The 52366-nt window shown below is 72.2% G+C and carries 50 protein-coding genes and 1 pseudogene (1 of these 51 running past the window's edge); 17 read left to right on the forward strand and 34 right to left on the reverse strand.

Annotated elements, in window-relative coordinates; genetic code table 11:
- The 4 genes from ACFXI4_RS19230 to ACFXI4_RS19245 all read right to left on the reverse strand — a co-directional run.
- Nucleotides 1-528 carry the 5' portion of a TetR/AcrR family transcriptional regulator gene (locus tag ACFXI4_RS19230; protein ID WP_384992202.1) on the reverse strand. 24 nt of this gene lie to the left of the window's left edge, so 528 of the gene's 552 nt are visible here — the first part of the coding sequence; the start codon lies at nt 526-528; the stop codon falls past the left edge of the window.
- Between the two features lie 82 nt (nt 529-610).
- Nucleotides 611-1585 carry an aldo/keto reductase gene (locus tag ACFXI4_RS19235; protein ID WP_384992205.1) on the reverse strand — a complete coding sequence of 325 codons (975 nt, stop codon included), beginning with the start codon at nt 1583-1585 and terminating at the stop codon, nt 611-613.
- A 139-nt stretch (nt 1586-1724) separates the two neighbouring features.
- Nucleotides 1725-3158 carry an argininosuccinate lyase gene (argH, locus tag ACFXI4_RS19240; RefSeq protein WP_384992207.1) on the reverse strand — a complete coding sequence of 478 codons (1434 nt, stop codon included), beginning with the start codon at nt 3156-3158 and terminating at the stop codon, nt 1725-1727.
- Nucleotides 3159-3207: 49 nt separating this feature from the next.
- Nucleotides 3208-4401: an argininosuccinate synthase gene (locus tag ACFXI4_RS19245; RefSeq protein WP_384992209.1), complete on the reverse strand. Its 1194-nt coding sequence runs from the start codon at nt 4399-4401 to the stop codon at nt 3208-3210.
- A gap of 212 nt (nt 4402-4613) precedes the next feature.
- Here ACFXI4_RS19245 and ACFXI4_RS19250 point away from each other — a divergent pair, with 212 nt between their 5' ends.
- The 6 genes from ACFXI4_RS19250 to ACFXI4_RS19275 all read left to right on the forward strand — a co-directional run bounded on the left by ACFXI4_RS19250 (nt 4614) and on the right by ACFXI4_RS19275 (nt 9971).
- Entirely contained in the window at nt 4614-5477 is an 864-nt protein-coding gene (locus tag ACFXI4_RS19250; protein WP_384992212.1) for a hypothetical protein, read from the forward strand.
- A gap of 115 nt (nt 5478-5592) precedes the next feature.
- Nucleotides 5593-6180 carry a pyridoxamine 5'-phosphate oxidase family protein gene (locus tag ACFXI4_RS19255; protein WP_384992215.1) on the forward strand — a complete coding sequence of 196 codons (588 nt, stop codon included), beginning with the start codon at nt 5593-5595 and terminating at the stop codon, nt 6178-6180.
- Between the two features lie 3 nt (nt 6181-6183).
- On the forward strand, nt 6184-6888 hold the full coding sequence (locus tag ACFXI4_RS19260) for a L,D-transpeptidase (RefSeq protein WP_384992218.1): 705 nt from the start codon (nt 6184-6186) through the stop codon (nt 6886-6888).
- 81 nt (nt 6889-6969) lie between these two features.
- Entirely contained in the window at nt 6970-8352 is a 1383-nt protein-coding gene (locus ACFXI4_RS19265) for a ferredoxin reductase family protein (protein WP_362720531.1), read from the forward strand.
- A 43-nt stretch (nt 8353-8395) separates the two neighbouring features.
- Nucleotides 8396-9178, forward strand: a complete 783-nt coding sequence (locus ACFXI4_RS19270; protein WP_384992221.1) for an FMN-binding protein — start codon at nt 8396-8398, stop codon at nt 9176-9178.
- A complete protein-coding gene (locus ACFXI4_RS19275; RefSeq protein WP_384992224.1) occupies nt 9171-9971 on the forward strand; it encodes an FAD:protein FMN transferase in 801 nt (266 codons plus the stop codon). Before ACFXI4_RS19270 ends, ACFXI4_RS19275 begins: the two co-directional genes overlap by 8 nt.
- 109 nt (nt 9972-10080) lie before the next feature.
- On the opposite strand, the gene ACFXI4_RS19280 is transcribed toward ACFXI4_RS19275, so the two are convergent.
- From ACFXI4_RS19280 to ACFXI4_RS19320, 9 genes are all read right to left on the reverse strand, one after another.
- The gene (locus ACFXI4_RS19280) at nt 10081-10626 is read right to left on the reverse strand and encodes an arginine repressor (protein ID WP_351320293.1); all 546 of its coding nucleotides are present in this window, start codon (nt 10624-10626) and stop codon (nt 10081-10083) included.
- A 7-nt stretch (nt 10627-10633) separates the two neighbouring features.
- A complete protein-coding gene (locus ACFXI4_RS19285; protein WP_384992227.1) occupies nt 10634-11830 on the reverse strand; it encodes an acetylornithine transaminase in 1197 nt (398 codons plus the stop codon).
- Complete coding sequence (argB, locus tag ACFXI4_RS19290; protein WP_362728064.1) at nt 11827-12735, reverse strand: acetylglutamate kinase; 909 nt, start codon at nt 12733-12735, stop codon at nt 11827-11829. Before argB ends, ACFXI4_RS19285 begins: the two co-directional genes overlap by 4 nt.
- Nucleotides 12732-13883, reverse strand: a complete 1152-nt coding sequence (argJ, locus tag ACFXI4_RS19295; RefSeq protein WP_362728066.1) for a bifunctional glutamate N-acetyltransferase/amino-acid acetyltransferase ArgJ — start codon at nt 13881-13883, stop codon at nt 12732-12734. The genes argB and argJ overlap by 4 nt, the downstream gene beginning before the upstream one ends.
- Nucleotides 13880-14908, reverse strand: coding sequence for an N-acetyl-gamma-glutamyl-phosphate reductase (gene argC / locus ACFXI4_RS19300; RefSeq protein ID WP_384992230.1), 1029 nt, complete (start codon nt 14906-14908; stop codon nt 13880-13882). Before argC ends, argJ begins: the two co-directional genes overlap by 4 nt.
- Nucleotides 14909-14953: 45 nt before the next feature.
- Nucleotides 14954-15391: a GtrA family protein gene (locus ACFXI4_RS19305; RefSeq protein ID WP_362730134.1), complete on the reverse strand. Its 438-nt coding sequence runs from the start codon at nt 15389-15391 to the stop codon at nt 14954-14956.
- On the reverse strand, nt 15391-16365 hold the full coding sequence (locus ACFXI4_RS19310) for a glycosyltransferase family 2 protein (RefSeq protein ID WP_384992232.1): 975 nt from the start codon (nt 16363-16365) through the stop codon (nt 15391-15393). Before ACFXI4_RS19310 ends, ACFXI4_RS19305 begins: the two co-directional genes overlap by 1 nt.
- Nucleotides 16366-16388: 23 nt before the next feature.
- Nucleotides 16389-19010, reverse strand: a complete 2622-nt coding sequence (locus ACFXI4_RS19315; RefSeq protein ID WP_384992234.1) for a YfhO family protein — start codon at nt 19008-19010, stop codon at nt 16389-16391.
- Nucleotides 19011-19204: 194 nt separating this feature from the next.
- The gene (locus ACFXI4_RS19320; RefSeq protein ID WP_384992236.1) at nt 19205-20128 is read right to left on the reverse strand and encodes a DMT family transporter; all 924 of its coding nucleotides are present in this window, start codon (nt 20126-20128) and stop codon (nt 19205-19207) included.
- An 81-nt stretch (nt 20129-20209) separates the two neighbouring features.
- On the opposite strand from ACFXI4_RS19320, the gene ACFXI4_RS19325 reads away from it, so the two are divergent.
- The 3 genes and pseudogenes from ACFXI4_RS19325 (at nt 20210) to ACFXI4_RS19335 (ending at nt 22199) form a co-directional block, all read left to right on the forward strand.
- The gene (locus ACFXI4_RS19325) at nt 20210-21112 is read left to right on the forward strand and encodes a LysR family transcriptional regulator (protein ID WP_384992239.1); all 903 of its coding nucleotides are present in this window, start codon (nt 20210-20212) and stop codon (nt 21110-21112) included.
- Between the two features lie 51 nt (nt 21113-21163).
- Nucleotides 21164-21594, forward strand: a pseudogene (locus ACFXI4_RS19330) (carboxymuconolactone decarboxylase family protein).
- Nucleotides 21595-21755: 161 nt separating this feature from the next.
- Complete coding sequence (locus tag ACFXI4_RS19335) at nt 21756-22199, forward strand: DUF6314 family protein (RefSeq protein ID WP_384992241.1); 444 nt, start codon at nt 21756-21758, stop codon at nt 22197-22199.
- Here ACFXI4_RS19335 and ACFXI4_RS19340 read toward each other — a convergent pair.
- The 3 genes from ACFXI4_RS19340 to ACFXI4_RS19350 form a co-directional block, all read right to left on the reverse strand.
- The gene (locus ACFXI4_RS19340; protein WP_362730570.1) at nt 22181-22774 is read right to left on the reverse strand and encodes a histidine phosphatase family protein; all 594 of its coding nucleotides are present in this window, start codon (nt 22772-22774) and stop codon (nt 22181-22183) included. The two genes, ACFXI4_RS19335 and ACFXI4_RS19340, sit on opposite strands and share 19 nt — an antisense overlap.
- Before the next feature lie 116 nt (nt 22775-22890).
- On the reverse strand, nt 22891-23337 hold the full coding sequence (locus tag ACFXI4_RS19345) for a GNAT family N-acetyltransferase (RefSeq protein WP_384992243.1): 447 nt from the start codon (nt 23335-23337) through the stop codon (nt 22891-22893).
- A 58-nt stretch (nt 23338-23395) separates the two neighbouring features.
- Entirely contained in the window at nt 23396-24841 is a 1446-nt protein-coding gene (locus ACFXI4_RS19350; protein WP_384992245.1) for a PLP-dependent aminotransferase family protein, read from the reverse strand.
- On the opposite strand from ACFXI4_RS19350, the gene ACFXI4_RS19355 reads away from it, so the two are divergent.
- Both ACFXI4_RS19355 and ACFXI4_RS19360 read left to right on the forward strand, forming a co-directional pair.
- A complete protein-coding gene (locus tag ACFXI4_RS19355) occupies nt 24840-25766 on the forward strand; it encodes a DMT family transporter (protein WP_384992248.1) in 927 nt (308 codons plus the stop codon). The two genes, ACFXI4_RS19350 and ACFXI4_RS19355, sit on opposite strands and share 2 nt — an antisense overlap.
- Nucleotides 25767-25779: 13 nt before the next feature.
- Nucleotides 25780-25980 (forward strand): DUF1918 domain-containing protein, encoded by a 201-nt coding sequence (locus ACFXI4_RS19360; protein WP_384992251.1) that lies wholly within the window; start codon nt 25780-25782, stop codon nt 25978-25980.
- A 35-nt stretch (nt 25981-26015) separates the two neighbouring features.
- On the opposite strand, the gene ACFXI4_RS19365 is transcribed toward ACFXI4_RS19360, so the two are convergent.
- Nucleotides 26016-27242 (reverse strand): glycoside hydrolase family 10 protein, encoded by a 1227-nt coding sequence (locus tag ACFXI4_RS19365; protein ID WP_384992254.1) that lies wholly within the window; start codon nt 27240-27242, stop codon nt 26016-26018.
- 171 nt (nt 27243-27413) lie between these two features.
- Here ACFXI4_RS19365 and ACFXI4_RS19370 point away from each other — a divergent pair, with 171 nt between their 5' ends.
- Nucleotides 27414-28274, forward strand: coding sequence for a 3-hydroxybutyryl-CoA dehydrogenase (locus ACFXI4_RS19370; RefSeq protein ID WP_384992257.1), 861 nt, complete (start codon nt 27414-27416; stop codon nt 28272-28274).
- 209 nt (nt 28275-28483) lie between these two features.
- Complete coding sequence (locus tag ACFXI4_RS19375) at nt 28484-28741, forward strand: hypothetical protein (protein ID WP_384992260.1); 258 nt, start codon at nt 28484-28486, stop codon at nt 28739-28741.
- On the opposite strand, the gene ACFXI4_RS19380 is transcribed toward ACFXI4_RS19375, so the two are convergent.
- The 10 genes from ACFXI4_RS19380 to infC form a co-directional block, all read right to left on the reverse strand.
- Nucleotides 28738-29280, reverse strand: coding sequence for an NUDIX hydrolase (locus ACFXI4_RS19380; protein WP_362723906.1), 543 nt, complete (start codon nt 29278-29280; stop codon nt 28738-28740). The genes ACFXI4_RS19375 and ACFXI4_RS19380 overlap by 4 nt on opposite strands.
- Before the next feature lie 88 nt (nt 29281-29368).
- A complete protein-coding gene (locus ACFXI4_RS19385) occupies nt 29369-30709 on the reverse strand; it encodes a transcriptional regulator (RefSeq protein WP_384992263.1) in 1341 nt (446 codons plus the stop codon).
- A 214-nt stretch (nt 30710-30923) separates the two neighbouring features.
- Nucleotides 30924-32030, reverse strand: coding sequence for a PP2C family protein-serine/threonine phosphatase (locus tag ACFXI4_RS19390; RefSeq protein ID WP_384992265.1), 1107 nt, complete (start codon nt 32028-32030; stop codon nt 30924-30926).
- 228 nt (nt 32031-32258) lie between these two features.
- On the reverse strand, nt 32259-34826 hold the full coding sequence (gene pheT / locus ACFXI4_RS19395) for a phenylalanine--tRNA ligase subunit beta (protein ID WP_384992268.1): 2568 nt from the start codon (nt 34824-34826) through the stop codon (nt 32259-32261).
- Complete coding sequence (pheS, locus tag ACFXI4_RS19400; protein ID WP_384992271.1) at nt 34826-35947, reverse strand: phenylalanine--tRNA ligase subunit alpha; 1122 nt, start codon at nt 35945-35947, stop codon at nt 34826-34828. Before pheS ends, pheT begins: the two co-directional genes overlap by 1 nt.
- A gap of 151 nt (nt 35948-36098) precedes the next feature.
- The gene (locus ACFXI4_RS19405; RefSeq protein WP_362717833.1) at nt 36099-37244 is read right to left on the reverse strand and encodes an ATP-binding protein; all 1146 of its coding nucleotides are present in this window, start codon (nt 37242-37244) and stop codon (nt 36099-36101) included.
- A gap of 53 nt (nt 37245-37297) precedes the next feature.
- Entirely contained in the window at nt 37298-38152 is an 855-nt protein-coding gene (locus tag ACFXI4_RS19410; protein ID WP_384992274.1) for a TrmH family RNA methyltransferase, read from the reverse strand.
- 202 nt (nt 38153-38354) lie between these two features.
- Nucleotides 38355-38738, reverse strand: coding sequence for a 50S ribosomal protein L20 (rplT, locus tag ACFXI4_RS19415; RefSeq protein ID WP_018549117.1), 384 nt, complete (start codon nt 38736-38738; stop codon nt 38355-38357).
- Between the two features lie 98 nt (nt 38739-38836).
- On the reverse strand, nt 38837-39031 hold the full coding sequence (gene rpmI / locus ACFXI4_RS19420) for a 50S ribosomal protein L35 (RefSeq protein ID WP_351320349.1): 195 nt from the start codon (nt 39029-39031) through the stop codon (nt 38837-38839).
- A gap of 135 nt (nt 39032-39166) precedes the next feature.
- Nucleotides 39167-39823 (reverse strand): translation initiation factor IF-3, encoded by a 657-nt coding sequence (gene infC / locus ACFXI4_RS19425; RefSeq protein ID WP_384992407.1) that lies wholly within the window; start codon nt 39821-39823, stop codon nt 39167-39169.
- A 401-nt stretch (nt 39824-40224) separates the two neighbouring features.
- Between infC and ACFXI4_RS19430 the strand changes: the two genes are divergently transcribed.
- Nucleotides 40225-40599, forward strand: coding sequence for a DUF1844 domain-containing protein (locus ACFXI4_RS19430; RefSeq protein ID WP_384992278.1), 375 nt, complete (start codon nt 40225-40227; stop codon nt 40597-40599).
- 3 nt (nt 40600-40602) lie between these two features.
- Here the strand turns inward: ACFXI4_RS19430 and ACFXI4_RS19435 are convergent, their stop codons facing one another.
- Nucleotides 40603-41334 carry an SseB family protein gene (locus ACFXI4_RS19435; RefSeq protein ID WP_384992281.1) on the reverse strand — a complete coding sequence of 244 codons (732 nt, stop codon included), beginning with the start codon at nt 41332-41334 and terminating at the stop codon, nt 40603-40605.
- 150 nt (nt 41335-41484) lie between these two features.
- Between ACFXI4_RS19435 and ACFXI4_RS19440 the strand changes: the two genes are divergently transcribed.
- Nucleotides 41485-42486, forward strand: coding sequence for a serine hydrolase (locus ACFXI4_RS19440; RefSeq protein ID WP_384992284.1), 1002 nt, complete (start codon nt 41485-41487; stop codon nt 42484-42486).
- 17 nt (nt 42487-42503) lie between these two features.
- Here the strand turns inward: ACFXI4_RS19440 and mycP are convergent, their stop codons facing one another.
- Nucleotides 42504-43667, reverse strand: a complete 1164-nt coding sequence (gene mycP / locus ACFXI4_RS19445; RefSeq protein WP_384992287.1) for a type VII secretion-associated serine protease mycosin — start codon at nt 43665-43667, stop codon at nt 42504-42506.
- Entirely contained in the window at nt 43664-44944 is a 1281-nt protein-coding gene (locus tag ACFXI4_RS19450; RefSeq protein WP_384992289.1) for a hypothetical protein, read from the reverse strand. The genes mycP and ACFXI4_RS19450 overlap by 4 nt, the downstream gene beginning before the upstream one ends.
- Nucleotides 44945-45827: 883 nt before the next feature.
- On the opposite strand from ACFXI4_RS19450, the gene ACFXI4_RS19455 reads away from it, so the two are divergent.
- The gene (locus ACFXI4_RS19455; RefSeq protein ID WP_384992291.1) at nt 45828-47030 is read left to right on the forward strand and encodes an amino acid deaminase/aldolase; all 1203 of its coding nucleotides are present in this window, start codon (nt 45828-45830) and stop codon (nt 47028-47030) included.
- On the opposite strand, the gene ACFXI4_RS19460 is transcribed toward ACFXI4_RS19455, so the two are convergent.
- From ACFXI4_RS19460 to ACFXI4_RS19475, 4 genes are read right to left on the reverse strand one after another with little or no spacing between them, the layout of a single operon-like run.
- Nucleotides 47027-47842 (reverse strand): DUF2510 domain-containing protein, encoded by an 816-nt coding sequence (locus tag ACFXI4_RS19460; RefSeq protein ID WP_384992410.1) that lies wholly within the window; start codon nt 47840-47842, stop codon nt 47027-47029. The two genes, ACFXI4_RS19455 and ACFXI4_RS19460, sit on opposite strands and share 4 nt — an antisense overlap.
- 39 nt (nt 47843-47881) lie before the next feature.
- A complete protein-coding gene (locus ACFXI4_RS19465) occupies nt 47882-48673 on the reverse strand; it encodes a 3-oxoacyl-ACP reductase (protein ID WP_384992293.1) in 792 nt (263 codons plus the stop codon).
- Entirely contained in the window at nt 48670-50049 is a 1380-nt protein-coding gene (locus tag ACFXI4_RS19470; protein WP_362724506.1) for an aldehyde dehydrogenase family protein, read from the reverse strand. Before ACFXI4_RS19470 ends, ACFXI4_RS19465 begins: the two co-directional genes overlap by 4 nt.
- An 8-nt stretch (nt 50050-50057) precedes the next feature.
- On the reverse strand, nt 50058-51416 hold the full coding sequence (locus ACFXI4_RS19475) for a glutamine synthetase family protein (protein WP_384992297.1): 1359 nt from the start codon (nt 51414-51416) through the stop codon (nt 50058-50060).
- 95 nt (nt 51417-51511) lie between these two features.
- On the opposite strand from ACFXI4_RS19475, the gene ACFXI4_RS19480 reads away from it, so the two are divergent.
- Complete coding sequence (locus ACFXI4_RS19480) at nt 51512-52246, forward strand: FadR/GntR family transcriptional regulator (protein ID WP_384992299.1); 735 nt, start codon at nt 51512-51514, stop codon at nt 52244-52246.
- Nucleotides 52247-52366: the final 120 nt, after the last annotated feature.

Consider the following 52366-nt stretch of genomic DNA (forward strand, 5'->3'; position numbering starts at 1 on the left):
ACCGCCGAGCAGCAGCTCGACGATCATGTGGGTGAAGTCCCTCGGCGCGACCCTGCCCTCCGTCACCGCCCAGGCGGCGGAGGCCAGCAGGCCGTACAGCGCCTCGGTGAGCCAGGCGGGAGTGAGATCGATACGGAACTCGCCGCTTCGCTGGCCGCGCCGGAACAGGGCGGCGATGCGCTCGTCGATACGGGTCCAGCCCTGGTTCTGCTGCTCCCCCTCGAACAGCTGGTTCTCGGTGTAGAGGAAGGCCAGCAGCCCGGCGGCCGGTTCGATCTCGCGGACCAGCCGGTGCACGGCGTCGGCCGCCGGGCCCTCGTCGAGGCGGGCCGCGCCCAGCGCCGCCTCGCACTCCTCGATGCCGAGCGCCTCCAGCGCGCGGACGAGCGCGTCCCGGCCCGCGAAGTGCCGGTGCAGGGTGGCCCGGCTGATGCCGGCGGCCTTGGCGACCTCGTCCATGGTCGCGGTGGATTTACGGGTCAGCAACGCGGCTGCGCTGCGCAGCACCTGCTCACGGTCGAGGGCCATGAGACAAGAATAACCCACATGAGACAGATCTGTCTCACACTAGGCATGTGTGGGCCACAAGGGGCTGGCCGTGGGGGTCTCGTCAGTGCCAGGGCAGGCTGCCGCGGCGCTCCCAGTAGACGTGCGGCTCCTCGGCCAGGGCGGCGAGCCGGGTCAGCTGGTCCTCGTCGAGGTCGACCGCGGCCGCGTGCAGGTTGGACGCGAGCTGCCCGAGCGTCGCCGCGCCGGACAGGACGACACCGGCCCAGGGCTGCCGCAGGACGAGGGCGAGGGCCACCGCGTCGCAGCCGAGACCGGTCTCCTCGGCGACGGCCCGCAGCGCGTCAGGGGCGTGCGGGGCGGCGAGCCGACCGTTGGCCATGCCCTCCTTCACGATCACCGTCAGTCCGGCGTCGCGCGCCTCGGCGAGGGCGGGACCTGCCGAGGTCTCCAGGGCGTTGTACGTCGACTGGACGGTACGGAAGAGCGGCTCGCCGTCGACCGTGACGGCGAGGGCGGCACGGACGGCCTCGGCCTGGGCCGGGCCGCTCGTGGAGAAGCCGACGGTGAGGCCGCCGGCCGCCGCCTCCGCGAGGCGGGCGTGGAGTTCCTTGTCGGTGAGGGCCGGGCTGTCCGGGGTCACCGAGTGGATCTGGTAGAGGTCGAGGTGGCCGTCGAGAAGTTCGGCGCTCTCGGCCCGCTGGCGGTCGTAGGTCTGGACGCTGTGGTCCTTGACCTCGTGCGTCTCGGCGTCCGCGGACCAGCCGGCGGTGTAGGTGTAGCCCCACTTACTGCCGACGACCACGTCGGCGGCGGCCTCGGGGCGGGAGTCCAGCCAGTCGGCGAGGAACTCCTCGGAGCGGCCGTAGGAGCGGGCCACGTCGACGTAGCGCACGCCCTGGGCGTAGGCGGCGTCGAGGAGTTCGTGCGTGCGGGCGCGGAGGGCGGCGACGCTGCGGTCCTCGCCGAGGTCCTCCTCGCGGCCGAGGTTGATGTAGCCGGGACGGCCGACCGCGGCGAGGCCGAGGCCGATGTGACAGGTGGGAGTTGTTGCTGTTGCCAGTCGGGCGAAGGGCATCGCGGGCTCCGTCGGGTCGGCTTCGGGTCGGCTCTGACCAACGTAACCCGCGACGACCTTCGCCTCAGCACTCGGGCGGTGCGGTGTCGTCGCGGGTGCGGACGCGTCGTGGCTGGTCGCGCGGTTCCCCGCGCCCCTTTCAGGCCCGCTGTCGGGCGGTCGCCCAGGAGTGCTGATCCGCCACGTCCGCCTTCACCTCGGCCAGCTGGATCGCGACCGCGCTCGGGGCCGTGCCGCCGCGGCCGTCGCGGGAGGCCAGGGCGCCCGGGACGTTGAGGACCGTCCGCACCTCCGGGGTCAGGTGAGCACTGATCTTGGCGAACTGTTCGTCCGTCAGCTCGTCCAGTTCCTTGTTCTCGGCCTCCGCCGCCTTGACGCACTCGCCCGCCACCTCGTGGGCCACGCGGAACGGGACGCCCTGCTTGACCAGCCACTCCGCGATGTCGGTGGCGAGGGAGAAGCCGGCCGGGGCCAGTTCCTCCATGCGCTCGCGATGGACGGTGAGGGTGGCCATCATGCCGGTGAAGGCGGGCAGCAGGACCTCCAGCTGGTCGCAGGAGTCGAAGACCGGCTCCTTGTCCTCCTGGAGGTCGCGGTTGTAGGCGAGGGGCAGCGCCTTGAGGGTGGCCATGAGGCCGGTCAGATTGCCGATCAGGCGGCCGGACTTGCCGCGGGCCAGCTCCGCGATGTCCGGGTTCTTCTTCTGCGGCATGATCGACGAGCCCGTGGAGAACGCGTCGTGCAGGGTCACGAAGGAGAACTCCTTCGTGTTCCAGATGATGACCTCCTCGGCGATCCGGGAGAGGTTCACCCCGATCATCGCCGTGATGAAGGCGAACTCCGCGACGAAGTCACGGGAGGCCGTGCCGTCGATGGAGTTCGCGGAGCTGCCGCGCTCGAAGCCGAGGTCCCTCGCCACCGCCTCCGGGTCCAGGCCGAGCGAGGAGCCGGCGAGGGCGCCGGAGCCGTACGGGGAGACGGCCGTGCGCTCGTCCCACTGGCGCAGCCGCTCGGCGTCCCGGGACAGGGACTGGACGTGGGCCAGGACATGGTGGGCGAAGAGCACCGGCTGGGCGTGCTGGAGATGGGTACGGCCGGGCATGGCCACGTCCGGGTGGGCCTCGGCGAGGCCGATCAGGGCGTCCTGGAGGTCGGCGACCAGGCCGCCGATCACCCGGGCGTGATCCCGCAGGTACATCCGGAAGAGGGTGGCCACCTGGTCGTTGCGGGAACGGCCGGCCCTGAGCTTGCCGCCGAGGTCGGGACCGAGCCGCTCCAGCAGGCCGCGCTCCAGGGCCGTGTGGACGTCCTCGTCGGCGATGGTGCCCACGAAGGAGCCGGCCGCGACATCGGCCTCCAGCAGGTCGAGGCCCGCGATCATGCGCTGCAGTTCGTCCGCGGTGAGCAGGCCCGCCTTGTGCAGCACGCGCGCGTGGGCACGCGAACCGGCGATGTCGTAGGGCGCGAGCCGCCAGTCGAAGTGGACGGACGCGGACAGCTTCGCCAGGGCCTCGGCGGGACCGTCGGCGAAACGGCCGCCCCAGAGCCGAACGTCACCGCTGTTGCTGCTCACTTGCGTTGCTCCTAGGGAGGGTTGAAGGGTGGACCGGATCCTTGCAGATCTATGCCAGGTCGCGCTTGGCGGCGATCTTCGACGACAGGCTGTAGATGTCGATGAAGCCCTTGGCCGCGGCCTGGTCGAAGGTGTCGCCGGTGTCGTAGGTGGCGAGGCTGAAGTCGTAGAGGGAGGAGCCGGAGCGGCGGCCGGTGACGACCGCGCGGCCGCCCTGGAGCGTCATCCGGATGTCTCCGGTGACGTGCCGGTTCGCCTCGTCGACGAAGCAGTCCAGGGCGCGCCTGAGCGGGGAGAACCACTGGCCGTCGTAGACGAGTTCGCCCCAGCGCTGTTCCACCTGGCGCTTGTAGCGGGCGAGTTCGCGCTCGACGGTGACGTTCTCCAGTTCCTGGTGTGCCGTGATGAGCGTGATGGCGCCCGGGGCCTCGTACACCTCGCGGGACTTGATGCCGACCAGCCGGTCCTCCACCATGTCGATCCGGCCGACGCCCTGGGCTCCCGCGCGCTCGTTCAGTTCCTGGACGGCCTGAAGGACGGTGACGGGCCTGCCGTCGATCGCGACCGGGGCGCCCTGCGCGAAGGTGATGACCACCTCGTCGGGCTCGCGCGGGGTCGCCGGGTTCTGCGTGTACTCGTAGATGTCCTCGATCGGCCCGTTCCAGATGTCTTCCAGGAAGCCGGTCTCCACGGCACGGCCGAAGACGTTCTGGTCGATGGAGTACGGGGACTTCTTGGTGGTCGCGATCGGGAGGCGCTTCGCCTCGCAGAAGGCGATCGCCCTGTCCCGGGTCATCGCGTAGTCGCGGACCGGGGCGATACAGGTCAGGTCGGGGGCGAGGGCGACGATGCCGGCCTCGAAGCGGACCTGGTCGTTGCCCTTGCCGGTGCAGCCGTGGGCGACCGTGGTGGCGCCGTGCTTGCGGGCCGCGGCGACCAGGTGCTTGACGATCGCCGGCCGGGAGAGCGCGGAGACCAGCGGATAGCGGTCCATGTAGAGGGCGTTGGCCCTGACCGCCGGGAGGCAGTACTCCTCGGCGAACTCGTCCCGGGCGTCGGCGACCTCGGCCTCGACCGCGCCGCAGGCCAGGGCTCGCTTGCGGATGACGTCCAGGTCCTCGCCGCCCTGGCCGACGTCCACCGCGACGGCGATGACCTCGGCGCCCGTCTCCTCGGCGATCCAGCCGATGGCGACGGAGGTGTCCAGCCCGCCGGAGTAGGCGAGTACGACGCGCTCGGTCATGGGTTGCTCCTCCCGTACATCCCCCTGCTGTGCATGATTATGCAGAGGTCTGCATGATTCGTCAATCGAGCCCGCTCCGGTCAGGGGGCCTTCCGGGCGCTGCCAGAGGTTCGTGAAGGGGGTTTGAACAAACGAAACCGCTTTCTCGTACCCATGCCTGAACGCCGGCGCCGTGATTGTCAACCCTCCTCCGACCCAAGTGAGGCAACCGCATGTCGAGGGCTCTCCCGAAGTACAACAAGCGTCGCGTGGCACTCGTCGGCGGTGCGGCCGCCGTGGCGCTGTCCGGTGCGGTCATCGCCGGTTCGGCCCTCGCCGGTACGCCCGACCAGAGCAACGGCACGAACGACGCGCGCACCCTCGCCGCGTCTCCCGCCACCATCACCTGCCCGGACGTCGCCTCGCAGCTGCCCGCGATCCCCGCCTCCGCGAAGGCCGAGGTCCACCGGAACCTCGCGCTCCTCCGGACGCAGATCCAGGAGGCCGGCAAGCGGCTGGTGGACACGGTGGGCCAGGGCGGGCCGAACTTCGTGAACAACGCGATCCTCGGGCCCCTCAAGGACAAGCGGGTGGCGACCGTGAACCGGATCGCGACGGCGATCGGCCGCACGGCCGCCAGGCCGGCCGGCCTGGACGCGCTGGCGCCGTGCACCCTGAACGCGGGCGGAACCACCGGCACCAGCACCGGCGGCGGTACGGCGACGGGCGCCGCTTCGGCCGCGCCGAGCACGGCGGCCACCCAGCAGCAGCCGACCGGCGGCACCGGCACGGGCGGCTCGGCGGTGGGCACGATCACCTGTCCGGACGTCGCCTCGCAACTGCCGGCGGTCCCCGCGTCCGCGCAGGCCGAGGTCGACCGGAACCTCACCCTGCTCCAGACTCAGATCAGCGAGGCCGACAACCGGCTGCGGACCACGTTCGGCCAGGGCGGCCCGGACTTCGTGAACAACGCGATCCTCGGCCCCCTGACGGACAAGCGGAAGTCGACCATCGACCGGATCGCGATCGCCATCGGCCGTACGTCGGCCAAGCCGGCCGGTCTCGACTCCCTGGCCGCCTGCACGCTCACCCAGTGACGTGACAGGCAGCTGTGGCCGCCCCGAGGAGAGCGCCGGCCGGGGCGGCCACAGTGGTGTCCGGATGCCGGAACCGCCCGGACGTCCGGCGCCCACGCGCCGATAATTTCGCGGTATGGGAAAGACCTACGAGCGCATCGACGGCAGACTCCGCACGTTCATCGAGGAACAGCCCCTGTTCTTCACCGCCACCGCCCCGCTCGCGGGCGACGGCACGGTCAACCTCTCCCCCAAGGGTCTCAAGGGCTCCTTCACGGTGCTCGACGAACACACCGTGGCCTACCTGGACTTCGCCGGCTCCAACGCCGAGACCATCGCCCATCTGCGGGAGAACGGCCGCATCACCCTGATGTGGTGCGCGTTCCAGGGGCCGCCGAACATCGTGCGGGTGCACGGCCGCGGCGAGCCGGTCTTCCGCGACGACCCGCGCTTTCGCGACCTGCTGACCCGCTTCCCCGGCATCGACCCCACCCCGCACGGACTGCGCGCGATCATCGTCGTGCACGCCGAGCTCGTCCGGGACACCTGCGGTTACGCCGTCCCCCACATGGCGTACGACGCCGACCGCGACCTGCACGGGAGGCGCTTCGCGCGCGAGGACGACGCCTCGCTGAACGCGTACTTCGAGAAGAAGGACCACATCGCGGTGAGCCTGGATGGCCTACCCGGGCTGCCGTTGCCGTTGCCGCCGTCTACCGTCTGAGCCATGCGTCCACGCCTTGTAGTCACCCTCATCTCCGCCTCCCTGCTGCTGCTCGGCGCCTCGCCGGGCGACGGGGACGCCACGCCGCTGCCCGCGAAGCTGGCCGACACGGGCGGCGGCGACCAGCTGATCACCGCCGAGGCGCCCGCGCTGAACTCGACCTCGGGCACGGTGACCTGGTGGGAACGCCGGGACGGGCAGTGGGCGAAGGTGGGGTCGGCCCCCGCACGGTTCGGCGCGAAGGGCCTGGTCGAGGGGGCCGCACGGCGCCAGGGCACGAACACGACGCCGACGGGGCTGTACGGCCTCCCGTTCGGCTTCGGCATCCAGCCGGCGCCGACGGGGACCTCCGTGGACTACCGCGCGGTGAAGGCGGATTCGTGGTGGTGCCAGGACAACGACTCGACCTCCTACAACCGTTGGGTCGAGCCGCTGCCGGCCGACTGCCGGGCCGCCGAGGCGGAGAAGCTGTCGTCGTACACCACGCAGTACACCTACGCCCTGGTGATCGGCTTCAACTACGAGCAGCCCGTGCGGGGGCGCGGCGCCGGGATCTTCCTGCACGTCAACGGGCAGGGGGCCACAGCCGGTTGTGTCTCCGTGCCGTCGGAGGCGATGCAGGAGATCCTGCGATGGGCAAATCCGGCCAAGTCCCCGCACATCGCCATCGGGACCGAGAGCGGCGACACGGCGATCACCCGGTACTGACACGGAACCGCGCAGGTCTCTGAACACTCGGGCGTCACGACACGTACCTGTGGGCCAAGGGTCAAGTCCCACGGAGGAACCGTGACCACCACGCTCGCAGGCGGACGTGCCGCCCGCCGCCAGACGATGCGCCGCATCCGCCCGCGCCGCTCCCCGGCCGTACCGCTGCTGCTCGCCGTATGGGCGGGCGCGGCGGCCGTGCTGTGGCTGTGGTGGCACAACACCCCGTCCATCGCCGACCAGAACGGCAAGATCCTCAACGCCGGCCGCATCACGGGTCTGCTGGCCGGCTATCTGATGGCCCTCGTCGTGCTGCAGATGGCGCGGGTACCGGCGCTGGAGCGACGGGTCGGCTCCGACCGCGTCGCCCGCTGGCACGCGATGAGCGGCCGCTACACCCTCTGCCTGGTCTTCGCGCACGTCTTCCTGATCATGTGGGGCTATGCCCTGCAGGCCGGCAGGACGCTGAACGACATCGTCCAGCAGACCATCGACTCCATCAACCAGCTCCCCGACATGGGCAAGGCGGCCATCGGCACCGGCCTGTTCGTGGTCATCGGCCTGACCTCGATCGGCCCGGTCCGGCGCAGGATGCCGTACGACACCTGGTACCACGTGCACCTGCTCACGTACGCGGCGGTGTTCCTGACCTTCTGGCACCAGATCACCACCGGCAACGACTTCGCCCTCACGCCGATGGCCAAGACGTTCTGGTACGGCCTGTACGGCGCCGTCACCGCGCTGGTCGTCTGGTACCGGATCTTCACGCCGATCCGGCTCAACCTGCGGCACCGGATGCGGGTCGAGGCGGTCATCGAGGAGACGCCGGGCATCGTGTCGGTGCTGATCGGGGGGCGCAAGCTGCACCGGATGGGCGCGGAGGCCGGCCAGTTCTTCCGCTGGCGGTTCATGGCCCCCGGGATGCGGTTCAGCTCGCATCCGTACTCGCTGTCGGCAGCGCCCCGGCCCGACATGCTGCGGATCACCGTCAAGGCGATCGGTGACCACAGCGCGCGGCTGCGTGAGCTGCGGCCCGGGACCAAGGTGTGGGCGGAAGGGCCGTACGGGGCGATGACCGCGTCCCGGCGCAGCCGCGGCAAGGTGCTGCTGGTGGCCGGCGGCGTCGGGATCACGCCCATGCGGGCGCTGTTCGAGACGCTGCCCGGTGCCGCCGGCGACCTGACCCTGCTCTACCGGGCCAACACCACGCAGGACCTGGCGCTCTGGGACGAACTCGCCAAGATCGCCAACGAGCGCGGGGCCCGGCTGATGTACGCGGTCAACAGCCCGGACGGCGAGCGGCCGGACATCTCCGCGGAGAACCTCCAGCGGAAGATCCCGGACATCGTCGACCACGACGTCTTCATGTGCGGCCCGCCAGGGTTCGCGCAGGGCGTCTACGAAGCGCTGCGCGGCGCGGGGGTTCCCGCCCGCCGCATCCATCACGAGTCGTTCGAGATGTGAGCGACGGGACCACGGAATCCACGGAATCGGGAGTTCGGAAACGATGAGGAAGAGTCACCCCGTCAGGCGTGTGGTGCTGGCCACCGCGGCGACCGTCTCCGGTGTCGTGCTGCTGCTGTCGCTGAAGCCGTCGTCCGACCCGGCGTCCGCGGCGGCGGGCGCGGCCCCGTCGGCCGCGGCGGCGGGTCAGGAGTCGCCGCAGGGCGGCACCGGGGCCGCGGGCGCCACCACAGTCACCGGTGACGCGGCCCAGACCCAGTACGGGGTCGTGCAGGTGCGGCTGACCGTGGCCGGCGGGAAGATCACCCAGGCCGAGGCGGTCCAGGCGCCCAAGGGCGGCACCAGCGACCAGAAGACCGCGCTGTCGGTGCCGCAGCTGAACAAGGAGACGGTGGCGGCACAGAGCGCGAACATCGACGCGGTCTCCGGCGCGACCTACACGAGCAACGGCTACAAGCAGTCGCTGCAGTCGGCGCTGGACAAGATGAAGGAGTCGGGCCCGGCCGGCTCGGCGGGCGCCTCGGGCGCCTCGGGGTCCTCCGGCTCCGCGCAGGCCAGGACCGTGACCGGGCAGGTCGCGCAGACCCAGTACGGGCCGGTGCAGGTCAGGATCACCGTCTTGGGCGGGAAGATCACCAAGGCGGAGGCCGTGCAGGCGCCCAGCGGCGGCACCAGCGACCAGAAGACCGCCCTCTCCGTGCCGAAGCTCAACCAGGAGGCGGTGGCGGCGGGCAACGCGAACATCGACTCCGTCTCCGGGGCCACCTACACCAGCACCGGCTACAAGCAGTCACTGCAGTCGGCGCTGGACCAGGCCGGTGGCTGAGACGGTGGCGGACGCGGAGGCGCCTGTCACGGTGCGTCATGCGGAAGAGGTCATGGGGACCGTCTTCTCCTTCGACGTCCGCGGCGGCGATCCGGACGCCGTCCGGGCGGCGCTGGACGAGGCCGTCGCCGGACTGCACCAGGTCGACGCGGTGTTCAGCACCTACCGCGACGACAGCCAGGTGTCCCGGCTGGCGCGGGAGGAGGTCGGTCTCACGGAGTGCGACCCCGAGGTGGCCGAGGTGCTCGACCTCGCGGCCGAGGCCGAACGGGTGAGCGGGGGCTGGTTCAGCACCCGCTACCGGGGGCTCCTCGACCCCACCGGCATCGTCAAGGGCTGGTCGGTCGAGCGGGCGGCGCGGGCCCTGGCGCGGGTGGCCGGGGTGAGCGGGGTGAGCGTGAACGGGGGCGGCGACGTCCAGATGTTCGGCGCGCCCGAGCCGGCCCGGGCGTGGCGGGTGGGGATCGCCGACCCGTTGCGGCCCGGCGGGCTGGCCGCGGTGATCACGGCGGCGGGGGTGGACGAGCTGGCGGTGGCCACCTCCGGTACGGCGGAGCGGGGCGCCCACATCGTCGACCCGCGGACCGGGAAGTCGGCGGTGACGGACCTGGTGGCGGTGACGGTGGTGGGCCCGCGGCTGACCTGGGTGGACTGCTGGGCCACGGCGGCCTTCGCGATGGGATCGCGGGCGGGGCTGGCGTGGCTGGAGTCCCTGCCGGGCGTCGAGGGCCTGCTGATCACGGCCGGCGACGAGGTCCGCTGCACCGGGGGCCTGGCGGCGCGTCTGGGCTGAGGTGGGTGGCGGGAACGCTCACCGGCGCTTGCGGGGTGCCTCCCCGGGCGGAGGCCGGGCGGAGGAACTGCGCGAGCAGCCCCCGCCCACCCGCGGCGGCGGGTCGGCCTCAGTGCCCGTTCTGGGCGAGCCGCAGCAGATGGTCGGCCAGGGCCTGACCCCCCGTCGGCTCCCGGCTGATCAGCAGCAGCGTGTCGTCCCCCGCGATCGTCCCCAGGATGTCCTGCAGCTCCGCCTGGTCGATCGCGGACGCGAGGAACTGCGCCGCGCCCGGAGGGGTCCGCAGGACCACCAGGTTCGCCGACGCCTCCGCCGAGATCAGGAGTTCCTGCGACAGGCGGCGCATCCGCTCCTCCTTCGCCGACTCCCCCAGCGGTGCGCGCGGGGTGCGGAACCCCCCCTCGCTCGGCACCGCGTAGATCAGTTCCCCGTCGGTGTTGCGGATCTTGACCGCGTTCAGCTCGTCGAGGTCCCGGGAGAGCGTCGCCTGGGTGACCGTCAGCCCGTCGTCGGCGAGCAGCTTCGCGAGCTGGCTCTGCGAGCGCACCGGCTGCCGGTTGAGGATGTCCACGATCCGGCGGTGCCGGGCGGTCCGGGTCTGCGGTACCGCGGGCCCCGCCCCGCCGGACTGGTCGAACTCCTGCGCCTGGCTCATCGTCGTCTCATTCTCCGGATCGTCCGTCCCCGCTCGCTGCGTCGAGGATGCCGGGCAGGGCCCGCAGCAGCGCGTCCGCCTCGTCGTCGCGGAGGTTCAGCGGGGGCATCAGCCGAACGACGTCCGGGGCGGGCGCGTTCACCAGGAACCCGGCCTCCTGAGCCGCCTGCTGCACCTGTCCTGCCAGCGGCTCGGTGAGCACGATACCCAGGAGGAGGCCCGCGCCCCGGACATAATCGATCAACCGGTGGCCGAGATCCTCGATTCCGTCCCGCAGCTTCTCGCTCTGCCGCTTGACGTTCTCCAGCAACCCCTCGTTCTCGATGGTGTCGAGGACGGCGAGCCCGGCGGCGCAGGCGACCGGGTTGCCGCCGAAGGTCGTGCCGTGGTGGCCCGGCTGGAGGAGGTCGGCCGCGCGGCCGAAGGCCACCGTCGCGCCGAGCGGCAGTCCGCCGCCGAGCTGCTTGGCGAGGGTGACGACGTCGGGCAGCACGCCCTCGTGCGCCTGGTACTCGAACCAGGTGCCGGTCCGGCCGATCCCGGTCTGCACCTCGTCCAGGACCAGCAGCGCGCCGGTGGCGGCGGTGATCGCGCGGGCCGCCTTGAGATAGCCGGCCGGGGGGACGACCACGCCGTTCTCGCCCTGCACGGGCTCGATGACGACCAGGGCGGTGTCCTCGGTGACGGCGGCGGCCAGCGCCTGCGCGTCGCCGTAGGGCACGTGGGTGACGTCGGCCGGCAGCGGGCGGAAGGGCTCCTGCTTGGCGGGCTGCCCGGTGAGTGCCAGGGCGCCCATGGTCCGGCCGTGGAAGCCGCCCTCGGTGGCCACCATGTGGGTCCGTCCGGTGAGCCGGCCGATCTTGAAGGCGGCCTCGTTGGCCTCGGCGCCGGAGTTGCAGAAGAAGACCCTGCCCTCCCGGCCGAAGAGCTGGAGCAGCCGTTCGGCGAGGGTGACGGTGGGCTCGGCCATGAAGAAGTTGGAGACGTGGCCGAGGGAGGAGATCTGCCGGGTCACGGCCTCGACGATCGCCGGGTGGGCGTGGCCGAGCGCGTTGGTGGCGATACCGCCGACGAAGTCGTAGTACGGGCGGTCCTCGGTGTCCCAGACCCTGACGCCCTCGCCGCGTACCAGGGGCAGCCGCGGGGTGCCGTAGTTGTTCATGAGCGCGCCCTGCCACCGCGTGGTCAGCTCCTGGTTGCTCATGGCCTTTCCCCCTGTCGCTCGTCGGGCACGACCATCGTGCCGATGCCTTCGTCCGTGAAGATCTCCAGCAGGATCGAGTGCTGGACCCGGCCGTCGATGACGCGGGCGGTGGTGACGCCGTTACGTACGGCGTGCAGGCAGCCCTCCATCTTCGGCACCATGCCGGAGCTCAGCTCCGGCAGCAGCTTCTCCAGTTGGGAAGCGGTGAGACGGCTGATCACCTCGTCGGAGTTCGGCCAGTCCTCGTAAAGGCCCTCGACGTCGGTGAGGACCATGAGGGTCTCGGCGCCCAGCGCAGCAGCGAGTGCCGCAGCCGCCGTATCAGCATTGACGTTGTAGACATGTCCGTCGTCCTGGGAGCGGGCGATCGAGGAGACGACCGGGATCCGGCCGTCGGCGAGCAGCGCCTCGATCGCGCCCGTGTCGATCGCGGTGATCTCGCCGACCCGCCCGATGTCGACGAGTTCGCCGCCGATCTCGGGCCGGTGCTTGGTGGCGCTGATGGTGTGGGCGTCCTCGCCGGTCAGTCCGACGGCCAGCGGGCCGTGCTGGTTGAGCAGGTTGACCAGCTCGCGCTGCACCTGCCCGGCCAGCACCATCCGGACGACGTCCATGGCGTCCTCGGTGGTGACCCGGAGTCCGGCCTTGAACTCGCTGACGATGCCGTGCCGGTCGAGGGCGGCGCTGATCTGCGGGCCGCCGCCGTGCACGACGACCGGCTTGAGGCCGGCGTGGTGCAGGAAGACGACGTCCTGGGCGAAGGCGGCCTTCAGCTCTTCGTCGACCATGGCGTTGCCGCCGAACTTGATGACGACGGTCTTCCCGTTGTGCCGGGTCAGCCAGGGCAGGGCCTCGATGAGGGTCTGGGCCTTGGGCAGCGCGGTGTGCTTTCGCGTGGTGCTCATGACGAGTAGGCGCTGTTCTCGTGGACGTAGTCGGCGGTCAGGTCGTTGGTCCAGATGGTGGCGGTCTCGGCGCCGGCGGCCAGGTCGGCGACGATGTGCACCTCGCGGTAGCGCATGTCGACCTTCTCCCGGTCCTCGCCGACACCGCCGTTCTTGCAGACCCAGACGCCGTTGATGGCGACGTTGAGCCGGTCCGGTTCGAAGGCGGCCCCGGTGGTGCCGATCGCGGAGAGCACGCGGCCCCAGTTGGGGTCCTCGCCGTGCACGGCGCACTTGAGGAGGTTGTTGCGGGCGATGGAGCGGCCCACCTCGACGGCGTCGTCCTCGGAGGCGGCGTTGACCACCTCCACCTTGATGTCCTTGCTGGCGCCCTCGGCGTCCCGGATCAGCTGCTGTCCCAGGTCGTCGCAGACCTGCCGTACGGCCTCCGCGAACTCCTCGTACTCCGGGGTGATTCCGGAGGAGCCGGAGGCGAGCAGCAGCACGGTGTCGTTGGTGGACATGCAGCCGTCGGAGTCGACGCGGTCGAAGGTGGTCCGGGTCGCGGCCCGCAGCGCCTTGTCCAGGACCTCGCTGCCGGCGACGGCGTCCGTGGTGAGCACGACCAGCATGGTGGCGAGGCCGGGGGCGAGCATGCCGGCGCCCTTGGCCATGCCGCCGACGGTCCAGCCGTCCCCGGTGGCCACCGACGTCTTGTGCACGGTGTCGGTGGTCTTGATGGCGATGGCGGCCTTCTCGCCGCCGTGCTCGCTCAGGGCGGCGGCCGCCGTCTCCACTCCCGGCAGCAGCTTGTCCATGGGGAGCAGGACACCGATCAGGCCGGTGGAGCACACGGCGATCTCGATGGCACCGCGCCCGAGCACCTCAGCGGCCTTCTCGGCCGTCGCGTGGCTGTCCTGGAAGCCCTTGGGGCCCGTACAGGCGTTGGCGCCACCGGAGTTGAGGACGACGGCGGAGACCTGGCCGCTCTTGAGGACCTGCTCGGACCACAGGACCGGCGCCGCCTTCACCCGGTTGGAGGTGAAGACGCCCGCGGCGGCGCGGCGGGGCCCGTCGTTGACCACGAGGGCCAGGTCGGGGTTGCCGTTCTCCTTGATCCCGGCCGCGATGCCCGCGGCCGTGAATCCCTTCGCTGCCGTCACGCTCACGGCGCAACTCCGATCGTGGTCAGCCCGGTGGTCTCGGCGAGACCCAGGGCGAGGTTCATGCTCTGGACGGCACCGCCGGCGGTGCCCTTGGTCAGGTTGTCGATGGCGCTGATCGCGATGATGCGGCCGACGGCGGCGTCGTACGCGACCTGCACCTGAACGGCGTTGGAACCGTAGACGGACGCCGTGGCGGGCCACCGGCCCTCGGGGAGCAGATGGACGAAGGGCTCGTCGGCGTAGGCCTTCTCGTAGGCGGTCCGGACGGACTCGGCCGTCACTCCGGTCCTCGCCGCGGCACTGCACGTGGCGAGGATGCCCCGGGGCATCGGCGCCAGGGTCGGCGTGAAGGAGACGGCGATCCGCTCCCCCGCCACCGCGCTGAGGTTCTGGATCATCTCGGGGGTGTGCCGGTGCCCGCCGCCGACGCCGTACGGCGACATGGAGCCCATGACCTCGCTGCCCAGCAGATGGGGCTTGGCCGCCTTGCCGGCGCCGGAGGTGCCGGACGCGGCGACGATCACCGCCTCGGGCTCGGCGATCCCGGCGGCGTAGGCCGGGTACAGGGCGAGGGAGACGGCGGTGGGGTAGCAACCGGGTACCGCGATGCGCCTGGACCCCTCCAGCGCGGCGCGGGCACCCGGCAGTTCGGGGAGGCCGTAGGGCCAGGTACCGGCGTGCGGGGAGCCGTAGAAGCGCTCCCAGTCGGCCGGGTCCTCGAGGCGGAAGTCGGCGCCCATGTCGACGACCAGGACGTCCGGGCCGAGCTGCTCGGCGACGGCGGCGGACTGGCCGTGCGGCAGGGCGAGGAAGACGACGTCGTGCCCGGCGAGGGCCTCGGGGGTGGTCTCCGCCAGCACGCGGCCGGCCAGCGGCAGCAGGTGCGGCTGGAGCGCTCCCAGGCGCTGCCCGGCGTTGGCGTTGCCGGTCAGGGTGCCGATCTCGACCTCGGGGTGTGCGAGGAGCAGCCGCAGGACCTCTCCGCCCGCGTATCCGCTCGCTCCGGCAACCGCCGCACGTACCGCCATGTCCATCCTCCTCTGGATGGCATGACTATACGGTTCCCTGCACTTTTATGCAACGGGTTCCCGGCGGCCCTGCGCCGCCTCCACCTTCGGCAGCATGACCCGCCGCGACACCACGAAGGTCACCGGAATCGCCGCCGCCGACGCCATCAGCGGAGCGAACCGGCTGCCCGCGTGCAGGACGTCGACGATCACGTACACACCCACCGTGGTGATCACGAAATTCGTCGCGTTGGTCAGCGGGAACAGCAGGAATTTACGCCAGGTGGGCCGTATTCGGTAAGTGAACCTCGCATTGAGGAAGAACGAACCGATCATGCTCAGAAGAAACGCGAGAATATGCGCGGCGAGGTACGGCAAATACATCAGGAACAGCAGGTAAAGGCCGTAGTAGGTCGCCGTGTTGATGACGCCGATCACCGCGAAGGTGATGATCTGGCCCGATATCGAGCGGGTGGGTCCGGTGGTCGACAGGGCGTTCGTCATCAGGGGATGAGGTCCTTCGTCGTGCCGCGGGTGCGGTCTTCCGTTCGGTGCACGTTCGTCGCCTTCACCAGGAAGTGCGGACGCCCCTTGACCTCGTAGTAGATCCGGCCGGTGTACTCCCCGATGACCCCGAGCATGATCATCTGTACGCCGGCCAGGGCGGTGACGGCTGTAATGATGGTGACATAGCCCGGCGTCTGGACGCCGTTGATCATCGCTCCGCCCACGATCCACGCCGTGTAGGCGCCGGCCAGGGCCAGCAGGGTCATGCCGAGGTGGAGCGCGGCGCGCAGCGGGCGGTTGTTGAAGGAGAGCAGCCCGTCCAGGCCGTAGTTGAGCAGGCTGCGGAACGACCAGGAGCTGGCGCCGTGTTCGCGTACCGCGTTCTCGTACTCGAAGGTGGTGCTGGGGAAGCCGACCCAGGCGAACAGGCCCTTGGAGAACCGGTTGTACTCGGTGAGGTCCACGACCGCGTCCACCACCCGGCGCGACATCAGCCGGAAGTCGCCCACGCCGTCGACGAGTTCGACGTCGACGAGCCGGTTGATGAGCCGGTAGTAGAGGCGGGCGGTGAGGGTCCGGGTGAAGCGGTCACCCTGCCGGGTGCGCCTCGCGATGACCTGGTCGTAACCCTCGCCGCGCAGTTCGACCATGCGCTTGATGAGCGACGGGGGGTGCTGGAGGTCGGCGTCCATGACGATCACCGCGTCGCCGGTGGCGTGTTTCAGTCCGGCGAGCAGGGCGGCCTCCTTACCGAAGTTTCGGCTGAAGGAGACGTACCGCACCCGCGCGTCGCCGTCGGCGATCCGGCTGAGCAGGGGCAGTGTTCCGTCACGGCTGCCGTCGTCGACGTACACGAACTCCATGTCGTGTCCGAGCGGCAGAAGCTCGTTGGCGATCTTCTGGACCTGCTCGTGGAAGCGTTCGACGACGTCTTCCTCGTTGTAACAGGGCGCGACGATGGATATCAGCATGGGTTTCTCCCCCCGGGGACGGGTCAGCGAGCGGCGGTCGGGCGCTCACCGGAGCGGACGGCGGTTCTGCGGCGTACGGCCGAGAGGGCGCCGAGCAGGATCAGGGCCAGCAGCGAGGCGCCGCCGACGGCGGTGCCCAGGCGCAGGCCGGGCGGATGGAACGTGCAGGTGAGGCTGGTGGCGGAGGCGCCCAGCGGGACGGCGATCAGGCCGTGGAACTCGCCCGCCGGGACCTCGTCGCCGCCGGCGGAACAGCGCCAGCCGGCGATCCGCGGGGCGGCCACGACGGCGGTCCCCGTGCTGCCGGCGGGAAGCCGGGCGTGCAGGGTCCCGTCGCCGACGGTCACCTCGGTCGCGCCGGTGGCCTTCAGCTGCCGCACGGCGGCGCGCAGTCCGCCGGTGTCCAGGCAGCCGACCGCGCCCCGCGCCGGGACGCGGCTGGGCCGGTCGGGCAGCAGGTCGATCCGTACCCGCCCCGAGACGGTGACCGTGCCGAGCGGCTGCATCGCGGCGATCTTCGTACCCGCGGCATCGGACCGGAACAGCTGCTGCCCCACGCCGTCGGCCAGCTGTGCCGTGCCGGAGTAGTGCGGCGCCCACAGGAACACCTCGCTGCCGGCCCGGCAGCGCGCGGTGAGCGTCCGCGCTCCGTCGACCAGCAGCCCGCGCGCCTCGTCCCCCCTGCGGGCACCGCTGAGGGCGATGCGGGGCAGGGTGTAGACACGGGTTCCGAGCAGCAGTTCCTGGTTGCGGTACGGCGAGGGGCCGAAGGCGGCCGGCGTGGTGCGCGGAGCGGCCGGACGCACGGTCACCAGCGGCGGGACGTCCTCGCGGGTGACGGTCGACGGGCCGCCGCCCCGGGGCAGCCACTTCTGGTGCGGGTCGGGCGGGCTGTGCACCCGGGCGCCCACCGAGAAGACGGCGTCGGTGACCGGGTTGTCGAGGCTCTGCAGGCTGCGCCCTCGGGAGGTCCAGCCGCCGCCGAGCGCGGTGAGGGTACGGCTGAGGACGTCGGAGGTGAGGCTGCTGTAGTACTGGGAGCCCTGGCCGCCGACCATCATCGGGTCGTTGGCGACGGTCTGGTCGCGGCCGGGTTCGGTGCGGTACTCCGGCCAGGCGTCGGCCCCGGCGACGGCGTCCGCCTCCCGCTGCTGGCGGTCCCCCCAGGGGGCGTAGTCGTCCATCTGGCTGAGGCGCATGCGGGTGGCCACGGCGGAGGTGGCGGCCGCCTCGCCGAACTGGGCGCCGAGCAGCAGCACCACGGCCAGTCCGGCGAGCACGGGCCGGCCGTGCCTGAGGCTCAGGAGCGCGAGTCCGCCGAGGGCGCCGACGACCGCGAGCAGCACCACCGGCCAGGTGTGGTGGGCGTGCTGCCGGGTCAGGGTGCTGCGGCCGGCGACCGCGGCGACCAGGACCAGGAGCACGGCGGCCGCGCCCAGGGCGCGCCGGTCCGGCAGCCCGTAGGCCAGAGCGTGCCAGGCGGCCATGACCAGCAGGGCGCAGAACACGAAGGCCTGCCGGTAGGAGCTGCCGTTGGGAGCGGCGAAGGCGTGCCAGGCCAGGCTGGTGGGCGCCCACTGCAGGGACAGGCCCACGGCGAGCACCAGCACCGTCCAGCCCGCCCGCACCCGGACCGGGACCTTCCGGTGGAAGGGCAGGGCCAGGGCGAGCACCAGGGCGGTGATGCCGACGTAGAGGGCCGGGGAGCTGTAGCTGTAGGTGGCCGGCAGCAGCCGGGCGAACAGGTCGTCGGCCCCCACCGGGGCGAAGTGGGCCTCGCGGCCCGGGTAGGCGTGCCGGGTACCGGAGTAGACGACGATCACCAGGGGCGCGGCCAGGCCGGCCCCGAGCCCGACGACGACCGCGGCCCGCCCGACCACCGCCAGTGCGCGCCGCCACGGCGGCTGGGCGAGCACCAGCCGGAGCAGCAGCACCAGGGCGGCGCCGAGGGTGGCCATGTAGGCGGTGTAGAAGTTGGCGGTCCAGGCGAGCGCCACGATCAGCACGCTGAGCAGCGGGCGCCGGCCGGCCGTGGCCCACTCCCCGACCAGACAGAGCAGCGGCAGCGCGATCAGCCCGTCCAGCCACATCGGGTTGAAGGAGGCGAGCGCGAGGCTCCAGCCGCACAGGGCGTAGGAGGCGCCCAGGAGCCCGGCCGCCCACCAGCGGCCGCGCCGCAGGCTGAGCAGCAGCCAGGCCATGGCCGCACCGGCGACCGCCGTCTTCAGCACGGTGATCACGTACACCGCGAGGTCGATCTCGTCGCGCGGGAACACCCCGACCAGCAGCGCGAACGGGCTGCTGACGTAGGTGCCGATGTCCGGCAGGAAGCTGGAGCCGTAGCCGGACTGCCAGTTGAGGACGAGCCCGCCGTCGGCGTGGCCGTGCAGCAGGTCCCACAGGTGGGCGTGGAAGGGCACGTACTGGTTGCCGAGGTCGTTGACGTCGCGGGTGTGGGAGCCGAAGGGGTAGCTGCGGGCCACGGCATCGGCCGCGCAGAGGGTGACGGTGGTCAGCAGCGCCGCGAGCAGGGCGGCCGCCCGGCGCGGATCGGCGTCGGGCCGCCGCGCGGGTCCGGTCTCCCGCTCGTCGCCCCCCGCCGGTTTCACCCTTCGTTCGTGTCCGGTCAGGGTCGTGCGATTCATTCTGTGCGGCCCCCAGAGAAAAACGGGGGTGTACTCCCCGCTGATCGGTGATTCGCCGACTTAGACGGGTGGAAGTTCCTGCTGGTTGTGCGCCGACCGTGAAGTAATAAGCCGAATTCCGAATCCGCTTGCAATATCGGAAAGAATTCGCGACGTCAAAGGAAACTGAAGATTTCAGGAAGATGTTTTCCTGGTTAACGCGCCTCGGAGAAGCCGGTGCCGGTACGCCGGAGAGCCGTGTCGCGCACCTCCGCCGAGGAGACCGCGCGATGGGCACGTTCGACGGATTGCGCCCAGTACGTCCCCGAGACGATCAGTGCGGCTCCCAGCACGGCGAGCGCGGTGAGGCGTTCGCCCCCGAGGCCGACGCCGACCAGGAGGGCCCACACCGGTTCGGTGCCCAGCAGCAGACTGGCCCGGGTCGCCGAGGTGCGCTGGACCGCCCAGGTCTGGGCGAGGAACGCGCACAGACCGCAGCCCAGCGCGAGGTAGACCAGCTCGGCCCAGGTGATGGCGCCGGTCCGGGCGAGTGCGGGCAGTCCGGGCGCCGCCGGCACCAGGAAGAGGGCCGCGCCGACGGCGGTCTGCACGGCCGTCAGCTGGAACGGGCGCACGGCCCGGCCCGCGGTCAGCCGTCCGACCAGCACCACATGACCGGCCCGGACCACCGCGGCGGCGAGCATCAGCAGGTCACCCGCGCCGGGGGCGCGCAGCCCGTTGCCCGACACCAGCAGACCGACACCGACCACGCACGCGCCGACGGCGAGGAAGAACCGCGCCGGCAGCCGCCGGCGGTCCAGGACCGGGGTGAGGACGAGGGTCAGGCTGATGATCAGGCCCGCGTTCCCGGCGCTGGTACGGGCGACGCCACAGGTCTCCAGGACGAGGACGGCGGCCTGGGTGAGGCCGAGGAGCGCGCCGGAACGCTTCTCGTCCCGGGTGAGCGGGCCGAGCCCGCGCAGCGCGACGAGGCAGACCAGGGCGCCGATGGCGTAGCGCAGGAAGAGGACGACCAGCACGGGGAGGGCGTCCGTGGCCGTCTTCGCCGTCAGGTAGCTGGAGCCCCAGACGACGGCGAGAGCCAGGAGCACCCCGTCGGTACGACGGGTGTTCGGCATGCCGCTCACGATCCACGTCCCGGACCGTGAAGTAAATGACGACCTGCTCAACCGATCCTGTAGCGAAGCTACACTCACGAGGTGGACGAACGGCAGCTGCGCGTACTGCGGGAGCTGGGAGAACTGGGCAGCGTCACCGCGGTCGCGGAGGCGCTGCGGGTGACGCCCTCGGCGATCTCGCAGCAGCTGCGCCTGCTCCAGCGGTCCCTCCCGGTACCGCTCACCGAGCGCGCCGGACGGCGGCTGGTGCTCACCCCGGCCGGGCGGGCCCTCGCCGACGCGGCGATCGGGGTGGAGACGGCACTGGCCCGGGCCCGCCAGACCGTCGAGGAGTACGTCGAGGAGCCCGCCGGCACGGTGTCGGTGGCGGCCTTCCACAGCGGGGCCGCAGCGTTCTATCCCCTGCTGCTGCGAGCACTGCGCGGGCCGGGCTCCCCGAGGCTCACCCTGCACGACGAGGACGTACCCCAGGCCGGCTTCCCGCCCCTGACGCGCGCCTACGACCTGGTCCTCGCCCACCGCCTCGACCACGCCCCGCCCTGGCCGCGGACGGCCGCGGCCACCCCGCTGCTGCGCGAACCCCTCGACGTCGCCCTCCCGGCCGGCCACCCGCTGGCCGGCCGGGCCGCGCTGACCGCGCGGGACGTGTCCGGCGAGCCCTGGATCACCGTGCACGACGGTTTTCCGCTGCTCGCCACCATCGAGGCGATCGCCGCCGCGGCCGGGCACCGGCTCGACATCGTGCATCGTGTCAACGAGACCTCGGTGGTCGCCGAACTGGTCGCCGCGGGCGGCGGGATCGCCCTGATGCCCCGCTGGACGTCCCGCCCGCATCCGGGCGTCGTCCTCAGCCCCCTCGACGGCATCGAGGCGTACCGCCACATCGACGTGCTCCACCGCCCCGAGCGCACGGCCCGCAGGGCGGTACGGACCGTGCTCCGCGAACTGCGGGCGGCGGCGGAGACCATCCGCGTCCGGGACTGAGCACACCGCCGGCTTGACCTGGAGCGTGCTCCAGCTCCTGGCGTTCTCCCCATGGACGCACGAGCTGACACGAGCGAGAGCACCACCCGCGACGAGCGTTTCGCCCGCGGTCTGGAGGTCATGGGCCAGGTCGACGGCGGGCTCGGCGAGCGGGTCCTCCAGTCGCTGGCCGGCATCAGCCCCGAGCTGGGCCACCAGGTCGTCGCCTGGGGCTTCGGGGAGATCTACTCCCGCCCGAACTGGTGCCCCGCGACCGCCAGTCGGTGACTCCGGGCATGCTCACCGCGCTGGGCGGCCGCGAGCCCCGGCTGGAGATGCACGTCAACTTCTTCCTGAACGCGGGACTCACGCCCCAGGAGATCGTCGAGGCGTTGCTGCACTCCGCCGGGTACTGCGGGTTCCCCAAGACGCTCAACGCCACCATGGTCGCCAAGAAGGTCTTCGCCGAACGTGGGCTGCTGCCGGTCGGCCAGGAGCCGTGAGCGCGCCGTCGGGGCGGACGTAGGGTCGGGGCATGCGGGGGCACCGGCCGCCGCGTATGCGGAGGCGTTCCGGGTGACCGGCCGTGGCGCCCCCAGGAGATGCGGCAGCAGGCCGGGCGCGGGGCACCGACCGGCTCGCCCCGGCCGGAGAAGGGATGACCATGGGTGAGTACTGGCCGGTGGCGGACGTACTGGCTCATCTGGCCGGGCGGTGGCGCGTCGAGCGGTCCGTGCGGGACCTGGCGGGCCGGGCCGAGGGGTGGTTCGAGGGGGCGACCGTGTTCCGGCCGCTGGACGGCGGCGGGCTGCTGCACGAGGAGTCGGGGACGTTCACCTGGCAGGGGGTGGCCCGGCCGGCCGAGCGGACGCTGCGGTTCCTGCCGGGGTCGCGGCCGGGCACGGCGGACGTTCGGTTCGCCGACGGGCGGCCCTTCCACGACCTGGACCTGACCTCGGGACGGTATGTCGCCGACCACCCGTGCGCGGCCGATCTCTACCGGGGCGAGTTCACCGTCCGGGACGCCGACCGCTGGCGGACGGTGTGGCGGGTCGGCGGCCCGGCCAAGGACCTGGTCCTGACCACCGGCTACGTGCGCGAGGCCTGAGCCGGCGACACGTCGAACCGCAGGTTCCAGCGACCGCCGTGGCCCGTCACCGTGGTCGTCGACAGGGGCCGTACGTCGATGTTCCAGTAGGTCGCCGGCGGCACCTTGAGCGCGTAGACGAGTGCGGCGCGGATCACCGAGGGTTCGGCCACGGCGACGATGCGGCCGCCGTCGCCCACCGGGCGGGTGTCCAGCCAGCCGCCGACCCGGGAGATGAACGACAGCAGCGACTCACCGCCGTGCGGGGTGGCACGCGGGTCGGAGAGCCAGGCGTCCACCTGGTCCGGTTCCCTGGCCATCGCCTCGCCCAGGGTCAGGCCGCGCCAGCGGCCCATGTCGCAGTCGCGCAGGGCGAGCTGGACCAGCGGGGCGTACCCCAGACCCTCGCCGGTCGCGCGGCTGCGCGGCGTCGGCGAACAGTAGCGCAGCTCGGCCGCCGCGAGCGGTAGCAGGTCGGCGGCGACGCGCTGCACCTCGTCCCAGCCCGCCTGGTCCAGGGGGCGGGCGTCCTCGAAGCGCTCCGCCAGCAGCGGTGAGCTGCGCGCGGCCGCGACGAACGTGACCCGAAGTGACATGCGGTGATGGTGTGACGCTCATGTGCGCAGGTCAAGGGCTCTTGATAGGTGAATTACGTGAGGAGGGGGAAACGTTACCCAATGGTCAGGAGGTGTCCGACAAGTCAGCCGGAATGTCACTTCGCCGGCTCGTAGTGGAGCGCCATCCACTGGTCCGGGCGTTCGAGCGCGGCGAATCCGAGCTTCTCGTAGACCCCGTGGGCGTCGTGCGTGGCGAGCAGCACCCGTCGGATTCCGTACGGCCGCAGGTGCTCCCGGATCGCCCCGACCATCGCCGTACCGACACCCCTGCCGCGTACCGACGGGTCCACGTACACGTCGGCGAGCCAGGCGAACAGCGCCTGGTCGGTCACCACGCGCGCGTACGCGACCTGCTTTCCGCCGGCCGTGTCGTACATGCCGAAGTTGAGCGAGCCCGCCATGGCCCGCCGGTGCTGCTCCAGCGGGCGGCCGGTCGCCCAGTAGGCGTCGGTGGACAGCCAGCGGTGGACGCGTTCGACGTCCACCCGGTCGGTGTCGGCGGAGAACTCGTAGCCCTCGGGGAGGCCAGGCGCAACGGTCATGCCGGGATCCTCGCCGGTCGGCCGCACCGGCGTCGATCGGATTTCGGGGGTCCGGAGTTCAGGGTCCCGGGCGCAGCACCTCGTCGCAGGCCGCCCGCAGCCGTCGTACGCCCTCCACGAGCTCCCCCGTCCCGGCGACCGCCGCGAAGGAGAGGCGGACGTGGGCGGCCGGGGGTTCGGCACTGAAGTACGGGCGGCCGGGGGTGACGGCGACGCCGGCGCGCAGGGCGGCCGCGGTCAGGGTGCCGTCGTCGACGCCGTCGGGGAGGCGGAGCCAGAGGTGGTAGCCGCCGGCGGGGATGTGCGGGAGGGCGAGCTCGGGGAGGTGGTGGGCGAGGGCGCCGGTGAGGGTGGACCGGCGCGTCTTCAGCCCGGCCGACAGGGCGCGCAGGTGGCGGGGCCAGGCCGGGGAGCCCACGAGCTCCAGGGCGGCCTCCTGGAGGGGGCGGGGGACGAAGAAGGTGTCGACGATCTGGATGGCCCGCAGGCGTTCCAGGACCGGTCCGCGGGCGGCGAGCGCGGCCACCCGGAAGCTGGGCGAGGTGGCCTTGGTCAGCGAGCCGACGTGGACCACGACGCCGTCGGGGTCGTCGGCGGCGAGCGGGCGGGGCAGCGGGCCCGCGTCGGCGTGCACCAGCCGTCGTACGTAGTCGTCCTCGATCACGAAGGCGCCGGCCTCGCGGGCGATGCGCACCACCTCGGCGCGGCGGTCGGGGGCGAGGACGGCGCCGGTCGGGTTCTGGAAGAGGGGCTGGCAGACGAAGACCCGGGCGCCGGTGGCTCGGAACGCGTCGGCGAGCAGGTCCGGCCGCACCCCGTCGGGGTCGACCGGGACCGGGACCGGGCGCAGGCCCGTGGCGCGGGCGACGGCGAGCATGCCGGGGTAGGTGGGGGACTCGACGAGGACCGGGGCGCCGGGCGGGGCCAGCGCGCGCAGGGCGGTGGCCAGCGCGGACTGGCCGCCGTTCGCGATCAGCACCTCGGCGGCGGTGACCCCGCCGCCGATGTCCCGCGCGAACCATTCGCGCAGCTCGGGCAGCCCGTCCAGGGGCGGTCGCCCCCAGGCGCCGGGCCGCCGGCCGGCCCTCGCCAGGGCCGCCGCCATCGCGCGCTCGGGTTCCAGACTGGCGTGCAGGTAGCCGCCGCTGAGTTCCAGCACGCCGGGCGGCGGGACGGCGAGGCAGACGGTGACCCCGGACGCGTCGACCGTGCGCGGGACGACGTCGAGGGCGCCGTCGGCGCTGAGCGCGACCTCCTGCCAGGAGGTGTCCCCGACCGGCCCGGTCGTGGCCCGCGGCCGGGCCTTGAAGGCGCCGGCGCCGGGCCGGGTGACGACCAGTCCCTCCGCGACCAGCTGGGCCAGCGCCCGGGAGACCGTCACGGGGCTCACCCGGAACCGCTCGACGAGCGCACGGCTCGACGGGAGCTTTCCACCAGGCGAGTAGCGGTCGAGGTCCTGTCGCAGCCGTTCCGCCAGTTCAAGGACACTGCTACGCTCTTGCATGAGAGCACAGAGTAGCGCTATCGCGGAGAGTTCGATAGCGGTCGGCACTCCTCCGGCCGCCCCCGTCTCCCACCGGGCCGGCACCCTGCAGGCCGCACTCGGGGTCGTCGCCTTCTCCCTCACCTTCCCGGCCACGGCCTGGGGTCTGGAGGGCTTCGGGCCCTGGGCGCTGGTGGCGGTCCGCAGCGTGCTCGCGGCGGCCCTGGCGGGCGGCTGCCTGCTGTTCCTGCGGGTACGGCTGCCCGAGCGCCGGCACTGGGCGGGGCTGGCGGTCGTCGCGGCCGGCGTGGTGCTCGGCTTCCCGATGCTGACCACGCTCGCCCTGGAGACCTCCACCACCTCGCACGCGGCCGTCGTGGTGGGGCTGCTCCCGCTGACCACCGCCCTCTTCTCCGCTCTGCGCACGGGTGTGCGGCCCTCCCGCACCTTCTGGGCGGCGGCCCTGGCGGGCGCGGCGGCCGTGCTGGCGTTCACGATCGCCCAGAGCGGCGGGGTCCTCACGGCCGCCGACGGGTACCTCTTCGCGGCGCTCGTGGTCTGCGCGGCCGGTTACACCGAGGGCGGCCGGCTGGCCCGGATCATGCCGGGTTGGCAGGTCATCGGGTGGGCGCTGGTGTGCTGTCTGCCTCTGACCGTGCCGGCCGCGGCCGTCGCGCTGTCGTACGAGCCGGTCGTCTGGACCGCGCACGGCGTGGCCGGTGTGCTGTGGGTGGCGGTGGGCTCGCAGTTCCTCGGCCTGGTGGTCTGGTACCGGGGCATGGCGGCCGTCGGCATTCCGAAGGCCAGCCAGTTGCAGTTGGCCCAGCCGCTGCTCACACTGGTGTGGTCGGTGCTGCTGCTGGGCGAGCACCTCACCGTGGCCGCGCCACTCACGGCCGCCGCCGTGCTCGTGTGCATCGCCGTCACCCAACGATCGCGATCGTGAGGAGGCCCTGGAGATGCGTGCATCCGAGGGCGACCAGCTTGTCCAGCACGGCAGGGTGGTCGGACAGCACGACCAGGTATCGGAAGTCGTCCAGGTACTGGGTCCCGAGGGCAACCCGCCCTACCGGGTCCGTTTCGAGGACGGCCACGAGGCCATCATGTCCCCCGGTCCCGACTGCCAGGTCAGGCACCAGGAGACCCATCCGCAACTGTAGGCAGGCCGCAGCGAGGGTCGTCGGCCGCGCGCCGGTCAGCCCGGCGGGAGCGCCGGCTGCCGGTAGTGGTCGGCGACCACCCGTGACAGCGCGCCGATCGGATCGGCGGCCACGTCCTTGGCCGCGAAGTACACGTGCCCGCCGACCTGCGGGTACCGCGAGGCCAGGGTCAGGTGCCGGGACAGCTCGGCCGGGTTCTGCCAGGCCGAGGGGGAGTCGGCGGCTCCGGCCCGGTACAGCGCCTCACCGATGTAGAGCCGGGTCCTGGACCCCTTGGCCACCCCCGCCCACCAGTCCACGACCTTGGTGTAGTCGGCGGCCGCGTTGCCGATCTGCCAGTACACCTGCGGGACGATGTAGTCGATCCAGTTCTTCTGCACCCACTTGCGGGTGTCCGCGTACAGGTCGTCGTAGGTCTCCACGCCCGCCCTGGTGTCCGAGCCCCGGGAGTCGGTGGTGGCGTTGCGCCACACCGCGAACGGGCTGATCCCGAACCGGGTGCCGGGCCGGAGCTTCTTGATCCCGGCGGCGGTCCCGGTCACCAGCAGGTCGACGTTGTCCCGGCGCCAGGCAGCCCGGGAGGAGAAGTCGCCGCCGTGGCTGTCGAAGGCGTCGTCGTCGTCGAAGGTCTGTCCGGCCACCGGGTACGGGTAGAAGTAGTCGTCGAAGTGCACCGCGTCCACGGGGTACCTGGCGACCGCGTCCAGGATCGCCTCCTGGACGAAGGCGCGGACGGCCGGGATGCCGGGGTTGTAGTAGAGCTTGCCGCCGTACCGCACCACCCAGTCCGGGTGTTTGCGGGCGGGGTGCGAGGCGGCCAGCTTGCCGGGGTCGGTGTGGTTGGCGATCCGGTAGGGGTTGAACCAGGCGTGCAGTTGCAGGCCGCGGGCGTGCGCCTCCTCGACGGCGACGCCGAGCGGGTCCCAGCCGGGGTTCCTGCCCTGGGTGCCGGTGAGGTACTGGGACCAGGGCTCGTGGGTGGACGGCCAGAACGCGTCGGCGGTGGGCCGCACCTGGAACATCACCGTGTTGAGCCGGTAGTCGACCGCCTTGTCGAGGAGGCCGGTCAGCTCCTTGCGCTGGGCGGAGGCCGACAGCCCGGTGCGCGAGGGCCAGTCGCGGTTGGCCACGGTGGCCAGCCACATGCCGCGCATCTCGGTGGCCGCGCGCCGGGGCCGGGCCGCGGCCGTCGCCCCCGGTGCCGCCATCGCCAGCGTCGACAGCGCCGCCATCGCGAACGCCCTGCGAGACACCTGTGCCATGGTGGGTCCCTCTGACTCTCCGGATCCGTGCGGTCACGGATCGCCTCCGCGCCACAGGATGCCCGCACCCGCACGATCGATCATCGATACTTACGGGTAACGTGCACGAACGGAGCAGGCACCGGATCCGGAGGTCCTGCCGGCCGCCCGTAGATCAGCGAAGGGGACGATGTGACCGACATCGAGAAGGTCGGAGTCGTGGGCTGCGGCCAGATGGGAGCGGGCATCGCCGAGGTGTGCGCCCGCTCCGGTCTGGACGTGAAGGTCGCCGAGACCACCGGCGAGGCCCTGGAGATCGGCCGTACCCGGCTGCTCAACTCCCTGGCCAAGGCCGCCGAGCGCGGCAAGATCAGCGAGGAGGAGCGGGACGCCACGCTGGCGCGGCTCAGCTTCACCACGGACCTCGGCGAGTTCGCCGACCGCGACCTGGTGATCGAGGCCGTCGTGGAGAACGAGCAGGTGAAGACGGAGATCTTCCAGGTGCTCGACCAGGTGGTGACCCGCCCGGACGCGATCCTGGCCTCCAACACCTCCTCGATCCCGCTGGTGAAGCTGGCGGTCTCGACCTCCCGCCCCGACCACGTGATCGGCATCCACTTCTTCAACCCGGCCCCGGTGCAGAAGCTGGTCGAGCTGATCCCGGCCCTCACCACCTCCGAGGGCACCATCAGCCGCGCCCAGGTCTTCGCCGAGAAGGTGCTCGGCAAGCACGCGATCCGCGCCCAGGACCGCTCCGGCTTCGTGGTCAACGCGCTGCTGGTGCCGTACCTGCTCTCGTCCATCCGGATGTTCGAGTCCGGCATCGCGAGCCGCGAGGACATCGACAACGGCATGGAGATGGGCTGCGCCCACCCGATGGGCCCGCTCAAACTGTCCGACCTGATCGGCCTGGACACCATCGTCTCCATCGCCAACAGCATGTACGCCGAGTACAAGGAGCCCCTGTACGCCGCTCCCCCGCTGCTCCAGCGCATGGTCGAGGCGGGCCGCCTGGGGCGCAAGACCAACTCGGGCTTCTACACGTACGGCTGAGCACACCCCCGCTGACTACAGGGAGCGATGCTCCACGGGCCCGGCACCGCCTTCGGTGCCGGGCCCGTGTGTTTCACACGCCGTGTGCGCCCCGGGCACGCATATGCCCTGCGCACACTCTCCCCACGCGCTCACCAGGCGAGTTCACTCTTCATGCGCATGCAAAGGGATGCGGAACGACATCTTCGACTACGCAAAGGAGTGGACCCGTGGCCACCGAACCGGAGCATCCCGTGGTCCAGGGAGAACTCGCAGAGTTACGTCGCCGCCTCGATGTGGCCTACGCCCGGGTCGAGGGCGGGCTGAACCTGCTCAGCCACCGCACCAAGGAGACGGCCAAGGAGCTCGACGACCTGAACGACCGTCTCGCCCTGCTGGATAACGCCCGCTGGCCCCTGCCCTCGATCGCCGCGCTCACCGCGCTGGGCGCCCTCGTCGTCACCGTCTGGCAGGCGCTGACCCACTAGTCCTGACGGTCCGTCAGGCGCAGGTGGTGCAGCAGGAGTAACGCGGCCGCCATGTTGGCGGCCGGGACCTCCCCGCGGGCGATCATGTCCGGGACGAGCTTGAGGGGGACCCACTCCCGGCGGTCCGACTCGAAGTCGTCCACGGGGTGTCCGACGTACTCGCCCTCGTCGGACCAGTAGATGTGGTGCCGGGCGTCGGTGAGGCCGTTGGACGGCTCCACGGTCATCAGGTGGTGCAGGGTTCCCGGCCGCCAGCCGGTCTCCTCCTCCAGTTCCCGGGCGGCCGCGACGGCGATGTCCTCGCCGTCCTCGACCACCCCGGCCGCGAGTTCCCACCCCCAGCTGTCGGTGATGAAACGGTGGCGCCACAGGAGCAGGACCTCGCCCGCCTCGTTGACCACCGTCGCCACGGCCACCGGCCGCAGCCTGATCAGGAAGTGGTCGAGATGCCGACCGTCCGGCAGCTCGACATCTGCGAGATTGACGCTGAACCAGCGGTTTTCATACACAGTTTGTTCGTTCAGTTTCGCCCACTGCACGGTTCTGCCACCTTCCGCCGAGTAAGTGGCAATATCGCAGCAGGGACTCCTCAGACCTACAACGCGCCTGGACCGACGCCGGCGCGGTCTAGAGCGGCACGCGCAGCGCGCTGTCGATGAGTTCGGCGGCCTCCGCGGTGCCTGCCGAACCGCTGCGCACCAGGTGCTCGCGGACCGCGCGGAGTCTGTCGCGCAGGCGCTGGGACTCCATTCCGCGGGCCTGTTCGGCCATCTGCACGGCCGTGGCCACCGCGTTGTCCGCGTTCCCCTGGCGCAGTTCGATGGTGCTCAGCATGGCCAGCCGGTGCACCCGCCCCCGGTCGTGGGCCGGGTTGTCGACGGCTGCCGCGGCGTGCTCCCGGGCGGCGGCGAGCTCGCCGAGACTGAGCAGCGCCTCGGCCACCTGCACATTGACCAGGCCGGGTTGGACATAGCCGGTCTCCTCGGGTTCGTAGCCCCGCCGGATGCGTTCGGCGGCGGACTCCGCCCGCCGGATGCAGGACAGGGCGCTCGTGCCGTCGCCGAGGTGGGCGTACGCCTTCGCCTGCATCGCGTAGAGGTCGGAGGCGAGCGCGGGGGTGATGTGCTTGCCGGCGGCGCGCAGCGCGGCCTCCGCGAACGCGACGGCCTGCCGGAACTCCCGCATGAACAGCGCCTGGTTGACAAGGAGCGCGATCACATAGGCGCCGAGCCCCCGGTCGCCGCTCGCCTTCGCCAGGCGCAGGGCCTGGTGGAAGTAGCGCTGGGCGAGGCCGTGGGCATCGGAGTCGTAGGCGCAGATGCCCACGATGGCGACCAACCCGCCGGTCGCCCGGTGCAGTTGACGCCCGGTGGCGTCCGTGTAGCTGCCGCGCAGCAGCGGTGCGGCCTCGGCGTTGAGGAAGCCGACGACCCGGGTACGGGTCGCCATGCCGCCGGCCTTGCGGTACATCTGCTCGTAGTGGGCGCGGGCGGCGCGGAGCATCTCCAGATCGGCGGGGGTGACCCGGTGCCGGCCGCCGCGCGAGACGTCCACGTCCTCAGGGGGGTTCTCCCACTCCCACACCGGCATCACGGCGGGTGTGCCGGTGACGGCGGGCACGCCGAGCATGTGCGGGCGCTGCTGTTCGTCGGACCGCCACAGTGCGGTGGCCCGTTCGACGAACCCGGAGAGCGAGGTGGTGTGCGGGACGCTGGGTTCGCCGGGCACGCCGAGGCCGATGTCGTCGAGGGTGACCGTGCGGTGCAGCCGGGCGGCGAGTACCTCGCAGATCAGGTCGGGCACCTGCCCGCGCGGTCGCTGGCCCTTCAACCAGCGGGCCACGGCGGTGTGTTCGTAGCGGAGCGAGAGTTCGCGGGCCCGGCCCGCCTGGTTGACGTGGGCGGCAAGACCGGCGTGCGAGATCCCCGCCTCGTCCAGGATCGCGTCGAGCAGAGAGTTGGGCTGCATGACATGCCCCCCGAGTGGCCTGGTGTCGTCAGCGTAGTGCGTGGCTGTTCACACGGGGTGTGAACGGAGTACGCGCATCCGCAGCGTGCGCGCGCTGTCGCGGAGCGTGTCGGGCCGGTTGACTGAACTGCCTCGCAAGAGGCCGGCCGGGCCGCCGGCTCCCCCCTCGTACAGTGCGGTGGCCTGGCCGTCGGCTTGGCGGACGGATCGGAGGTCAGCGGTTCGTTGTCGGCTGCGGGTGCGTGGTGGCGGCTCGCCCAGTTCCCCGCGCACCCAGAAAGGCACGTTGCTGTGCACGCTCGTTGTTGAGTACAAGGAGTGCGATGTCGTCGGCAGGGCGGCCGCCGGTGTGGTGGAGCAGGGCCGTGAAGACCGTGCGGAGGATGGCCTGCGGGGAGGCCGAGGGCTCTCGTGCCGCTGCCGCCAGCGCCTGGGGCAAGGAGAAGAACCGCCCCCTGGCGTCTCTCGCGTCCTCCGCTCCGTCCGTGTACAGGACCAGCGACTCGCCGGAGTGCAGGCGACCGCAGTCGGTGGCCGCCGGGTTCGCCGGGAGGGGGAACGGGCCGAGGGGCGGCAGCGGCTCGGCCCCGGACAGCGGCACGACCCGTTGCCCGCACAGCAGATACGGCCACGGGTGGCCGCAGTTGATCGCCCGTACGTCGCCGTCCCCGGCGATCTCCAGGAGCAGCAGGGTGACGAACTCCTCGGCGACCGGATTGTCCGGGTCCACGCCGCTCGAGGGATGTTCGGCCCTCGCCCGTTCTCGCAGGTGTCTGGCCAGGGCGCGGTCCAGCCGGCCGAGCACCCGGCCCAGTTCGGGCTCGTCGTGGGCGGCCTCGCGGAAACTGCCGAGGACGGCGGCGGCGGTGCCGGTGGCGGCCAGCCCGTGCCCGCGCACGTCGCCCATCACGACCCGTACTCCGTGCTCGGTGGCGACGGCCTCGTAGAGGTCGCCGCCGATGGCCGCGCCCCGGTCGGCGGAGAGCTGGGCGGCGGCCACGTTCAGCCCGGCGAGCCGGGGCGGCAGGGGCCGCAGCAGCACGCTCTGCGCGGCGCCGGCGACCTTGCGGGCCTGCCGCAGCTCCCGGAGCAAGGTCCGCCGGACATGCAGTATCAGCCCGGTGCCGACCGCGAAGAAGACGGCGCTGGTGACGATGCGCGCACCGAGCCCGTGCTGCTCGGCGAGCGGGCATCCGAACTTGTACGAGACCGCGACGGCGCCCCACGCCGTGGGAAGCCCCAGGGTGAGCGCACAGCGCGAGTGCCGAGAGCTGTTCCGGGGCCGCCTTCTGTGGGGAACCCCAGCCTTGATGCGGATCATGCCGATGGCCCCCAAGTAGGCCCTGACAGAACAGACGGACCGACCTCGAAAGGCCAGTCCGATTCTGTCGACGGCATGCCCCGAAAAGGCCATGTCCCAGGTGGATCCCACCCGAATGAGTGATCCACCTGGAGACGTCTCCAGGCAGGCGCCCCGAGGGGCGCGCAGAACCGCGCGACCAGCCGCGCCGAAACCCGCGCCCGGCCGGAACGCGCGGCCCCCACGGCGCTAGCCGCGCAGCACCGCCCCCGTACGCTCCCCGGCCAGGGCGACCGCCGCGTCCCGCGCAGCCGACGCCTCGTCCACGGTCAGCGTGCGGTCGGAGGCCCGGAACCGCAGCGCGTACGCCAGCGACTTCTTCCCGTCACCGAGCTGCTCGTCGTTGACGTACACGTCGAACAGCCGGATGGCCTCCAGGAGTTCACCCGCGCCCTCGCGCAGCGCGGCCTCGACCTCCGCGGCCGGTACCGGCTTGTCCACCACGAGGGCGACGTCCTGCGTGGCCATCGGGAAGGCCGAGATGCGCGGCGCCTGCGGCGTGCCGTCGCCGGCCTGCTCCAGCGTGTCCAGGTCCAGCTCCATCGCGCAGGTGCGCGCGGGCAGCCCCAGCGCCTTGACCACACGTGGGTGCAGTTCACCGGCGTGGCCCACGACCCGCTCGGTGCCGTCGGCGACGACCACCAGCTCGGCGCACCGGCCGGGGTGCCACGGGCCGTACTGGCCGGACCGCACGGTCAGCTCGGTGCCGGCCTCACGCGCGACCGTACGTGCCGCCTCGACCGCGTCGGCCCAGTCGGCCGGACGGCCCGCGCCCCACCAGCCGGCCTGCTCGCGCGCGCCCGCGAGGACGACGGCGACATGGCGCGGCTGCCCGGGCAGCACGGCGTCCAGCGCGGCGAGTTCCGCGTCGCTCGGACGGCGGTCCACCGGCGGGTGGCCGGCGACGCCCTGCTCCTCGCGCGGCAGGAAGACCAGGCCGGTCTCGAAGAGCGCCAGGTCGTGCGCGCCGCGCCCGTCGTTGCGGCGCAGCGCACCGAGCAGACCCGGCAGCAGCGAGGTCCGCAGCGCGGGCTCCTCGTCGTTGAGCGGGTTGGTCAGCCGGACGACTCGGCGGGCCGGGTCGTCGGCGGCCAGACCCAGCTGGTCGAAGACCTGCTCGCTGACGAACGGGTAGTTCGGCGCCTCGACGTAACCGGCCCCGGCGAGCGCGCGGCCCACCCGGCGGTGCAGCCGCTGACGGTGGGTCAGGCCCCGGCCGGACCGCGGCCTGGGCAGCGTGGAGGGCAGGTTCTCGTAGCCCTCCAGGCGGATGACCTCTTCGGCCAGGTCGTTCTGTTCGAGGAGGTCGGGCCGCCAGGACGGCACGGTGACGAGCAGTGCGTCCTGTCCGCCCGTCGCCCGGCCGCCACCCCCCGACGACGCGCTCCACGCGGCAGGATTTCCATAGACGTCGCAGCCGACCTCCTGGAGGCGGCGCACGACGGTCTCCCGGCCGTACTCGACGCCCGCGACCCGGTCGGGGTGGTTCGCCGCGAGGGTGATGGTGTGCGGGGCGGACGGCGCGATGACCTCGGTGACGCCGGCATCGGCGGTGCCGCCGGCGAGCAGCACCAGCAGGTCGACCGTGCGCTGCGCGGCGGCGGCCGCGGCCTGCGGGTCGACACCGCGCTCGAAGCGGCGGGAGGCCTCGGAGGACAGCTTGTGACGACGGGCCGTGCGCGCGATGGCGACGGCGTCGAAGTGGGCCGCCTCGATCACCACGTCGGAGGTGGCGTTCTCGAGGTCCTCGTGGTCGGCGATCTCGGTGTCGGCGCCGCCCATGACGCCGGCGAGGCCGATCGGGCCGCGGTCGTCGGTGATCACCAGGTCCTCGGCGTGCAGCTGCCGCTCGACGCCGTCGAGGGTGACGATCTTCTCGCCCTCGGCGGCGCGCCGGACCCCGATGGTCCCCTGGACCAGGTTGCGGTCGTAGGCGTGCAGCGGCTGGCCGAGTTCCATCATCACGTAGTTGGTGACGTCGACGGCGAGCGAGATCGGGCGCATGCCGACCTTCTGCAGGCGGCGCTGCAGCCAGATCGGGGAGCGGGCCTCGGGGCTCAGCCCGGTGACGGTGCGCGCGGTGAAGCGGTCGCAGCCGATCGGGTCGGCGACCTGGACCGGGTAGCCGAAGGCGTTCGGTCCGGGTACGTCGATCAGCGCCGGGTCGCGCAGCGGCAGGCCGTAGGCGATGGCGGTCTCGCGGGCCACACCGCGCAGGGACAGGCAGTCGCCGCGGTTGGCGGTGACGGCGATGTCCAGGACCTCGTCGACCAGTTCGAGCAGCTCGACGGCGTCCTTGCCGACCTCGGTCTCCGGCGGCAGCACGATGATGCCGTGGCTGCCGTCGGAGCCCATGCCCAGCTCGTCGCTGGAGCAGATCATGCCGTGGGATGTCTTGCCGTACGTCTTCCGCGCGGCGATGGCGAAGTCGCCGGGAAGCACCGCGCCCGGCAGCACGACGACGACCTTGTCACCGACGGCGAAGTTGCGGGCGCCGCAGACGATCTCCTGGGGCTCACCCGTGCCGTTCGCCGTACCGACGTCGACGGTGCAGAAGCGGATCGGCTTCTTGAAGCCCTCCAGCTCCTCGATGGTGAGCACCTGGCCGACGACCAGGGGGCCCTTGAGGCCGTCGCCGAGCTGCTCGACGGTCTCGACCTCCAGACCGGCCGAAATCAGCTTGGCCTGCACGTCGCGGCCGGTCTCGGTGGCCGGCAGGTCGACGTACTCCCGCAGCCAGGAAAGCGGGACCCGCATCAGATCTCCATCCCGAACGGCCGGGTGAACCGGACGTCACCCTCGACCATGTCTCGCATGTCCTCGACGTTGTGGCGGAACATCAGCATCCGCTCGATGCCGAACCCGAAGGCGAAGCCGCTGTACCTCTCCGGGTCGACACCGCAGGCGGTCAGCACCCGCGGGTTGACCATGCCGCAGCCGCCCAGCTCGATCCAGCCCTCGGAGGAGCAGGTACGGCAGGGCCGGTCCGGGTTGCCGACGGACTCGCCCTTGCAGACGTAGCAGAGCATGTCCATCTCGGCGGACGGCTCGGTGAAGGGGAAGAAGTTCGGCCGCAGCCGGGTCTTCATGCCCTCGCCGAACAGCGACTGGACCATGTGGTCCAGGGTGCCCTTGAGGTCGGACATGGTCAGGCCCTCGTCGACGGCGAGCAGCTCGACCTGGTGGAAGACCGGGGTGTGCGTCGCGTCCAGCTCGTCGGTGCGGTAGACCCGGCCCGGGCAGATCACGTACACCGGCAGCTCGCGGTCGAGCAGCGAGCGGATCTGGACCGGCGAGGTGTGGGTGCGCAGCACGACACCGGACTCGGTGCCGCCCTCCGGGCCCGCCACGAAGAACGTGTCCTGCTCGCCGCGGGCCGGGTGGTCCGGGCCGATGTTGAGCGCGTCGAAGTTGAACCACTCGGCCTCGACCTGCGGGCCCTCGGCGACCTCGTAGCCCATGGCCACGAAGATGTCCTCGATGCGCTCGGACAGGGTCGTCAGCGGGTGCCGGGCGCCGGCCGGGACACGGTCGTGGGGCAGTGTGACGTCCACCGCCTCCTCGACCAGCACGCGGGCGTCCCGCTCGGCCTCCAGTTCCTCCTGACGGCCGGCGAGGGCCTTGTTCACGGCGCCGCGGGCCTGGCCGACCAGCTTTCCGGCGGCGGCCTTGGCGTGCGGGGGCAGGGCGCCGATCTCGCGGTTGGCGAGCGCCAGCGGGGAGGTGCCCCCGGTGTGGGCGACCTTGGCCTCCTGGAGCGCGTCGAGGGAGCCCGCGGCGGCGAAGGCGGCGAGCGCCTCGTCCCGCATGCGCTCGATCTCTTCCGGTTTCAACGCCTCGACCTCGACAGGGTCGTACGACTTATTGGGTGCCGACATCTCTTCCCGTACTTCCGTTTGTCCCCCAGCTGACGCTGGGAGGTGCCCCCAGGCGGTGGTCCCCAAGACCGTTGACCGGCCCTGTGCGGGACACAAAGGTGCCAAAGGCCGAGTCTAACGGGGTGGAGGTGTACGAAGAGCCCGTGGGCCGTCAGGCGAGATACGCCGGCGTGCTCACGGGCAGGGTAAACCGGAACTCGGCGCCGCCGCTCGCGGCGCGTCCGACGGTGATGGCGCCGCCGTGGGCCTCGACGATGCCCTTGACGATGTAGAGCCCCAGACCGGTGCCACCGCGCTTGCTGCCCCGCCAGAAGCGGGTGAAGACGCGGTTCATGGACTCCTCCGGGATGCCGGGGCCCTCGTCGCTCACGGTGACCGACGTGGCGGTGTTTTCGAGGTCTTCCCCTTCGCGGGGGGACACCGACGGCGTGACGTCAATGGTGACGGTTCCCTCGCCGTGGCGCACGGCATTTTCGATCAGGTTGCTGAGGACCTGGTCGACCTTGTCGGGATCGGCCCACAAGGGGGGCAGCGGCTTCTCGATGCGGAGCAGGAAGCGGTCGGCGGGCTGCCCGGCGGCGACGTACGCCTGGATGTGGCGTCCGACGGCCACGCCGATGTCCACGGGCTGCCTGCGCAGTTCCAGGCGTCCGCTGTCGATCCGGGAGATGTCCAGCAGTTCGGCGATGAGCCGGGTGACCCGGTCGGCGTCCGCGTCGACCGTCTCCAGCATGAGCCGTTTCTGGTCGTCGGTGAACCGTTCCCACTTGGCGAGCAGGGTGGCGGTGAACCCCTTGACGGAGGTCAGCGGGGAGCGCAGCTCGTGGGCGACGGTGGCGATCAGCTCGGCGTGGCTGCGTTCGGTACGGCGGCGGGCCTCGGTGTCCCGCAGCGAGACGACGACACGGCGGACGGGCCCGGTCGGCATGGCGCGAACGTAGCCGGCGGAGACCAGCACCTCCCGGCCGCCGGGCAGCAGCAGGTTCCGCTCCGGCTGGCCGGAGCGGATGGCGAGGCCGCCGTAGGGGTCGGTGAGCTGCCACCAGCGCCTGCCCTCCAGGTCCTCTAAGGGCAGGGCCTTCTCCAGCCGCTGTCCGAGGGCGTCGGCGGGGGCGGTGGCGGTGATCCGGGCGGCGGCGGCGTTGAAGCAGACGACGACGCCGTGCTCGTCGGCGACCACCAGGCCGTCGGGCAGCTGGTCGGGATCGATGCCGAGCCCCGTGAGGTCGCCCTGCCGGGGTGCCGGTACGCGCCCGGTGCCGCGGCCGCCCGGCGCGTTGCTGGTGCCGACAGTCATCCCCGTACTCCACCTCTCAGACGGCGCAGCAGGCCCCCGAGCTGGTCACCCTACTAGCTCTCGGTGACGGAACGGCACCCTCCGGAGGCGCGCTGTGCACGGGCCGTTGCGTAGAGACATACGGCGGCGGCGGTGGCGAGGTTCAGGCTTTCGGCCTTCCCGTGGATCGGGACGCGCACGACCGCGTCCGCCAGCGCGCGGGTCTCCTCCGGGAGGCCCCAGGCCTCGTTCCCGAACACCCAGGCCGTGGGCCCGCCCATGGTGCCCTTGTCGAGTTCGTCGTCGAGGTCGTCGGTGCCGGCGCCGTCGGCGGCGAGGATCCGCACACCGAGGCCCTTCAGTCCGGCGACGGCCTGCTCGACGGGCACGCCGACGGCGACGGGCAGGTGGAAGTGCGACCCGACGGAGGCGCGCACGGCCTTGGGGTTGTACAGGTCGACGGAGGCGTCGGTCAGTACGACGGCCTCGGCACCGGCCGCGTCGGCGCACCGCAGTACCGTCCCGGCGTTGCCGGGGTCGCGGACGTTGGCGAGGACCGCGACGAGCTTCGGGCGGGCGGCCAGGACGTCCTCGAACGGGGTGTCCAGGAACCGGCAGACACCGACCAGCCCCTGCGGGGTGACGGTGGTGGAGATGTCGGCGATGACCTCTTCGGAGGCGAGGTGGATCCGGGCGTCGACGTCCCGGGCCGCCCCGACGATGTCGGCGTACCGCTCCGCGGCCTCGACGGTCGCGAACAGCTCGACGAGCGTCGGCAGATCGCCGACGCGATGCCCGGCCGCCTCCCGGACGGCCTGCGGCCCCTCGGCGAGGAACAGCCGGTCCTTCCCCCGGAAGTTCCGCTTCTCCAGCCGCCGGGCGGCGGCGACACGTGCGGAACGGGGGGAGATCAGCTCGGGGCTGGGCATGAGGGTCACTTTCGAAGAAGCGCGTCGAGAGGCGCCCCCGTAGGGGCGCGGGGCTGTACTTGATCTGCGGCTGCCGCCGCGTGGGCGCGACCAGCCCCCACCGGCCCGCCCCGAACACACGGTCGCGGACCCCGACAACAGGACCCGCAAGCCCGAAGGCCTGCGGGTCCTCATGTCACGTCGGCCAAGGCCGGCGCCAGCGTCACGCGGCCTTCGGCGCGTTGACGTCCGCCGGCAGCGCCTTCTGCGCGACCTCGACGAGCGCGGCGAACGCGCCGGCGTCGTTGACGGCCAGCTCGGCCAGGATCTTGCGGTCGACCTCGACGTTCGCGGCCTTCAGACCCTGGATGAAGCGGTTGTACGTGATGCCGTTGGCGCGGGCAGCGGCGTTGATGCGCTGGATCCACAGCTGACGGAAGTCGCCCTTGCGCTTCTTGCGGTCGTTGTAGTTGTAGACCAGCGAGTGGGTGACCTGCTCCTTGGCCTTGCGGTACAGGCGCGAACGCTGACCGCGGTAGCCGGAGGCCGCCTCGAGGATCGCCCGGCGCTTCTTGTGGGCGTTGACTGCCCGCTTGACGCGTGCCACTTGTTAACTCCTTGTAGCGGGGCCGCGGTTGGACTCACGCGGCCCGGAAACGACTGGGTCCCGGTACTGACTTCAGGGCGCCGGCCGGCGCCCGCGTGTCACTTGCCGAGAAGCTTCTTGATCTTCGCGGTGTCGCCCGGGGCCATCTCGGCGGTGCCGGTGAGGCGACGCGTCACGCGGGACGACTTGTGCTCGAGCAGGTGGCGCTTGCCGGCGCGCTCACGCAGGACCTTGCCGGAGCCGGTCACCTTGAAGCGCTTGCTGGCACCGCTGTGCGTCTTGTTCTTCGGCATAGCGCCGTTATCTCCTCGTCGATGGCGTTCCGGTGCCCGGTCGCGAAACCGGGCACGGTGGAACGTCGCTCTTGTATCGGTTACATCCTGAGGCTTGCGCCCCTGGGTGCTGACCTGGGGCGGTTGCCCCGGGGATCACGCCTCGGCATGCTCCTCGGCGGGCGCCTCGGCCTCGACCTCGGCCTCCAGCTCGGCAGCGTTCTGCGACTTGCCGGGGTTGGCCTTCGCTTCGGCCTTGCGGGCTTCCTGCGCCTGCCGGGCCTCGGCCATCGCCTCGGTCTTCTTCTTGTGCGGACCGAGAACCATGATCATGTTCCGGCCGTCCTGCTTCGGGTTCGACTCCACGAAACCGAGGTCCTGGACGTCCTCCGCGAGCCGCTGCAGCAGTCGGTAGCCCAGTTCGGGCCGGGACTGCTCGCGACCACGGAACATGATCGTGATCTTGACCTTGTCGCCCTGCTTGAGGAACCGTACGACGTGACCCTTCTTGGTGTCATAGTCGTGCGGGTCGATCTTCGGCCGGAGCTTCATTTCCTTGATGACCGTGTGCGCCTGGTTCTTGCGCGCCTCACGGGCCTTCATGGCCGACTCGTACTTGAACTTGCCGTAGTCCATGAGCTTGCAGACCGGCGGGCGGGCGCTCGCCGCGACCTCGACCAGGTCGAGGTCGTACTCCTGCGCAAGCTCCAGTGCCTTCGCCAGCGGGACGATGCCCACCTGCTCGCCACTGGGACCGACAAGTCGCACCTCGGGAACGCGAATCCGGTCGTTGATGCGGGGCTCGGTGCTGATGGATCCTCCTCGGTAGCACCACGCGACGGTCTGGCGGACAGCCGCGTAACGTGTCTTTTCGTAAGACCTAACCGCACCGAAGCACAAAAAATGCCCCGGACGATCACAGGCAGGGCTCCTCGAACTACCGGAGCACCGCCGCGGGGATCGCGGGGCGCACTATCGGACGGAACGCCGTCGCCGTGAACGGCGAAGCGACCGTCTGACCGGTGACCCGCCGCCCGGCAGGGCGGTCAGGTGGGAGTTCGAAGCCTCCACTTGTGGGCCGGGTCGGTGAGCCGTGAGGCACTCCTGTTCGGCCGGTCGTCACACAAGGTTAGCAGCTAAGCCGGGAGAGGACCAATCGGGACGTCCTGGGGGCAGGTCGGGACCCCGCTCCCGCTGCGCCTATCGTGTGCGTCATGAGTGAAACGCCCCTTCCCGGCGCCGGTGACGCCGGTCAGCCCGACTTCGACGAGATGACCCGCGACATCGCCGAGGTCCCCGCGGTCGAGGTGATCGTGACGGTCGCCGTCAACCTGATGAGCGCCGCAGCGGTGAAGCTCGGCCTTACCGAGGAGGGCGACAAGTACAAGGACCTGGACGAGGCCCGCAAGCTGGTCACCGCCCTCGCCGGTCTGCTCGACGCGTCCGCGACCGAGATCAGCTCCTTCCACGCGGCGCCGCTGCGGGACGGCCTGAAGTCGCTCCAGCTGGCCTTCCGCGAGGCCTCGATCGTCCCCGACGAGCGGGGGCAGGGCCCGGGCGAGAAGTACACCGGGCCGATCTACGGCTAGCGGTCAGCTTCTTACGTACAAGGGCTCGCCGGGCGGCGTGGCCTCGGCCGGCAGCAGCGCCAGGTCGAGGCCGCGTACCAGGCGGGCCCGCAGTGTCTCGTCGGCGGCCAGCCGCTCGGCTACGGCCTGGGCGGTCTCGGCGGGCGGCGCGGCCGGATCGAGGACCAGGGCGAGGGTGCCGTCGGTCCGGCCCGGCCCGAGGTGGGCCCGGCGCACGGCGGGCTGGGCGGCCACCACCGTGCGGACGGCCTCGATCACGGCCGGGTCGGCGAGCGGGTCGGCCGTCGTGCGCCCCTCCGCGAGCGCGAGCAGCACCGGTCCGGTCAGCTCGAACGGCACCGGACCTGCCAGGTCCAGCACCACCGTGTCCGCCTTCTCGTGCGCGGCGGCCTGGAGCGCCTGGTGCAGGGGTACGGCGACGGGCCGCGCCTCCGGGTCCCAGCGGGCCAGGGACTCGGTGGAGGTGAAGGCGGGCAGGGCGGTGCGGGCGCCGGCCCTGAGGGTGGGGACGGCCATGTCGCTCGTCTTCTCGCGCCGCAGCCCGTTCCCGTCCTCCTCGGCCTCGCCGAGGACGGCGACCACCGGGACGAGCAGCCGGGCGCCCTTCAGGGCCGCCAGGACGGGTCCCACCGCTGTGCGGTCCCCGGCCCAGGCGGCCAGCGCGGCGGCCAGCCGGGGGTCTGCGGAGCCGTCGTCGGCGGAGTAGCCGGAGTCGGGAATGTTCTTGTTCGCCACGGTCCCCGACCCTATCGGGGGGATGCTGCTGCGGTTGTGCGGCCCCCGAAACCGGCCCGACACGGCTTTCACCGAATTCTCAGAAGTCCCTGACCTCCTTCTAACGTCCGGCAAACGGATCGCACAGTCCCCGCCCCGAGCATCGCGGGCATGGAGTCCCCCAGAGCCACCCCAGGATCCCGGCGGGGAGGCCGCCGTGCCCGGCCCCGGCGCCGGGCCCTTCTCTGCGTCGGCCTCGCCACGGTCGCCGTCGTCGGCGCCACCGCGGCGGGAACGGTGTACGTGAAGGCGCACGCCGGCGAGGGCGGCGCCGTATCCTCGGCTGGATCGCCGGCGCCCTCCTCCCCTTCCTCGGCCCCGGCGAGCGGGGAGGCATCGGTGGAACCCGTGACGGAGCCGGCCGTGGACCGGGACGCGCTGCTGAACACGGCGATGAGGACGGTGACCGTGCCCTCCGGGGCGAAGGTGTCGGTGGCCGTCCTCGATCCGGACTCCGGCGACAGCGCGGTCTACGGCGACGCCGCGTTCGACACGGCGAGCATCGTCAAGGTGGACATCCTGGCGGCCTTGCTGCTCCAGGCGCAGGACGCCGGGCGGCATCTGACGGCGACGGAGAAGGTGTACGCCACGAAGATGATCGAGAACAGCGACAACACGTCCGCGTCGGAGCTGTGGGACGCCATCGGCAGGGCGGCGGGGCTGGATGCGGCGAACAGGCGCTTCGGCCTGACGGGGACGGCGGGCGGCGAGGGGGCGCTGTGGGGGCTGACCCAGACCACGGCGGGGGACCAGCTGGTCCTGCTCCAGCAGGTGTTCGGGGACGACTCGAAGCTGAGCGAGGCCTCGCGGTCGTATCTCCAGACTCTGATGAAGACGGTCGAGCGCGACCAGCGGTGGGGGGTCTCAGCCGTCGACGACGGTTCGGAGTTCGCGCTCAAGAACGGGTGGCTGGCGCGGAGTTCGACCGGGCTGTGGGACGTCAACAGCATCGGCCGGGTGACGGTGGGCAAGACCGGCTACCTGGTCGCGGTGCTGTCCAACGGGACGGTGAGCCAGGCCGAGGGCATCGCGCTGGTGGAGGCGGCGGCGAAGGCGGCGGTGCGCTCCTTCACGGCGGCGGGCCCGACCGCGTCGGCCTCGGCTTCGCGGTAGCAGGGAGAACCGGCGGGTCAGGTGCTCCGGCGGCGGTTGCGCCACAGGACCACGGCCGCCACGAGCAGGACACCGCCCGCGCCTCCCGCGAGGGGGGCCGCCCAGTCCGTCGCGCTCGCCGCCGTCTTCTCGGCGTCCGGGCCCGGGCCGAAGTACTTCTTGCCGTACGACGCCGCCGACAGGTTCCGTGTCCTCAGCCGGGCCGCCTCCCTGATCGCCGCCGCCGGGTCGATCATGCCGAAGCCCCGGGAGTCGTCGCGGCCGCCGGACGGGGCGTCGCGGGCCGTGTCCTCCAGGAGTTTCTTGATCTGGGCCGGGGTGAGGCCGGGACGGGCGGCCTTGATCAGGGCCACCGCGCCGGAGACGAAGGCCGAGGCCGCGCTCGTGCCCCAGCCCTCGTAGTACTTGTGGTCCGGGTCGGCGATGACGATGTCGACGCCGGGTGCGCTGACCGTGGCGTACCAGCGGCGGGTGGAGAAGGCGGCCCTGGTGCCGAACTTGTCCACCGCGGTGGCGGCGATGACGCCCGGGTAGGCGGCCGGGTAGGAGATGTGGTCGCCCTTGTCGCCGCCGTTGCCCGCCGAGGCCACGACCACGACGTCCTTCTTCAGCGCGTACTGGACGGCCTCGTCCTCGCTGGCCTCGGGGTGCGCGGAGTCGGAGTCGTCGCCGAGGGAGAGGTTGATGACGTCGGCGCCGTGGTCGGCGGCCCAGCGGATGCCCTCGGCAAGGGCGTTGCCACGGGTGGAGCGGGCCTTGCCGCGGGCACTGTCGCCGTCTTCGAGGATGACCCGTACGGGCAGGATCCTGGCTTCCGGGGCCACCCCCATCACGCCGTCGCCGTCGCCTGCCCCGTGGCCGTGACCGGCGATGATGCCGGCCATCGCGGTGCCGTGCCGGGCCCAGGTGCGGTCGCCCTGACGGGCACCGAAGCCGATCATGTCCTTGGCGGCGAGGACGTTGCCGGCCAGGTCGGGGTGGTCGGCCTCGACGCCGGTGTCCAGGACGGCGACGGTGACGCCCTTGCCCTTGGTGGTCCGCCAGGCCTCGTCGAGGTGCAGGGCGGACAGGCCCCACTGCTGGGCGCGGATGCCGTCGGCGTAGGCGGTCGTGGACGGCAGGAGGGTGAGCGAGCCGGCGAGCAGCAGGCTCAGCGCGGCTCCGGTCGCGCGGCGGTTCATGAGGGCTTCTCCGTTGCCGAGCCTGCGGTGTGCTGCCGCAGTCGCCGTTCGATGCGGTCGGCCAGGCCCTGGGCCTCGTTGCCGAGGCCCGCCTGGGCCGCGGCCGTGGTGGCGCCGGACGCCTCCGCGTCGGCGGCGGACTGCGGGGTGTCGACGCTACGGCCGTCGGCCCAGCCGGAGACGGCGTAGGCGACGACCGGGGCGTCGGTGAGCACGGAGACCGTCCAGGAGGCGCGCTGGTGCGGGCCGAAGCGCTCGGCGGCGGTGCCCTTCGCGGCGTACGGGAGAGGCATCAGGTCGGTACGGCGGTCCAGGCGCTCGTTCTCGAACCGCTTGGCCAGGGCGGTCATCCCGGCCGGTTCGGCCTTGGTGAACAGCAGCCCCACGGTCGTCACATAGCTCTGGGTGGCGTCCGTGTAGGTGGCCCGGATCAGCCGCTGACAGCCGACGGGGGCGAGCGCCTTGCGCAGCAGGGGGTCGAAGGCGTCGGCGCAGCCGGTGGCCGGGGCGACGGCGATCCGGGTCCAGCTGCGGTCGGCTCCGCCGGGGCCCGCGCCGGTGCCCTGCACGGTGGGCGGGAAGAGTTCGTCGACGGGCACGTTGTGCCACAGGCCGGCGGCCGAGCTGAAGCTGCCGGCGGCCGCCACGTCACCGTCGTCGTCGACGAGCCAGCTTCCGGTCACCGCGCCGCCGATGAGTCCGAGCCCGAGCACCATACAGGCGGCGGCCGCGGCCGTTCGGGGCGCGACCCGGCTGACCAACGATCGCCCAAGGCCGCGCCCGTCGTACCCCTCGGGCTCACCGAACGTCACAACGGGCCGGTTCCTGCCGGGAGTTCCCGCGGCGGCGGTCCAGGACATCGCGGGGTCCGGCACCGGAGCGTGACCGTGCGGCGAGGCGGTGGTGTCGCCGGGGGACGGGGGTGTGGCGGGGCGGGGCGGGAGCGGCGGGGCGGTGGGCGGCGGTGGGGTGGTCCGCGGAGGCGTCACGGGGCGCGGCGGAGCCGTCGGCACCGGGAACGTCCTCAGGTGCGGGCTCCACGCGGTGCCCGGCTCGGGCGTACCGAACGAGGCCGGGAAGTCACCGGGCGGCCGCTCGGGGCGCCCGGGACCGGGCACCCGGCCGAAATCTCCGGCCGGGTCCGTTTCCTCGGTGGCCGGGACGGGGCGCGGCGAGGCGGCCGGCTCCGAAGCGGGCTCCGGACGCCGGGCCGCCGATTCCGGCCGGTACGGCGGCCGGGTCTGCGCGCCGCTGCCGGTCTCCCTCCCGGAAGACACCGGCCGCCCGTCCCGCCGAGTCCCGCCTGGCGACACCGACGGCTCGGTCCGTCGGTCCGCCCCGTCCGCCGACGCGGGCGGCACACTCAGGCCGCTCCCCCACCCGGCGGCCCCGGACGGTGTGCCGCCGCCGTCCCGGCCGGGAGGCGTGGACGATTCGCTCCGGCGGTCCTCGCGGCGGGGCGGAACGGGCGGGGCGTCCGGGAAGCGGGCCGAGGCGGGGGGCGGGGGCGTGGTGGGCAGGCTCTGCGGGGGACGGAGGTCGGGGTAGCGAGGGCGGGTGATGCGTTCGGCGGGCATCGCGCGGGTGGCCGCCCGGTCCCCCGCACCCTCTTCGCCCTGCGCCACCGCACCGCCCCGATTTGTCCGGTCCTCACCGTTCGGCTGCCCACCGGACGGTCCCGGCGGCTGGTCCTGCCCGGTGGTGTCGGCGTCGTCAGTGGATACGTCGGACCGGTGCGACCGGTTCACCCGGTTCGGCCGCTCGAAGAATCCCGGCCCGCCGGTCCGGCCCGCCGGGTCGGCGGCATCCGGTGCTTCACCCTGGCCGGCCGTCCCGTCGGTGGACGCGGGGCCGGGCGAAGGGCGTCGCGGGATCGGGGCGTGCCGCGCTTCCGTGCTCATGCGCCCCCGTTTCCTCCTGCCCGGGCCGACTCCGCGTACGGTAAGGCGTGCTCCCGGCGCGGGGAGTTCCCCCGGGCACGCATACCCGTCCGCGCGGATCCGCATCCCGGCGCGGGTCGGGCGGCCGGGGTCGTTCCGCCGTACGTGCGCGTCACTCTACGGGTTGTCCGAGGGCGAGCGGGAACCAGTCCGCGGCCGCGGGGCATCTGCCCGTATCGTCCCCCTACCCTGCGGTAATCCAGTCTGGCAGGCTTCGTTCATGACTGCGCGCGCCGCCGACCGGGCCCGTTACGACCGGGCCACCGCCCATCTCGACGCCCCTCTCGCGATCGTCGATCTGGAGGCCTTCGACGCCAACGCGGACGATCTCGTGCGCCGGGCCGGCGGCAAGCCGGTACGGGTCGCGAGCAAGTCCGTACGCTGCCGGCATCTGCTGGAACGGGTCCTCGCGAAGGACGGCTTCGCCGGGATCATGTCCTTCACGCTCGCGGAGTCGCTGTGGCTCGCACGCTCGGGGTTCGAGGACGTCCTGCTGGCGTATCCGTCCGCCGACCGTGCCCGGTTCGCCGAGCTGGCCGCCGATCCGAAGCTGGCCGCCGCCGTGACGGTGATGATCGACGACCCGGCGCACCTCGACCTGATCGACGCCGCCCGGGACGGCGGGAGCGAAGTGGTCCGGGTCTGCCTGGAGTTGGACACCTCCCTGAAGCTGTTCGGCGGTCGGGTGCGGGTCGGGGCCCGGCGTTCGCCGCTGTACTCCCCCGCCCAACTCGCCGACCTGGCGCGGACCGTGGCCCGGCGGCCGGGTTTCCGGCTGGTCGGGATCATGGCGTACGAGGGGCACATCGCCGGGGTCGGGGACAGTGTCGCCGGCCGGCCGCTGCGCTCCCGCGCGGTCCGGCTGATGCAGGCCGCCGCCCGCCGCGAACTGGCCGAGCGGCGCGCCGCGGTGGTGCGGGCGGTCCGGGCGGTGGCACCGGACCTGGAGTTCGTCAACGGCGGCGGTACCGGCAGTGTGCAGACCACGGCGGCGGAGGACGCGGTCACCGAGATAGCGGCCGGGTCTGGTCTGTACGTGCCCCGGCTCTTCGACAACTACACGTCGTTCACCGGCCGTCCGGCCGCCCTGTTCGCCATGCCGGTGGTCCGGCGGCCCGGTGTCGGGGTCGTCACCGTGCTCGGCGGCGGCTACCCCGCCTCCGGTGCCGCGGGCCCGGACCGGCTGCCGGTGCCGTACCTCCCGCAGGGGCTGTCGTACGACCCGCAGGAGGGGCCCGGCGAGGTGCAGACCCCGCTGCTCGGCTCCGCGGCGGACGATCTGCTGATCGGCGACAAGGTGTGGTTCCGGCACGCCAAGGCGGGCGAACTGTGCGAGCGGTTCGCCGAGTTGCACCTCGTCGAGGGCGACCGGGTGACGGCGGCCGTGCCGACGTACCGGGGTGAGGGTCACACCTTCCTCTAACCCTCCGGGTTCCCGTCCACCGGGCGGATTCCGCTGGTGATCGCGTCCATGTCGGACAGCGGCGGTCCGTCCGGGCCGGCGTCGAAGACGAACCGGACGACGACCGGGGCGGGGATGCCGGAGTGGGAGGGGAAGGCGAGGGCCTGGACGTAGCCGCCGGGTCCCTCGGCGGTCCGCACCCGCCAGCGCACCAGGTATCCGTCGCTTCCGGCGACCGCGACCCGCCCGGCCCTGACGACCTGGTGGGACCGGATGCCCCCGAAGGGCCGCCGGCCGCCCGGGCCGTGGCCGTAGGCCGTCTCGGCCGCATCCGGTACGTCCCGTTCGGCGGCGGTGCGCGCGGAGCCGCCGTCGGCGCTGCCCGCCGTACGGCTCGACACCTCACCGTGGCGGCACCGGCCGGTGCCGGCGGGGCATTCGTAGGTGCCGTGGGTGGTCATCACGATGTCGTCCTGGGCGAGGCGGGAGGCGCTGGTCCAGCCGCTCGGGACCGGCAGGGAGATGCCGTTGAGCCGGTCGACGACCAGGGACGGGGACGGCGGGCCGGTGGGGGCGGTGTTGATCGTGGCGTCGGTGCCGGCGCGCAGCTCGTCGGTCCTGAGCACGGTGGTGCCGCCGGCGATCGCCGTCACCAGCACGGCCCCGGCCGATATCAGCGCGACCGCCCCGGCGCGTCCGGACGCCCCGGCCGCCGGGGTTGGCGGCGCGGGGAGGCCGGACGGGGTGCGCCGGTGCTCGGTCCAGGCCCGGCCGTCCCACCAGCGCTCCAGGTGCGGAGCCTGTGGGTCGCGGTGCCAGCCGGGCGGCGTCATGCTCACTCCCGCACTGTAGGGCGGGAGTCGGGGCGGCTCCTACAGGGGTGTGACGTACGCCCCGGAGATCCCGCCGTCCACCAGGAAGTCGCTGGCGTTGACGAACGAGGAGTCGTCGCTGGCCAGGAAGGCGACGGCGGCGGCGATCTCCTCGGCCTCGGCGAACCTGCCGAGCGGGATGTGCACCAGGCGGCGGGCGGCCCGCTCGGGGTCCTTGGCGAACAGCTCCTGCAGGAGCGGGGTGTTGACCGGTCCCGGGCACAGCGCGTTGACCCGGATGCCCTCCCGGGCGAACTGGACGCCCAGTTCGCGGGACATGGCCAGAACTCCGCCCTTGGACGCGGTGTACGAGATCTGTGAGGTCGCCGCGCCCATCCGGGCCACGAAGGACGCGGTGTTGATGATGGAGCCCCTGCCCTGGCGCCGCATGTACGGGATGGCCGCCTTGCAGCACAGGTACACGGAGGTGAGGTTGACCTCCTGGACGCGCTTCCAGGCCTCCAGGCCGGTCTCCAGGATGGAGTCGTCGTCGGGCGGCGAGATGCCGGCGTTGTTGAAGGCGATGTCGACGCTGCCGTAGGTGTCGAAGGCCGTCCTGAAGAGCGCTTCGACCTGTTCGGCGTCGGTGACGTCGACCTTCACGAAGATCCCGCCGACCTCCTCGGCGGCGGCCTTGCCGCGGGTGTCGTCGACGTCGCCGCAGACGACGTGCGCGCCCTCGGAGGCGAGCCGCCGGGCGGTGGCGAGACCGATGCCGCTGCCGGCTCCGGTGATGACGGCGGTACGGCCGACGAGTCGGCGGCAGACGCTCTCAGGGGTCTCAGCGGTCACTGTGCGGGGCCCTCCGTGCTGATGAAGACGTTCTTGGTCTCGGTGAAGGCGGTGAGCGCGTCCGGGCCGAGTTCACGGCCGATCCCCGACTGCTTGTAGCCGCCGAAGGGGGTCCAGTAGCGGACGCTGGAGTGGGAGTTGACGGACAGGTTGCCGGCCTTGACGGCCTGCGAGACACGCAGTGCGCGGCCGACGTCCCGGGTCCACAGGGAGCCGGAGAGGCCGTAGTCGGTGTCGTTGGCGAGGCGGATCGCGTCGGCCTCGTCGTCGAAGGGGATGACGGCGGCGACCGGGCCGAAGACCTCCTCGACGGCCACGCGCGCGCGGGGGTCGACGTCGGTGAGGACGGTCGGCGGGAACCAGAAGCCGGGGCCCTCGGGAGCCTCGCCCCGGATGCCGGGCGCCCCGGAGTCGACGTAGGAACGCACGCGGTCCAGCTGGGACCTGGAGATCAGCGGGCCCATGTCGGTCTTCTCGTCGGCCGGGTCGCCGACGGTGACGGACCGGATCGCGGGGGCGAGGAGTTCCAGGAACCGGTCGTGGACGGACCGTTGGACGAGGATGCGGGTGCGGGCGCAGCAGTCCTGCCCGCAGTTGTCGAGGAAGGACATGGGGGCGGCGGCCGCGGCGGCCTCGATGTCGGCGTCGGCGAACACGATGTTGGGGCTCTTGCCGCCGAGTTCGAGGGTCACGCGCTTCACCTGGTCGGCGCAGAGCGCCATGATGCGCTTGCCGACCCGGGTGGAACCGGTGAACACGATCTTGGCGACGCCGGGGTGGCGGACCAGGGCCTCACCGGCGATGTCCCCGCGGCCGGGCAGGACCTGGAAGAGGTGCTCGGGCAGGCCTGCGGCCAGGGCGAGTTCGGCGAGGCGGAGCGCGGTGAGGGGGGTGGTCTCGGCGGGCTTGAGGAGCACCGCGTTGCCGGCCGCGAGGGCGGGGGCGGTGCCCCAGGCCGCGATCGGCATGGGGAAGTTCCAGGGGGCGATCACGCCGACCACCCCGAGGGGCTCGAGGAGGGTGAGGTCGAGGCCGCCGGGGACCGGGATCTGGCGCCCGGTCAGCCGCTCCACGCCGCCGGCCGCGTAGTCGAGCAGGTCCCGGACGTTGCCGGCCTCCCAGCGGGCGTTGCCGACGGTGTGGCCGGCCTGCCTCACCTCCAGCTGGGCGAGCTCTTCGCGGTGTTCGTCGACGACGACGGCGAACCGGCGCAACAGGCGGGCCCGTTCGCCTGGCGCGAGCGCGGCCCACCGCCGCTGGGCCTCGGCGGCCCGCCGTACGGCGGTGTCCACGTCCTGTTCCCCAGCTCCCGGGACGGTCGCGATCACCTCCTCCGTGGCCGGGTCGAGGACGTCGAGTTCGTACTGTTGCGACAAGTGGTGCCTCACATGCGTTCGAAGGAGCGGCGCAGCTCCCAGTCGGTCACCGCGGCGTCGTAGGCGGCCAGCTCGACGCGGGCCATGTTGAGGTAGTGCGCGACGACCTCGTCGCCGAAGGCGGCCTGGGCGACGGGGCTGTTCTCCCAGAGCTCGGCGGCCTCCCGGAGCGTCGTCGGGACGTGTGCGAAGTCGGCGGTGTAGGCGTTGCCGGGGCAGGGCTCGGGAAGTTCGAGCTTCTGCTCGACGCCGTACAGGCCGGCCGCGACCAGGCCGGCGACGGCCAGGTGCGGGTTGACGTCGCCGCCGGGCAGCCGGTTCTCGAAGCGCAGCGAGCGGCCGTGGCCGACGACCCTGAGCGCGCAGGTGCGGTTGTCGTGGCCCCAGGCGACCGCGGTCGGGGCGAAGGAGCCCGGCTGGAACCGCTTGTAGCTGTTGATGTTGGGCGCGTACAGGAGCGAGAAGTCACGCAGGGCGGCCAGCTGTCCGGCGAGGAAGTGCCGCATGACCTCGGACATGCCGTCCTCGGCGGCGAAGACGGCCGCCCCGTCCGCGTCCGTCAACGACAGGTGGATGTGGCAGGAGTTGCCCTCCCGCTCGTTGTACTTGGCCATGAAGGTGAGGGAGACGCCCTCCTGGGCGGCGATCTCCTTGGCGCCGGTCTTGTAGATGGCGTGCTGGTCGCAGGTGACCAGGGCCTCGTCGTAGCGGAAGGCGATCTCGTGCTGGCCCGGGTTGCACTCGCCCTTGGCGGACTCGACGGTCAGCCCGGCACCCGCCATGTCGTTCCGGATCCGGCGCAGCAGTGGCTCGATCCGTCCGGTGCCCAGCACCGAGTAGTCGATGTTGTACTGGTTGGCCGGGGTCAGCCCGCGGTAGTTGGCGTCCCAGGCGGCCTCGTAGGTGTCCTTGAACACGATGAACTCCAGCTCCGTACCGACCTGCGCGGTGTAGCCGAGTTCGGCGAGGCGCTCCAGCTGGCGGCGGAGGATCTGCCGGGGCGCGGCGACGACCGGGGATCCGTCGTTCCAGGCGAGGTCGGCGATGAGCAGGGCGGTGCCCGCGTTCCAGGGCACCCGGCGGAGGGTGGCGAGGTCGGGGTGCATGGCGAAGTCGCCGTAGCCGCGGTCCCAGGAGGACATGGCGTAGCCCTCGACCGTGTTCATCTCGGTGTCGACGGCGAGCAGGTAGTTGCAGCCCTCGGTGCCGTGGCGCAGCACCTCGTCGAGGAAGAAGCGGGCGGCGAACCGCTTTCCCTGCAACCGCCCTTGCATGTCGGGGAAGGCCAGGACGACAGTGTCGATCTCACCGCTCGCGACGAGGGTGTGCAGTTCCTCGACGCTGAGCGGGGGTGTGCGGTCTGCCACGGGAGGACTCCTTGGGCTTCATCGCGCTGCTGCGGCCGGGCCGGGAGTTCTAAGGTATTGGTGAGAACCATTGCTTGGGAAGGGGGTACGGCCATATGTCGCTGGATGCGGACGGCGCCCTCGACGACCCGTTGACGCCGGTACTGCGGCCGGTGCGGGCGGGAAACGGCTTCGAGGAGGCACTGGAGCAGATCCTCCAGGTCGTCCGGCTGGGCCTGGTTCCGGGCGGCGAGCGGCTGCCGGCCGAGCGGGAGCTGGCGGAGCGGCTGGGGATCAGCCGGGTGACGCTGCGCGAGGTGCTGAAGGTGCTCCAGGACCAGGGTCTGGTGGAGTCCCGGCGGGGGCGGTACGGCGGCACGTTCGTGCTGCCGCGCGCCGACGCGGGCGGCGAGGACGAGCTGCGGCGCCGGATCGCCGAGGTCGACATCGAGGACGTGCTGCGCTTCCGCGAGGTCCTGGAAGTGGGCGCGGCCGGGCTCTGCGCGGCGCACGGGCTGTCGGACGAGCAGGCGGACCGCCTCCGCGAGGCCCTGGCCCGCACCCACGAGGCGCCGCTGCCGGACTACCGGCGCCTGGACACCCTGCTCCACCTCACGATCGCCGAACTGTGCGGCTCCCCCTCCCTGACCGCCCAGTACGCGGCGGTCAGGGCGACCGTCAACGACCTCCTCGACTGCATCCCGCTCCTGGTCCGCAATCTGGAGCACTCACAGCGCCAGCACGTCGCCCTGGTGGAGGCGGTCCTGGACGGGGACGCGGACGGCGCCCGGGAGATGATGCGCGAGCACTGCGCGGGGACGGCGGCGCTGCTGCGGGGCTTTCTGGCGTGAGGGCCGACCGGCGTGGCATAAAGGTGTGCGCGTACAAAGGTACGCGTGCGTGAGATTTTTCTCCCACACCCTGACGCACGCGGGGGGGTACCAGTGCGCACCGCCGGAGTGCGGGGGGTG

Source organism: Streptomyces sp. NPDC059224 (assembly GCF_042754285.1).
In the GTDB taxonomy this organism is placed as follows: domain Bacteria; phylum Actinomycetota; class Actinomycetes; order Streptomycetales; family Streptomycetaceae; genus Streptomyces.

Excerpts from the sequence above, each read along its gene's own strand:
- ACFXI4_RS19235 (WP_384992205.1), bottom strand. The coding sequence starts at position 1,585 with ATGCCCTTCGCCCGACTGGCAACAGCAACAACTCCCACCTGTCACATC.
- ACFXI4_RS19245 (WP_384992209.1), bottom strand. The coding sequence starts at position 4,401 with ATGACCGAGCGCGTCGTACTCGCCTACTCCGGCGGGCTGGACACCTCC.
- ACFXI4_RS19250 (WP_384992212.1), top strand. The coding sequence starts at position 4,614 with ATGTCGAGGGCTCTCCCGAAGTACAACAAGCGTCGCGTGGCACTCGTC.
- ACFXI4_RS19255 (WP_384992215.1), top strand. The coding sequence starts at position 5,593 with ATGGGAAAGACCTACGAGCGCATCGACGGCAGACTCCGCACGTTCATC.
- ACFXI4_RS19260 (WP_384992218.1), top strand. The coding sequence starts at position 6,184 with ATGCGTCCACGCCTTGTAGTCACCCTCATCTCCGCCTCCCTGCTGCTG.
- ACFXI4_RS19270 (WP_384992221.1), top strand. The coding sequence starts at position 8,396 with ATGAGGAAGAGTCACCCCGTCAGGCGTGTGGTGCTGGCCACCGCGGCG.
- ACFXI4_RS19280 (WP_351320293.1), bottom strand. The coding sequence starts at position 10,626 with ATGAGCCAGGCGCAGGAGTTCGACCAGTCCGGCGGGGCGGGGCCCGCG.
- ACFXI4_RS19285 (WP_384992227.1), bottom strand. The coding sequence starts at position 11,830 with ATGAGCAACCAGGAGCTGACCACGCGGTGGCAGGGCGCGCTCATGAAC.
- argB (WP_362728064.1), bottom strand. The coding sequence starts at position 12,735 with ATGAGCACCACGCGAAAGCACACCGCGCTGCCCAAGGCCCAGACCCTC.
- argC (WP_384992230.1), bottom strand. The coding sequence starts at position 14,908 with ATGGCGGTACGTGCGGCGGTTGCCGGAGCGAGCGGATACGCGGGCGGA.
- ACFXI4_RS19305 (WP_362730134.1), bottom strand. The coding sequence starts at position 15,391 with ATGACGAACGCCCTGTCGACCACCGGACCCACCCGCTCGATATCGGGC.
- ACFXI4_RS19310 (WP_384992232.1), bottom strand. The coding sequence starts at position 16,365 with ATGCTGATATCCATCGTCGCGCCCTGTTACAACGAGGAAGACGTCGTC.
- ACFXI4_RS19315 (WP_384992234.1), bottom strand. The coding sequence starts at position 19,010 with ATGAATCGCACGACCCTGACCGGACACGAACGAAGGGTGAAACCGGCG.
- ACFXI4_RS19320 (WP_384992236.1), bottom strand. The coding sequence starts at position 20,128 with ATGCCGAACACCCGTCGTACCGACGGGGTGCTCCTGGCTCTCGCCGTC.
- ACFXI4_RS19335 (WP_384992241.1), top strand. The coding sequence starts at position 21,756 with ATGGGTGAGTACTGGCCGGTGGCGGACGTACTGGCTCATCTGGCCGGG.
- ACFXI4_RS19340 (WP_362730570.1), bottom strand. The coding sequence starts at position 22,774 with ATGTCACTTCGGGTCACGTTCGTCGCGGCCGCGCGCAGCTCACCGCTG.
- ACFXI4_RS19345 (WP_384992243.1), bottom strand. The coding sequence starts at position 23,337 with ATGACCGTTGCGCCTGGCCTCCCCGAGGGCTACGAGTTCTCCGCCGAC.
- ACFXI4_RS19355 (WP_384992248.1), top strand. The coding sequence starts at position 24,840 with ATGAGAGCACAGAGTAGCGCTATCGCGGAGAGTTCGATAGCGGTCGGC.
- ACFXI4_RS19350 (WP_384992245.1), bottom strand. The coding sequence starts at position 24,841 with ATGCAAGAGCGTAGCAGTGTCCTTGAACTGGCGGAACGGCTGCGACAG.
- ACFXI4_RS19360 (WP_384992251.1), top strand. The coding sequence starts at position 25,780 with ATGCGTGCATCCGAGGGCGACCAGCTTGTCCAGCACGGCAGGGTGGTC.
- ACFXI4_RS19365 (WP_384992254.1), bottom strand. The coding sequence starts at position 27,242 with ATGGCACAGGTGTCTCGCAGGGCGTTCGCGATGGCGGCGCTGTCGACG.
- ACFXI4_RS19385 (WP_384992263.1), bottom strand. The coding sequence starts at position 30,709 with ATGCAGCCCAACTCTCTGCTCGACGCGATCCTGGACGAGGCGGGGATC.
- ACFXI4_RS19390 (WP_384992265.1), bottom strand. The coding sequence starts at position 32,030 with ATGATCCGCATCAAGGCTGGGGTTCCCCACAGAAGGCGGCCCCGGAAC.
- pheT (WP_384992268.1), bottom strand. The coding sequence starts at position 34,826 with ATGCGGGTCCCGCTTTCCTGGCTGCGGGAGTACGTCGACCTGCCGGCC.
- pheS (WP_384992271.1), bottom strand. The coding sequence starts at position 35,947 with ATGTCGGCACCCAATAAGTCGTACGACCCTGTCGAGGTCGAGGCGTTG.
- ACFXI4_RS19405 (WP_362717833.1), bottom strand. The coding sequence starts at position 37,244 with ATGACTGTCGGCACCAGCAACGCGCCGGGCGGCCGCGGCACCGGGCGC.
- ACFXI4_RS19410 (WP_384992274.1), bottom strand. The coding sequence starts at position 38,152 with ATGCCCAGCCCCGAGCTGATCTCCCCCCGTTCCGCACGTGTCGCCGCC.
- rpmI (WP_351320349.1), bottom strand. The coding sequence starts at position 39,031 with ATGCCGAAGAACAAGACGCACAGCGGTGCCAGCAAGCGCTTCAAGGTG.
- ACFXI4_RS19430 (WP_384992278.1), top strand. The coding sequence starts at position 40,225 with ATGAGTGAAACGCCCCTTCCCGGCGCCGGTGACGCCGGTCAGCCCGAC.
- ACFXI4_RS19440 (WP_384992284.1), top strand. The coding sequence starts at position 41,485 with ATGGAGTCCCCCAGAGCCACCCCAGGATCCCGGCGGGGAGGCCGCCGT.
- mycP (WP_384992287.1), bottom strand. The coding sequence starts at position 43,667 with ATGAACCGCCGCGCGACCGGAGCCGCGCTGAGCCTGCTGCTCGCCGGC.
- ACFXI4_RS19455 (WP_384992291.1), top strand. The coding sequence starts at position 45,828 with ATGACTGCGCGCGCCGCCGACCGGGCCCGTTACGACCGGGCCACCGCC.
- ACFXI4_RS19460 (WP_384992410.1), bottom strand. The coding sequence starts at position 47,842 with ATGACGCCGCCCGGCTGGCACCGCGACCCACAGGCTCCGCACCTGGAG.
- ACFXI4_RS19480 (WP_384992299.1), top strand. The coding sequence starts at position 51,512 with ATGTCGCTGGATGCGGACGGCGCCCTCGACGACCCGTTGACGCCGGTA.